This is a genomic window from Clostridium polynesiense (genome assembly GCF_000820705.1).
Lineage (GTDB): Bacteria > Bacillota > Clostridia > Clostridiales > Clostridiaceae > Clostridium_AA > Clostridium_AA polynesiense.
Genome location: NZ_CCXI01000100.1, coordinates 1 through 57671 on the forward strand (window position 1 = coordinate 1; position 57671 = coordinate 57671).

Genomic DNA, 57671 nt, shown 5'->3' on the forward strand with positions numbered 1-57671 from the left:
AGGGACTCCAATTTGCAATTTTAGGATTATACCCATAGGTCATAAGGGTTGCATCCTCAGTAGTTCCTTTTAAAACCGGTATTACTGCTGCCATTCCTTCTGCAGGGGTAAGCTGATATTTACCTCCTAAGGGCATTAATAGCGTTGATGCTCCGATGGTGGAATCAAATCTTTCAATAAGTCCTTTTTCGCTGCATAGGTTTAAATCCGATAAAAGCTTTTTAATGCTAAGTTCAAAGCTGCTTTCCTTATCTTTTTTATAATTACCAAAATAATTTTCTTTTTTATCAGGGGCCTTAACATATACCTCTGCATAGCTTTTTGCTCCATTAGTATCTAAAAATTCTCTTTTAAGGCTTACAATATTCTTTCCTCTCCAGTGCATATTCAAGGTTTTATCCTCAGTAACCACTGCTACCTTTGTAGCTTCCAGATTTTCCTCTTCCGCCAGTTCAATAAACCTCTTTTCATTTTCCTCGGAAATAACCACAGCCATTCTCTCTTGAGACTCAGATATTGCAAGCTCAGTGCCATTTAAACCCTCATATTTTTTAGGAACTGCATCTAAGTTTATATCCAAACCCGGACATAGCTCTCCAATAGCTACAGATACACCTCCAGCACCAAAATCGTTACATTTTTTAATCATTCTTGATGCTTCAGGTTTTCTAAAAAATCTTTGCAGCTTTCTTTCCACAGGAGCATTTCCCTTTTGAACCTCTGCACCGCAGTTATTTATAGATTCTAAGTTATGCTCTTTTGAAGACCCCGCTGCACCTCCGCAGCCATCTCTTCCCGTTCTTCCTCCTAAAAGTATAACTATATCTCCTGGAGAAGGATTTTTTCTAACTACCTGATCTGCAGGAACCGCTCCTATAACAGCACCTATCTCCATTCTTTTAGCCTTAAAGCCTTCATCATAAACCTCTGAAACCTGGCCTGTAGCTAATCCTATTTGATTTCCGTAGGAACTGTATCCCTGTGCTGCTCCTAAAGTGATTTTTCTCTGAGGCAGCTTGCCCTTTAAGGTATCCTCCACCCTTTCATTGGGATCTCCACTTCCTGTTACTCTCATAGCCTGGTAAACATAAGCTCTTCCGGAAAGGGGATCTCTTATAGCTCCTCCCAAGCAGGTAGCCGCACCTCCAAAAGGTTCAATTTCAGTGGGGTGATTGTGAGTTTCATTTTTAAACAAAATTAAATAATCCTCTTTTCCCTTAGAGGTTTCTATTTCAGCTTTTATAGTACATGCGTTTATTTCATCGGATTCATCTAAATCTTCTAATAAACCTCTTTTTCTAAGCTCCTTCATAGCAGCGGTGGCTATATCCATCAGCGTCATATCTCTTTCAGAAGAATAAATGTACTCTCTGGTTTTTTTATATTCTCCATATGCCTTTGAAACTGGGGCATTTAATATTCCATTTTCTATTTCAATTTTAGTGAGTTTAGTTTGAAAGGTAGTATGTCTGCAGTGATCAGACCAATAGGTATCTATTACTCTGATTTCTGTTTCTGTGGGATTTCTATGTTCATTTTTAAAATATCTCTGGCATAATTTCAAATCCTCCAAAGACATAGCCAAGGATAAATCAGAATGAAGGGCTGATAATTCTTCTTCAGTCATATCAATAAAATCATTTATGATTTTCACTTCAGAAGGAAGGGTAACAACCTTATCTAAGATTGGAATGTTTAATTGAGCTTCTCTTTTTTCTACAGGATTTATGTAATACTTCTTAATTTTTTCTATTTCTTCTTTTGTAATATTTCCTTTTAAGGCTAATATAACCCTACACTTTACATAAGGGGCATAGCCATCATTTATTACCGCAAGACACTGCATAGCCGCATCTGCTCTCTGATCATACTGGCCGGGAAGGTACTCTGCCGCAAAGACATTATATCCCTCTTTAATTTCCTCTAAATTTTTATATACTTTATCTACTGTCTTTTCTGAAAAAACTGTATAAACAGCTCTCTGAAGAAGGTCATCAGTAATATCTTCTATTAGATATTGATTGATTAAACGCACTTCTTCTAAGGCTTGTACCCTCAAATTTTCTTTGAAGTCCTCCAATAAAGCACTTGCCTCCACGTCAAAGCCTTTCTTTTTTTCAACATAAATTTCTTTATAATGCTGCAACATATTTACCTCTCCCAACCTATAAATATATTAATTATTTTTATCAAGAAATATATATCCCCTATTTAAAGGTTAAAATTAATTATTATACTTATAGCATATCAACGAGGAAGAAAAATGTCAAACTATAAATCAATTTTATTTATAATTGTTCGTGTATATTGCTATTAAATATATTTTCATTTCTATTTACGTTCGTATTTTACTCATTTATTTAGTTCTACTTTTAAATAGTTTTCAACTAAACCTACTATTATGACTGGTGGTGCTTAATCTTACAGCACCTATATGGTTCAGGAAGGATTTTTTGCATTTTTATGAAATATAGCGATTGTGGAATATTTTAAAAGGGAGTAATGTTATGGAAAACAAAAGAGAAGGGAGTGGTTTTGAAACATTGAAACCATATAGATAGGAGATTGCTTTTTTCACTTTTGTAAAGCTATGAATGTTATTGGATTAATGACGAGGATATATGGGGGTATCAGTTTGTGATAACACTTAAATTATACTTATTTAATTCAAAATACTCTAGGTGGAATTATTGGTTTTATACTATTGTATTATTTAAAGAATATAATATCTAAATTTATTCCTCTTCCAAAATTATCATTGAAACTATTCAAAAAAAATAGAACCTTTAGTAAAGATTCTCTAAAATAAGTATATATAATAAATTTTAACATATTAAAGCACGTAAAAAATGTACCCTATGGCGTAGACGTTTAAAAGGTCTATCCCATTAGGGTACATCCTATTACTCACTGCAGGTTTTTCTGGAATTTTATTTTCTTACTAATACATTCTGTATTTCTCATTTTTTGAGAGTTAATACTCACAGCCAATTTCAATACACTGACTAAAACAGCATCTCCATCAAATTATCCACAGTTATATTTGTCATATAGCTGTCTATATCAAAACCTTCAAGCGCCTCTCTGAGGCAGCTTTCATTGTGCTGCTTTCCCTTTAGGAATTCTTCCAGTCCGTGAATATCCTGCTTTCCAAAGAAGTCTCCGTAGATTTTTATATCCTGTATAATCCCTTTTGTTACTTGAAGGGTTATTTCCACGGTGCCTCCTGTGAATTTCTTTTCATTATAAAGGTTATACTTTGGAGATTTTCCATAATTCCAGTTCCAGGTACTGTACTTTTCCTCTTTAAGCTTATTAATGAAATCTATTTCCTCTTGGCTGTAGCTTTCTACCATCTTCCCCTGTTCTGCTATGATATATTTAAAAATAGCATCCTTAAAATCTAAAACTCCCAAGGGTTCTTTAAGATGATCCAAGATGTTTGTCACCCTGCTGGCTACGGATTTAACACTTTTATCAGAAAACTTAACAGCCTTTGGCTTTAAAGCTCCCGTTAAATCTGACATGTTAGAGGAAAACAAAAGTGTACCGTGATGCATCACTCTGTTTTTATGCTTGCATTGAGCATTTCCTGAAAATTTCTTTCCTTCTATGAGCATGTCATTTCTTCCTGAAAACTCCGCTTCTACTCCAAGTTCCTTCAATGCCTCTATAATTGGCTTTACAAATTTGTAGAAATCATTATAGCTGTTGTTATCATTAACTATAAAGGTGAAATTTAAATTACCAAGATCGTGGAATACCGCCCCTCCTCCGGTAAGTCTTCTTACCACCTTTATATTTTTTTCCTTAACATAATCTACATTGATTTCAGAAAGGGTATTTTGATTTTTTCCTACAATAATACAGGGTTCATTTCTCCATAGGGAAAAATATTCCTCTTCCGTATGCTTTAAAAGATATTCCTCCGCAGCAAGATTAAAATAAGGTTCTGTGGAAGTGTTGTCTATATATCTCATGCTATTATTTCCTCCTGGAGGGTACAAGATGTATGGCTTCGTTGTTTAAGCCTAATACTGCCTCATAAAAAGCTTCTGACAGGGTTGGATGAGCATGAACCATGTGCTTTACATCCTCTACCTTGAGCTTTTCATTTATGATAGGCACTGCTTCATGAATGATATCCGAAGCGTGAGGTCCTAAAATATGCACCCCTATAATCCTATTTTCTTCATCGCTTATAACCTTTATAAAGCCTTCTCCTTCTCCAAGAGCTAAAGCCTTTCCATTAGCTCCAAACAAGAATTTACTGGTTTTATAATTTACTCCCTGCTCTTTAAGCTGTTCTTCTGTTGCTCCTAAAGAGGCTATTTCCGGGAAGATAAATATGCAGTTAGGTATTAAAGTGCTGCCGGCGCTTTCAATTCCCATAATCCTTTCAGCTACCTCCACACCTTGATGAGAGGCTGCATGGGCAAGCATCCATTTTCCGTTTACATCACCTATGGCATAGATACCCTTTATATTGGTTTCAAAGCCTTTATCAGTACCGATACCTTTTCTGTCATAGATAATACCCGCACCCTCCAAGTTTAGGTTTTCCACATTAGGTCTTCTTCCTGCTGCAATAAGCACCTTACTGCCTTCAAGTAAAAGCTCACCTTTTTTGCCTTCCACCTTAACCTGCAGACCATCCTCTGTTTTTTCAATGGACTTAACCATGGCGGAGGTATGAACCTCTATACCCTTCTTTTTAAGCATAGGGTTAAGCCTCTTCACCGTTTCACCATCCACCATATTCAATATGGAAGGAAGAGCTTCAACTATAGTAACCTTAGTACCAAAGGAGTTGAATATGGCACCAAATTCCATACCTATTACTCCTCCCCCTATTACTATGAGGCTCTCGGGAATTTCCTTAAAGTTTATTATATCATCGCTGGTTAAAACCCCTTCAAGATCGGCACCTTTAATAGGAGGCACGAAGGTATGGGAGCCTGAAGCGATTATAATGCTGTCTCCTTCTACAACCTTCTCACTGCCATCCTCTAGAGTGATTTTCACCTTTTTCAGTGCTTCTTCCTTTAAGCTTTCACTATGAGCATCCTCCAAGGAAGCTTTACCATTTATTACTTCTATATTGTTTGCCTTCATAAGCTGCGCTACACCATTTACTAATTGGTTAACAATGCCGTCTTTTCTTTCCTGCATCTTACCAGCATCCAAAGAAAAACCACTCAGACCTATGCCAAAATCCGCTGATGCCTTTAAATTATTTACAAGCTCTGCATTTCTATAAAAAGCTTTTGTTGGGATACAGCCTTTATTTAAACAGGTTCCCCCTAAAGCTTCCTTTTCTATTAAGGTTACCTTTGCACCCAGCTGGGCAGCCCTGATGGCTGCAGTATAGCCACCAGGTCCCCCTCCAATTATAATAATCCTTTTTTCCATATTAGTTCTCCTGTTTGCTCCATTTTAAAACTGGATTTCTTGCTGCTCTCACTTCATCAATCCTTCTTACAGGGGAATTGTGAGGAGCGGTTTTAAATATTTCTGGATTTTCAATAGCTTCCTTTGCAATAGAATGCATAGCTTCAATAAAGGCATCCATGGTTTCTTTGCTTTCAGTCTCAGTAGGCTCAATCATAAGAGCATTGTCTACTATAAGAGGGAAATACACTGTTGGTGGATGGAAACCATAATCTATGAGTCTCTTAGCAATTTCCAGGGTTGATATTAAGGTAGATTTGTCTTTAATACCTGCAAATACCACCTCATGCTTACATACCTCATCTATTGGAAGCTTATAACTGTCTCTTAATTTTTCCTTCATATAGTTAGCATTTAAAACAGCATTTTCAGAAGCTGCCTTCAGTCCGTCTCCACCTAAGGAAAGCAGATAAGTATAGGCTCTTACCAATACACCGAAGTTTCCGTAGAAATTCTTTATTTTACCTATAGAATCTGGCCTGTCATAATCTAAATAATATTTTTCATCCTTTTCAATGAAAGGTACAGGCAGATAAGGTATCAATTCCTTTTTTACTCCTACTGGACCTGATCCCGGTCCTCCTCCTCCGTGAGGAGTAGAGAAGGTTTTGTGAAGATTTAAATGGCATACGTCAAAGCCCATATCTCCTGGTCTTGTTATTCCCATAATGGCATTCATGTTAGCTCCGTCATAATATAAAAGTCCTCCAGCCTCGTGGACAAGATTCGCTATCTCTTTAATATTCTTTTCAAATAATCCCAAGGTGCTTGGATTAGTAAGCATTAAACCTGCAATCTCATCGCTGAGTACAGATTTTAAGGATTCTACATCTACAGATCCGTCCTTTTTAGATTTTACCTCCACCACGTCAAAGCCTGCTACGGTAGCGCTGGCTGGATTTGTTCCATGGGCAGAATCAGGAACTATTATCTTAGTCCTCTTTAAATCTCCTCTATTGTTGTGATAGGCTTTTATAAGCATAAGTCCTGTAAGCTCTCCATGAGCTCCTGCTGCAGGCTGAAGAGTGAATTTGTCCATTCCCACCACTTCACATAATGCCTCAGATAAGTTGTACATAAGCTCTAAAGCTCCCTGTACAGTTTCTTCCGGCTGATATGGATGAAGCTTAGCAAAATTAGGATTGGAAGCTATATCTTCATTAATCTTAGGATTATACTTCATGGTACAGGAGCCTAAGGGATAGAATCCTGAATCTATGCTGTAGTTCTTCTTAGATAGCAATGTATAGTGTCTCACCAAATCCAACTCACTCACCTCAGGAAGTTCAATTTCTTCCTCTCTTAAATATTCCTTTGGCAGAAGCTCTGCTATTTCCTGCTCAGGTACATCTAAAGCAGGAAGTGAATAAGCCTTTCTTCCTTCGGAGGATAATTCAAAAATAACCTTATCGTAACTCATTATATCACCTCCATAATTTCAACAAACTTATCTATTTCTTCTCTGCTTCTCTGCTCTGTTACGCTTATAAGCACAGCGTTTCCATAGTCATAATCGGTTTTTTCCAGGTTAAAACCGCCTAGTATTCCTTTTTCTAAAAGCTTTGCATTGATTTCCTCTACGGATTTTTCAGTTTTTAATGCAAATTCTTTAAAGAAGGGTTTGTTGAATAAAGGCTTGAACTTTCCTGTTTTAATAAGTTGATTATATGCATAATGGGACTTTTGCAGGCACTGATTAGCAACTTCTTTTATACCCTTTTTTCCTAAGGAAGCCATATAAATAGCAGCAGCAATGGAATTTAGGGTTTGGTCTGAACATATATTTGAGGTTGCTTTTTCTCTTCTTATATGCTGCTCTCTTGCCTGAAGGGTTAAAACGAAGGCTCTCTTGCCATCTACGTCTACGGTTTCTCCCACTATTCTACCGGGCATTTTTCTCATAAGCTTGGTTGTAACAGTCATGAATCCTAAGGTTGGGCCTCCAAAATTCATGCTTCCTCCTAAAGCCTGACCTTCACCAACTACTATATCTGCTCCAAGCTCTCCAGGACTTTTTAAGGTTCCTAAAGCTATAGGGTCAACGCTCATAAGCAGCAGTGATTTATTATTATGAATTAATTTTTCTATTTCCTTTATTTCTTCAACTATTCCAAAGAAGTTTGGGTACTGAATAAGAACCCCTGCAGTATCTCCATCTATGGAATTTTGCAGTGTTTCTAAATCTGTAACTCCATCCTTTTCAGGAATTTCAGTATATTCTACATTTCTAAAGCTTAAATAGGTCTTTAAAACCTTTCTCGTTTCAGGATTTACAGTCTTTGATACAAGGACTTTTTTTCTTCTTGTGGATACTGAAGCAAGTATAGCGCCTTCCGCAGCTGCAGTTGGTCCATCATACATGGAAACATTGGAAACATCCATGCCGGTTAAATTACAGATCATACTTTGATATTCGAAAACTCCCTGAAGAGTACCCTGACTGATTTCAGGCTGATATGGAGTGTATGCTGTGTAAAACTCAGACCTGGAAACAAGGTGCTTAATTGCAGAAGGTATATAGTGGTCATAGGAGCCTGCTCCTAAAAAGCAGGTTAAATCCTCTGTACTCTTATTCTTTTTAGCCATTTCTCCCATAGCTCTTCTTACTTCAATCTCTGAGTAGCTGTCTGGAAGATTAAGTTCTCTGTTTAGCTTTACATCTTTAGGTATATCCCTAAACAATTCCTCTACGGAATCTACACCAATTGCTTTAAGCATTTCCTTTTTATCATTTTCGGTATTTGGCATGTAAGGATGCATAATTATTCCTCCTTGCTGATAAATTCTTCATATTCCTCTGCACTCATGAGTCCATCTAATTCCCCTTCATCTTGAAGTTCAACGCATATAAGCCAGTTATCATAAGGAGCATTATTAATTAATGATGGATCATCCACTGTGTCTTCATTGGACTCCACAACTTTTCCACTTACTGGAATATATATATCTGAAGCCGCTTTGACGGATTCAACCACTCCAAAAACTTCTCCTTTAGAAAACTCCTCCTCTACTTCAGGCAATTCCACATAAACTATTGACCCTAAAGATTTTTGTGCATAATCTGTAATTCCTATATAAGCCTTATTATCTTCAACCTTCAACCATTCGTGATCCTTTGTGTATTGTAAATTCTTTAATACTGACATTTTTATCTCTCCTTTAATTATAAAATTTATATATTTAAATTAACTTATTTATTTCTTACATAAAATTTTCTGCTTATAATTTTAGCTTTTGAAGTTTTATTTCTGATTTGAATTTCAAACTCCTCATCCAAACTGCTGTGTTCTATTTCTACAAGGGCAAATCCTATATTCTTTCCTAAGGTAGGTGACAGATATCCTGTGGTGACATGCCCAATTTCTTTTCCGTCCTTAACCACTTTATAACCATGCCTTGGAATACCTCTTCCTAACATTTCAAAGCCAACGATTTTTCTCTTTAACCCTTTCTCTTTTTGTTCCTTTAAAGCTTCTTTTCCTATAAACTCCTCTTTATCAAGCTTCACGAAAAATCCAAAGCCTGCTTCTAAAGGTGTTATTTCATCGGAAAGCTCATTTCCGTATAAAGGCAGGTTTGATTCAAATCTTAGGGTATCTCTTGCTCCCAGTCCTATAGGCCTAACCTCATAATTTTTTAGTATTGTCTCCCATAAATAAGATAAGTCTTCAGGCTTAGTATAAATTTCAAATCCATCTTCACCAGTGTATCCAGTCCTTGAAATCATGCAGTTTTTTCCGCTTATAATCACATCTTTTCTGGCATAAAAGAACTTAATTTCATTTAAATCTGTATCTGTCAAGCTTTGAAGTATCTCCTGTGCCTTAGGTCCTTGAAGAGCCAGCTGGGAAACTTCCTCAGAAATGTTTAAAACCTCGGCATCATATCCCTCCATATGAGACTTTATCCACTGATAATCCTTATCAGTATTAGAGGCATTAACTACCAGCAGGATATCCTCTTCTCCAAATCTATATGCAAGCAAGTCATCCACTACTCCTCCGGATTCATTGCACATAAAGGTGTAAAGAACCTGATTATCCTTCAATTTTGACAGATCATTGGTAAGTAAATGCTGACAAAGCTTCATTGCATCCTTTCCTTTAACTGATATCTCTCCCATGTGAGAAACATCAAATAAACCCGCTGCATTCCTCACTGTATTATGCTCAGCCATGATGCCTTCAAATTCTACCGGAAGTTCCCATCCTGCAAAGTCGATTACTTTACCGCCATACTTTTCATATTCATTGCAAAGCGGCGTTTTCTTTAAATTCTCCACAATAGCCCTCCTTAATTAATTATCTTTTAATAATTATTATTTGTTTTTTGGTATAATAAAAGAGAATATGATAGACATAAAAAATAGGATGCCATCATATTCTCTGTAATTTACCTGAGAGATTCTACATTATTGTATTGCTCCTACGGCGATCCGATGAACCCGGATACTTTCCAGAGTTCCATCAAGTAACGCTCCTTTTGCCTGAAAGTTTCTATAAAAAGCTAGGCATCTTTTCTATATTTCTTCTTCGGCTATCACAAAGATATCTCCCGTTACTCTCATTTGGAAATATTTATATTATAATTTAATTATATGCGTCGGTGAAATTGTTTGCAACAAATAAATTGTCAAAATTATTAAATTATTGTTAATAATAAATAATTTATTATTTAACAATGTTTATTTAAAGGTTTTATTGATAATTTATTAACAAAACACCGTGTTTTCACAAAATGTGCTAATCTGTTTTTTTTGATTATATAAGTGTTTGAAAAGTATTTTATAAAATGTTTAATTTAATTAAAAAGTAATTATATTTTTTAAAAGTTTTATTATTATAGCTGCTACATATTTAACCGCGGAATAAACCTCCGGTTTCATAACCACAACTTCACAGCTGTCGGTATACCCTCCATCTACAGTGGTTACCGTTACTGTTGCTTTTCCAGGCTTCAAAGCATGAATTTCAGCTTGATTTTTATTTTTGGAATCTATGGTTATAATGGAACTGTCTGTGCTCCATAAAACCTCTTTAATATCAGCATTTTGTGGCATTACCGAAGCCTTGAGCTTCTCTGTGCCCTTTGGCTGCATCACTATATAATGCTTATCCAACACTACAGATTTCACCGGTTTTTTTGCTATAACCACGGAACATTCAGCCTTAAAATCCTCCATCTTCAGAAATGGCAGTTATTATAGCACTTCCGGTTTTATTTGCTGTCACCATCCCCTTTTCATCTACAGAAACTATTGTCGTATCGCTGGAACTCCACAGTATATTTTTATTAGTTGCATTTTCAGGCTGGAAGCTTACCAAAAGCTCTTCACTGCCTCCGGGAAGCAAAGTTAATTTCTCTTTGTTTAAGGTTATTCCCTGCAGCGGTATGGTAATCTTAAGGATTTCTGATGTATTTCTAACCCTTATTCTATGACCTTCTGCATCCTGAGAAGCTAAACCTACAGCGCTTACTGTATCCCCTACCTTTATATTCTTGTCCCATTTTCCAAGCATTTCTTCGTTATCAGTGTCATCTCCTATATACCCATTTATATACACTCTTGCCTCTCCGCTGCCATCGTCAATATAAAGGGAATTATCTGTTGCTCGTTTAACCTCTCCTTTGATTTTCAACAGAAGTCCTTCGCTGATTTCCAGCATAGAATCACCAGTGGCGATTTCTTTAGGTTCTATTAATGAAATGCTGTCATCAATCAATTCTATATCTCTATCTTCGTTAGAAATTTGGATTTCTGTGTCTCCGTCATATTCATCTATTATTCCCGTTACTCTTACATATGATCCTAATGGCAAAGCTTTTGAAGATACACCGAATACTGTTATTCCTCCTGTATCATCCTGGATATATGCCACATCAAAGAAGGCGGTATTCTTAACGGCCGCTTTAGATGCCGCCGTAACCCTTCCTTCTACCATTACCCTTCCTTTTCCTAAGAGGTCCGGTTTTCCGTCCTTATCTTCATCGGCTCTCACTTCTCCAATGGTCTTTTTAGCCGGCATAACTGCCCAATTCAATATATTGTCCGCTATCTGTTTATTTGCATAAAGATTATCCCCTGCGGTTTCAAAATCACTGAAGAATGTAGTTCCTGATACTACCACCTTTCCCCCACCAGGTAGAATTTCCGCCGCCAGTGATGCTACATTTCCTTTTTCCACCGGAACAGCATCCTTTTGAAGGTCAGAATCAAGGGTTTCAGTGGTTTCGTGACCTTTTACCAACCACTCTACTTTACCTTCATCCCCATTATCCTTTAAAATCACTGAGCATCCGCTGTATGCACTGTAGGTTAATCCTTCAGGAATGTTTCTTGTTAAATTGTATTTTGAGGAAGTAAACCTGTTAAAGTATAGTCTGAACTCCTGTCCTCCATTGGTAGTCTTATCTATGATTTCATCATCATTAAACCTCAAATTTGAACCTATAGCTTCCAGCACCTTATTTCCCTGCATAGAGCTTTCATATATTTTTTCTGTTACTCCTTTGTCATCATAATCTGCTCTAGAGGTTATTATTAGGGAATTACCGGAGCTTACAAAATCCTTTATAACCTGAACTTCATTATCTGTATATAAGGATTTTAATAATTTGTATTTTGAATTGTCTTTGCTTTGAGGATCTGTCAATATTAGAATTTTTGCATCCTTTAAATCCTCTGCAGTAATCTCATCATTATTTTCTATAAGCATGAATTTCATTTCTCCAAGCATGGACTTAAGCATAGTCATTTTCCCTGCATAGTCTCCGGAAACATATTGATTGTAGTGTCCTGCGTCCATTACCACCTTAACTACATCCTGAGAATGAAAAACTTCTACTTTTGTGCTTTCAATGGATGACTTTTCCTCTCCATTTACATTTATTAAAACTCTTGCGTAAAGGGTATAGCTTCCTGTCTTCTCAGGGGACCATACAAAATTTGTGTCTGCTGTACCGCTGGCTGGTATACTTTGTATAATCTGTTCTCCTATTTTGTTTTCCGGAACTATATTATTGTAAAAATACTCTACCTTTAGATTTTCTATTGAATTACTGCCGTTATTATACAAAACAGTATTCATTTTAATTGGAGAGTTAAGAGTATATATATTCTGGTCAGTGGAAACTTTTGAGATTCCAGCCATCATCTGAGGCTGTCCGGTCCATACCGGTGCTGTTACAGCTATATCTTTGTCAGCCTGATCAACTCTGAGATAATAATAGGAATAATCAGGGTTAAGCTTTAAATTCCATTCTGCTGTGTTACTTGTAAATTCCTTTGAGGCAACCACTACTCCACCGTTGGATATGATTGAAACCTTTCCTATATTATCCTTTAAGTCCGGATCTGTAATTTGAATATTTACATCCAGAGCAGAAGGATTGGATAAAAATGATCCCATAACTTGATTGTTTACCTTATACATAATTCTTAAATTATTGTCCTCAGAAGCATAGGTTCTCATATTCCTTAATGCATCATATACTGATTCTCTAGTTAAATCTCCTGCCAGAACTACAGTTCTTGCTGTATTTGCCGTTACCCAATTTCCTTTATGGTTATCCTGATTATTGGTAGGAGCCAAATGCCAGCCTTTATCCAATGCCCGTGTATATTCCCCGTAGCTTGGGAAATAGCCTGAACCTCTTACAGCTCCTTCTCCATTTCCTACCTCAATTAAAGTAACCACCTTATCCACCTGAGGATCGTAGTATCCAAAGTCTGCAAAATCTCCAAAGGTTGGTCCCGGATGGTTAAATTGGGAAATAGACTGAGGAACTTTTTTAAGTTCATTGTAATACATAGGCAGATCTATAGCTTTTCCACCTATTTTGCTGTTTCTGGATAAAAATCCTTCAGTATTAAAAGTATTCAGATGCCCCCATCCTCCGGTGCTTCCACTCCAAGTCATTTCGTATCCTGCAATGGCAGCAAACTTTCCAGTTTCATTATACTTGTCTGCGGTTATATGGAGATTTTTCCACTCTGTACTGGAGCTTCCATCTAAAATTGTAGCGCTTACATCATTATCAAGAGAGTTGGAATGATCTGTTACTGCAAAAAAATCAGCTTTTGCAGTTTCCTTTGCCCATTTAAAAGCCTCCTCCGGAGTCCCCTGTCCATCGGAATAGTTGGTATGGCTATGGAGCTGTCCAAAATAAAAATTGTAGCTTTGAACTCCTACAAAGAAGTTCCAGCTATATACAGTCTTGTTTGCAGCAGCACTTTTATCTGAAACCTCCAGCTTTACAATATGCTGTCCCTGAGAAAGAGCTTCTGCAGGAGTATAAGATATATTACTTTCTGTTACCGTTGCTTTAGAGGTAACCTCTGTGTTATCCATAAAAAGCTTTATCGATTCAGCATCAATTCCTGATTTGTCGCTGTATTCTGCACTTATCAATGGTTTTGCATTGTCTCCTGTATATTCTCCGCTTTGAGGAGATACATTTTTAATATCCGGTCCTATAGTATCGGCGTAAGGATTTACCTTGACTGAACAGCTTGCAGTAAAACATCCATCCTCAGTGGAAACCTTAACAACAGTATTTCCCTCTGAAACTCCTGTAATAATACCGTTGTTTACTGCAGCTATATCAGGATTATCAGAACTCCAGCTCACTTTCTTATTTGAAGCATTTTCCGGAAGCACTGAGGCATTAATTTGAACATTGGCGCCTGAATTTACTCCCACAGCTGTTTTATCAAGGATAATTCCTGTTACCGGTACAGTTGTATTTTCACTGACAACCTCCATTTTACTTGTACTTTTAAGTCCTGCATGAGGTGTGAAGTATGGCTGCAAAGCTCCGGTGGCTTTCACTAAAACACCTAATTTACTGGGATTGTTTTTCAGTCCAAAGTTATCCCTTACACTCCCTGAGGGAAGCTGTATAAATAGCATTTTATTAATATCTTTTTCACTTTGACTTTCCGCTACGGCTAAGGCAGTATTTTCAGTAAAACCACTAAATATTACAGTAGTAGGCGAAGTTGGCTGCCCAACTATATACCCCTGCACAGTTTTTATGCTTCCATCCTGCACTCCTATTGCCTGGGTAACGCTGAAGGGACTTTCCCAGGTACCAGCACCATCCTGAGCGAATACTTTTTTAATATTTTTTGGAAATGAGGCATTAGCAAATAAAAAAGTTAATACAACAACAAAATACATGAATTTAAATTTTTTCAATCTGCTCATAAAACTCCCCTTACAATTTATTACTTAAAGGCTGAAAATTTAATTAATAACCGGTTTTCTTATGCGGTGATTATTTAGATCCTCCCCCCCTTTTATAATTAGAATTCACCGCTTAAGCACAGTAAAACAGCGTTTTATTTAACCTATGCACTTTAAAAGCATTTTATGTTTCAAAGGAAATATAATGTTATTCAACCTTTTTCCACTTATATACCTCTCCATTTTTATCAAAAATTTATATATAAATTATCCCTCTTAATTAATTGTATTTATTTATATATGGTATTAAAATTATTAGGAGGGTACGTCCTTATGCCTTACTGAGCATACTAAGTTTATGGTTATAAATAAATTAATTTCTATAGAACAGGTAAAAATGAAATGGAGGATTACATATGTTAAAGCGAATTAAAGTCAATCTAGAAGCCATAGAAGCTATGCTTTATTTCTGGCAGGCAGCTTCAGAAAAAGAAAATGTTGCAGAGAGCTTTTTTTATGATGTTGCAGACATGAAGGGTATGAAATTAGTTTACGATGAAGATTTCAACGCTGAGTCTGTAAGAAAGGTCTTAAGTGCAATAAAAAACAGAGAGCTTTTATCCGACGCCACAAAAGCTGAAAAAAGATTTTGGAATAATAATATGTGGATGATGGAGGACATCGAATATACTCAAATGATGGCTGCTCCAATAAAGGTTTTAAACCTGGATCCAATGGTGGATATTATTAACGAAAAGCTTCCTAATGCTGAAAAAGAAGAGCTGGAGGTGATTTTTGCACCTCTTCATCTTGAGGAATATTATATAAAAGGCAGCAGTTTAATAATCAACTTCTTCAGGATAAAGCCTAGTGATTTCGATGATAACACCTTTATAGGTGAAGCCAAATTGGAAGACTACATTCTGGACAAGCTTATGGAAATGTGCAGATAAAACATTTCCAGTAAAAGTAAGCACCCCTGGGGTAGTTCCATATAATGGAACTACCCCAGGGGTGCTTACTTTTATTTACATTTGCTTATAATGTTTATAAGCTGTGATTTGAGCTTATTCTTTTCTCCTTGAAATATGAGTATTTTTATCCCCATTTCTTCTGCTCTTAAAAGGGTTGTACTTTTTGAAGGCATAACTGTGGATATAAGTATTTTAACCGCATCCTCTCCTCCGATTTTTTCTGCATATACCTCCAGCTCATTTAAAGCATTTTCGTCATAGTTTGGGGTGTCCTTACAGGATATGTATAGTAACTGTGAGCCTGCTGTTGCCAGTACATCAGCTTCATTTTTCAGCCTCACCTGATCGGTATCCCATAGAAAAACCGCTCCTGCTTTCACATCATCTACTTCTTTTATCTCTTTAACAATATTGTATACAAGCACTTCAAGCCATGTCCCCGCCTTAAATACAAAAGATTTATAGTTCATATTATAAAATTGAAGAATTATGTAATCATGTTTTCCCTTTAGAAGCTTATATAAACCTATATCTGAACCCTTCTTCAAAAAAGGCATAAATTGGGGCATATCTACTATCATCCCGGCATTCATAGTCACCGTTAAAGGATATAACTCACTGTACTGTATATACAAATTACTCCTGAGTATTCCTTTAAGCTTCTTCCACAAGCTGTAATGCTCTATTATATATTCAACAAACTCAATAATTCTTTCATCTTCGTAAAATCTGCTGCTGTCTTGAAGTATTTCACCCCCTGATCCTGCTATAAGATCTGTAATTTTCATCTCCTGAACAGCTCTTTTGACAGGCTTAAGTTCTTTAGAATTTAAGTCTATGATAACCTCATCGTCCATATCCGAATATATAGGTTTATATCCCTCCTCCTGGCAAATTTTAAAAGCCATAAGATTTAAAAGTCTGTTTCCTCTGGAGAGATTTATTGCTGTATTCTCAATATTAAAAGATTTTATAATATCAGCCAGAGCATCATAGCTTATTTTATCGATAACTGCGCTTTCAACTTTCAAGCCCGGCAATTTCCTTATAAGGTGATTTTTTATATTTTCATAATCCTCCTTTAATATTTCAGAATCATCAGATATAAAGAGCATTCTATCCGGCTTCAAATTAATAGCGGCATATATATTTGCTCCATTATAATCATCAAAAAAGCATATTATATTTTTAAAATTTATATCTTTCATATAGTTTCTCCCTTCTTTTAAAACTCTTCCCTACAAATATATAATGCCTCCCTTTTAAAATCTTATTTTAAGCACCGTGTATATTTTAATTCAGAATTACAATTTAATTTATAATTACTATATTAATTTATAATTATTAAATTACAATTATTAAATTATAAATTTTATCAGACTACATAACAAAATATCCATGAATAGAAAACTGCAGGATAAAATCCTGCAGTTTTCTATTACTTTCTGTTCCTTCTCAATACCCTCCATATACCGCAGCTTCTGCCATATCCTTCTCTCTCTCCGATATATTCAAAATACATGTCATTATAGGGAAAATCCTGCCTATTCTCCCTATCTCTAAGAGGACTCCAACTCACCATCTTATATGATGGATGAAAGTTTGCTCCATCGGTTATTATTATGGCTCCATCAGTAAGTCTTGAAGTTAAAACCTTAAATACCTGTGGAGAAAACCACCACTGCCCGCTTCCTCCCTCTCCTTGGGAGTCTCCTCTGTAAAAGAATACTGAAATATCCGTAAGGTTAAGAAGTGATAAAAATCCATCATTATTAAAGGTATTTATTTTAATTTTATCCTTGTTATATAAGTACCAATCCTCAACCCTGATATTGTTAACAGTTCTTACACTTCCTATGTCCATATCAAAGTACTTGAACATAGCATTTCCTATATCTATATTTGTTGACTGAGTTTTAATGTGTACTTCTTCAACTATCCCCTTTTCTATTTCTCCCTTAGTTCTTCCACTATAATATCTGTTTCTAACGCTGTTATAAAACACCTTTTCGCAGTTAGTATCCGGCAGCGTTATTTCTCTAATATCCGCAAATACAAGCTTATCGACTAATCCTCCAAAAAGCTCTATAGGCTCTAGAGTATCCTCTCCTGCTCCAGGGTAAAAGAGAATACCTTCAGGAACTTTAATATTGTACTCCCTGTAAAACTTATCAAACATTATAATCCCCCCTTTTAATAAAAATGCAGATAAAACCTGAATTAATTGATTTGTTTTCATTATTATAAATAATTATTTAATACTTTATAATATGATTTTAAAGCAGCATTGTTAGCTTCACAATTGAGTTTATGAAATATTCTAAATTAATAAACACTATCGGTAACCTCTTTTAAAACTCTATTATATTCAAGCTTTTCTCTATTAATAAGACCATCAGAATAATTAATATTAAACTCCAAAATAAATGACAGCTTGGTTGAAAAGCTTTCTGAACTGGGTTTGCCCTTTGCTCTTATAGGTAAAGTTTTAAATGAAGACCTTCTTAAATTTTATATTATAAACAAGAACCCCCCCCAAAGCGAACACTTTTAAGCACAGAGCTAATAATACGAGAATCCTGCAGAAATCTGTAAAATTTATTTTTTGTTAATATAATAATAAATTTAAGTTACAATTTTATTAATATTTATAAACACCCCCTCACTGATACCTTAATTGGGTTAAAATATTACACATAGGATTTTAATGTAGTTAAGGGGTGAATTAATGAAAATATTGAAAGAACAGTTCGCAAATCCTCAGGGGAATCTAGGTAAACTTTCAGGGTTATTGATGCAGATTAAAGATAAAAATCAGAGCAGCTGGGTAGTTGCCAACTCCAAAGTAAAGCCAAAATCCAGTGTTCTGGAGGTTGGTTTTGGTCCAGGACTGGGTATAGAAAGCGCATCTGGTTTTGCCTTTGAAGGTTTTGTTGCAGGCATTGATATTTCAGATATCATGCTCCAGACAGCGACAAAAAGAAACTCAGAAAAAATCCGTCAGGGAAAAGTTGAGCTTTTAAAAGGCGATGTAATGGAAATCCCTTTTGAAGATTATTATTTTGATTTAGTGTTTTCGGTGAATTCCATACAATATTGGGAGGATGTACAAGAATCTTTAAGAGAAATAAAAAGAGTGCTTAAGGATAACGGAGAAATAGCCATTGCTATGCATCCTTATTGGCTGGAAACAGAAGCAGACTGTATACAGCTTAGAGAAAAAATCACAAAAGAAGTTCAGGCTGCAGGTTTTAAAAATGTAAAAGCAAACTTATTATATTTAAAACCCGTTACCGCTTTTTGCATTTATGGGTTAAAATAATTCACCATAAAATAAGGCTGTTATTATACACGCCTTATTTTTTTATGCTTTTTTTCTTTTATCCTCCTTAAATAATAATGCAAAATACTAATATTTTTTAAAATACTGGCAAAAATAACATAGACAACACAGGAGGTGAATTTATGGCTGTAAAGAAAAGTTTACAGATTTCTAAAGAAGAATATAAAAATTACGCCAAGGAAAGAGAGGCTAAGAGACCTGTTTTCAAAAACTGCATCAGAGCTTTTATAAGCGGAGGCATAATCTGTACCTTAGGCCAATTCCTTCAATGGATTTTTATTAATTATTTTGGTTTTACAGAGCAGACTGCAGGAAGCCCAGCTACCGCCGTACTAATAATCCTATCAGTACTTTTAACAGGTTTTGGAGTTTATGATCATATTGCTCAATGGGCAGGAGCCGGTACCGCAGTCCCAGTTACAGGCTTTGCCAATACCATTGCCTCTGCTGCTATAGAGCACAGAACAGAAGGATATGTTTTGGGGGTTGGAGGAAATATGTTTAAGCTGGCAGGCTCTGTTATAGCTTTTGGAGTGTTTTCAGCTTTTGTTGTTTCCATAATTAAAATAGCTTTTAAATGGTTAGGAGGAATGTAAATGCTGCAGGGAAGTCAAACCTGGATGTTCAACTCTAAACCAGTCATAATCGCCTCCGCTGCGGTAGGAGGTCCCTTTGAAGCTCAGGGAGCCTTGGCAGATGATTTTGATGTACTTCACACTGACATTTGGATTGGTGAAAAAAGCTTTGAAAAAGCCGAAAAAGCACTGCTTCAGGAAGCCTGCGAAACCGCAATAACTAAGGCAGGACTAACTAAGCAGCAAGTACAGTTCTTCATAAGCGGCGACTTAATGAACCAAATAATTTCAAGCAGCTTTGCAGCCAGGGAGTTGGGTATGCCTTATTTAGGAATATTCGGAGCATGCTCAAGCTCCATGGAAAGCTTGGCTTTAGGTTCTCTGTTAGTGGATAGTAAAGCCGCTGACTATGTAATAACCGGAGCCTCCAGCCACAATGTCTCTGCAGAGAAGCAGTTTAGATATCCTACAGAATACGGAGCTCAAAAACCACCTACAGCACAATGGACAGTTACCGGAGCCGGTGCAGCATTGGTGTCCAGTAAAGGAAATGGTCCTAAAGTTGTCTGTGCCACCATTGGAAGGATAGTAGATAAAGGAATATCAGACCCCTTCAACATGGGAGCTGCTATGGCACCTGCCGCTGCAGATACAATACTAAGTCATTTTAACGACCTAGGGATAGACCCTGCCTATTATGACCTTATTGCTACAGGTGATTTAGGACAAATCGGTCATGTTATAGCAGCAGACTTATTGGAAAAAAGCGGCCTTAGAATACCACCGGAAATCTTTACAGACTGCGGAACCCTCATCTATAACCAGGATCAGCCTGTAATGGCAGGAGCCAGCGGCTGCGCCTGTTCCGCTACAGTAACCTACGGTCACTTCTTAAACAGAATGAAAAAAGGAGAATTAAAAAGAATTCTGGTTATTGCTACAGGAGCTCTGCATTCCCCTATTTCCTATCAACAAAAGGAAACTATCCCATGCATAGCTCACGCAGTATCTATAGAAATATAAAAAGGAGAAGTAAAATGGAAAAGTTTGTTCTAGCTTTTATAATCGGAGGTCTTATTTGCGTTATCGGGCAGCTGCTCATGGATATATTAGCATTGACACCTGCCCATACCATGTGTACTCTGGTGGTAGCAGGAGCGGTATTAGGAGGTTTGGGGCTTTATGAACCTCTTGTTAAGTTTGCAGGTGCAGGAGCATCGGTTCCTATAAGCAGCTTCGGACATTCTCTGGTGAAAGGCGCCATGATGGAGGCTGAATCCGATGGTATTATAGGAGTTCTTACAGGAATTTTTGAAATAACCAGCTCCGGAATATCCTCCGCTATAATATTCGGATTCATGGCTTCATTGATATTCAAACCTAAGGGTTAATACAAAAAAAACCCTACAAACAGTACAGTACAAGGATTTTTATAAACTAATAAAAAAGTAAAAATATTTTAATAATTATTATTGATAAATAAAGATTATTGTTATATAATATAAATACAATCCCATTTTAATTCCAGTGGGAACAATACACTTTATTTTTAGTATATTGATAATCCCCTAAACATTGTACCCCTAAGATTAAAAGTCCCTTTCTATTTAAGCGGTTAAGATTAACCTTGTTTAAATAGTATAGTTTTTAATCCCTCGAAATACTCCCAAAAGTATTATAACCTTAAACGGGCCCTAGAATTATTCTAGGGCTCTTTTTTTATTCCATATTTTTTATTTATCGGAATTTTTATAGCTTTCCGCAACCCTAGAGAAACCGAAGCTTATAAGCATATCCTCTATTATCTTTCTAAGAGTTAATGAAGAAACCTCCTCATCATATTCCTTCATTACTTTTTCTTCTATTTCGTCGCTTATAGATTTTAAATCTCCTTCTGTCATACCTTCGTTAATATCGTCAGAAGCATTTGCTATAGTCCTTTTAATTTTATCCAGATTAAAATCCTGAAGCCTGGAATCTCTTTTTCTTACTTTCATAAACACCCTCCTGTCTACCACATTATTAATTCTATTTTAACACCATATTAAGATTATTAAAACTCTTTAATAAAGCTAAGTTTCCATCTGCTCCCTCAGCTTAAGGAGTTCCTCTTTATATTTACTTTTACAGTTAGGATATTTCTCAAGAGTTTTATCTATTAAGTCAAGTTTTATCTGCCTTAATAACACCCCTTCTCCGCTGATTAGGTCAAAGCACCCTTTCATAGGATCTCCATACAAGGTTTCATTCCGATATTTTTCGTAGCTCTCTAAAACTTTTCTTATAGCTTCTGAATTATCTATATCAAGAGCTTTATTCAATAATATTATTGGCTTTTCCCAATCCTCAAGAAGCATAACTTCCGCCAGCCTTTTATATATAGAAATGTCCCCTGGAGATATTCTCAATAGATAATCAAAAACCTCTGTACATTTATGGTAGTCTTTATTTAACAATAAAGACAGCCCCAAGGCATTCCATGCTGAGAAATCCTTCGGATTTATTTTTACAACCTCCTCACAGCACTGTACAGCCATGTCATACTCCTGACTTTTAACATACATAGCAGCAAGAGCAGTATATGCCTCATAACAGTAGGGATTATACTCCAGGTATTCCTTCATTCCCTTTATTTTAGCTTTTAGAATCATATCCTCCTCTAACTTATCAGTATTCTGTATTTCATGATCATCCCTTTGATATAAGCAGCATTTTTCAAGAAGAGCTTCATAGTCACATATATTCATTTCGGTATATCTCTCAAAAGAAGCTTCAAACCCCTCAGAAGCAGTCCCTGCCAATATATTTTTTATTACCTTCAAACCCTTTAGTTTTATAAGATTATAAACTGCATAGTAACTTTCAGAATAAGGATCCTTACCACCTTCTATATAATCCTGCCACAATTCAGGAATAATGAGTTTTTTAAGCGGTATTACCCCTTCAGGCATTTTACCTTTGAAAGAAGTGCTGCAGGATGCTATATATTCAGCCATTCCTTCTTCAAACCATAAGGGTATATCACCTTCCTGTAAATTATATGTCAGTTTCAGCCTATTCAAATAATAATGGCAATACTCATGTCTTAATGTATTTTTAAAATCACTTCTTCCGGATTTTACTGCAAGCACATCTAGAAGCACATCTTTTACCAGTATTCTTATTGTATTTTCTCCTGTACTTTTATTAATTATAAATATCCCTCTTAAATCCACTATATCTTGATTAGAGGATTTGAAGGCCTCTTCTTCGTCCTCAAGATATATATTCAAAGGGATTAACTCCGCTTCTTCAAAGATATTCACACAATCTTTTTCCACATCATCTAAATATAATTTAACCAAAGTAAAGGCAGGCGCATTTTTCTCCGAAAAAAGTATATTTATCCCTTTATAAATTTTCCTTCTAAATAATCCTACATCCGCTTCTTTTTCTTTATTTTCACAGTTATCTGCAGTTTTTACCCCTCTATCTTTCATCCCATTTAAAAAAATAATACTATTTTTTAACTGCAGCAAAAACAATAAAATCACCACAGTAATAAAGATATTTTTACCCATCCTACTAACTTTGTCTATAAAATAATACCTTTTTAAAATGACAACCCAAGTCAATATAACTATAAGGATAAAGGAACTGATAAAATAAGCATAAAAATCTATATTCACCTTGCTCTCCCCTTATGTTATTTTTTTAACAAATATAGCTACAGGAATATGTTTATCAGAGTATTTTTATCATGACAATAACTGCATCTATTAATATAAGTATACCTCATCCCCTTTGTATTATCTATGAATTTAAAAAATCCCCCTTCAATTTACAATAAAAAAGTCCAGGTTTACACCTGAACTTATGATAACAAAACCCCTCAGCTCGTATTAAATCAGATCTGATTTTTCTTTAGACCGTTGGAATTTCTATAAGCTTTTACAATATTAAAGAAGGCTCTATTTTTTAAATTTTCTATTATAAGGTCTCTAATTTGTATATATGTAATTTCATTTTTATATCTGCTTTTTATTTTATCGGCAACCTCATTGGTTATGGAATTTAAATCTCCCTGAGTCAATGGTTCATTTATACTGTCTGAAGTATTTGCTAAAGAAGTTTTTATTTTAGATGAGTCAAATTCTTCTGCTCTGCCATTCCTTTTAATAACTCTCATAAATAACCCTCCAAATCTAGTTCCTTTTATAATTATTATATCATTAAAGACCTATTAAGATATTTATAGATTGTAATCTAATTATTAAATATCGTTCACGTATAGTAGTAAATTAAAATCTGCGGTGCTATAATCAAGCTGCATATATTATTATATATTTATGAGGTGTCGTATATGAATTTTAAAAAAATACATCATATAGCTGTTATCTGCAGCAATTATTATACTTCTAAAGATTTCTATGTAAATAAGCTGGGACTTAAAGTAATCAAAGAAACTTACAGAGAAGAAAGACAATCCTTTAAGCTGGATTTAGCCTTAAACGGAGAATATGTATTAGAGCTTTTTTCCTTTCCAAATCCTCCAAAAAGACCAAGTTACCCCGAAGCCTGCGGACTAAGGCATTTATCCTTTCAAGTTGATAATATTGCAGAAGCAGTAAATACCCTTAAAGAGAAAAAGATAAAAACAGAGCCTATAAGATTAGATGAAGTTACAAATAAAAAATTCACCTTCTTTTTCGACCCCGACGGCCTTCCCTTAGAAATTTATGAAGCATAATAACAAAAGGAAAAATTAAAAAGCAGAGTAAAACTACTCTGCTTTTTAGAAACCCAATTTCATATTAAAACCCGTGCAATAATAAACACCTAGCTTTGGTGTTATAACTTCTATGGTTACAATAATATTATATACTGTTTTGGATAAATATAAAATAGCTTTTATAAAAAATTTAAATATTTTTTCCATGATTTTTAATAAAACTTTATTCCGCGAGCCAATTTAAGGTAATTAAAGCATATTCATAAAATTTTAATAAAAAAAACCTTTTATTATTCTCAAAAACCATGTATAATAAAGTCATATTTAATCTTAGTTTTAGTGAAATTAAATTTTTTACTCAAAACAGATTAAATGGATGATCCCCATTAAACAAAACATCATCCTATAAGGAAGTTATTACAGCTTCCTAAAATTAAAATCGCCTTCCCCCAAAAGGCATTTTAAATATACTCTCCTCTTACACCTTATAGCCCGCATTTAGTGGGCTATATTTTATTTCAAATCTTTTTTACTTCTTCATGAATATTTTTTGAGACCTTAAATATATGAATATAATATGAATATTATTACTTTTATGTTAATCTTTTCATGTAAGCCTTATTTTTATAGATACACTACTTTTTCTCCCATCTATTAGTGTATCAACTTCTAATCTTTTTTCGAAAAAAAACCTATAAAATAACAAGTATTTCTAAATATCATTAATTTTCCTTTAATATTTCATATCTTCTGTATCACAACTGTGTATCATTTATTAATTAAATAAGCTTCTTTCTATGTAAATCAGCTATATGTATATGTTTAGAACCTCTGGCACAGTATTTGCTTTTTAATATATTCATAATAATTTAAGGAGGTTTTTTAATGAAAGGCAAGTTATTTTTTAAAGCTTTGGCTATAGCATCACTTACAGCCTTTGTAACACCTTTGGTTTCTGCAAACACCAAAGTTAAAGCAGAGGATTCACTCACTCCTCTTTATAAGTATCAAACTAATACACCCATCTTTCTTCACGGAGAGCATGTAAAGGTTCCCAAGGTGCCTCCTCACAATAAAAGAGAGTTTAGAAGCATGTGGGTTTCTACAGTTAGTAATATTGACTTTCCTTCAAAGCCCGGACTTACAGTAAGTGAGTTTAAAAAGGAATATCTAGATATATTAAATACTTTTGAATCCCTTAACATGAATGCGGTAACCTTCCAAGTAAGACCTATGAATGATGCTTTTTACTCATCAGAGCTTAATCCCTGGTCTGAATTTCTCAGCGGAAAGCAAGGCGAGCCAATCATGGAAAAGGGCAAGATTTTTGATCCATTAGCATGGGCTATTGAAGAAACCCATAAACGCAACATGGAATTCCACGCGTGGTTTAATCCATATAGAGTAGCTCACGCCTTTGATTATAGAAAATCTACCGAACAGGTTCTAGCTGAAGAATTGCCAAAGCTTCATGACAGCAATTTTGCCAAAAAGCATCCGGAATATCTGTTAAGATTTGATAACAAATTAATTATGGATCCAGGCATTCCAGAGGTTCAAAAGTTTGTTAGAGACAGCATCATGGAGGTTGTAACCAAATATGATGTTGACGCAATTCATTTTGATGATTATTTTTATCCTTATAAGACCACAAGAGATGGTAAACCTGTAGTTTTCGGAGATAAAGGAGAAGATGCTGCTACCTTTGAAAAATACGGTGGAGAATTTAAGGGAGACATAAAAGCCTGGAGAAGAAACAATATAGATTCTCTCATACACGACTTATCGAAAGAAATAAAAGCTAAAAAGCCTTATGTTAAATTTGGTATCAGCCCCTTTGGTATATGGGGTCATGAAGCTATTCATCCCGGTATAGGATCACATACTCCTATCACTTCCTCAGCAAGCTATGATGATATATATGCTGACACCAGAAAATGGGTTAAAAGCAATTGGATAGACTATATAACTCCTCAAATTTACTGGGCATTCGGTACCACTGCTGCTCCTTATGCAGAACTTGCTGATTGGTGGTCAGAAGTAGTGGAAGGAACTAACACTCATCTGTATATAGGACATGCGAACTATAAGCATAACGATGCCTACTGGGATAATGATTGGCACAACGCCGAAGAGATACCAAATCAGCTGAAGTTTAACTCTATGTATAAAAATATTAAAGGCAGCTCTTTCTTCAGTTTAAGACAGCTGAGACCAGAAATCCTCGATATATCCGGAAGCTCCCCTGAGCAAAAAAAGGAAAAGAAAGAGCTTATAACTAAGATAAGAGATACTATAAAAAATGACTATTTTAACACTAAAGCATTGGTGCCTTCAATGCCTTGGCTGGATAATAAGGCCCCTAACGCTGTAGTAGGCATAAATACTAAAAAGGGAAATAATGAAATCCAGTTAACCTGGAAAGATTCAGCGAAAAATGATTCTTCCTATTATGTAATATATAGATACTAAAAAGGCAAAGAACCTCTTAAATCTAAAGGTACAGATGATCCTTTCGGAATTCTTGACACAGTGAGAAGAACAGATAATCAAACTGATTTTAAATATGTTGATAAAACTGTAGAAAACGGAAAAACTTATGTTTATATAATAACCGCTGTGGACAGGCTTCATAATGAAAGCGAACCAAAGTACGCCAATGTTCCGCTGAAATAATTTAAAATTAAGAAACAGAAATTAAAAATGAAGGAGTTTATCCTTCATTTTTAATTTTTAATTATTAATTATTTCTGTAATTTGTTAATATTGTATGATATTATTGAAAACCCTGAGATTTCCGTAATAATATTGAAGTAATATATTTATATCGGTTCAGGAGGTGAATTATGTGCAAAATAAAAGACCAACCTTTACCTTAGTTAATATACTGTTGATTCTGCTTATAGTTTTTGTTTTTACCCAGCTTGATTATATATTCAAACCTGTAGGAAAAGTAGCAAAAATGCTGCTTACTCCTTTTATATTTACTTTATTTTTTTATTATGCTCTTCGTCCTATTGTAAACTATATAAATACAAACAAGAAATTTAAAGCTTTTGCGGTGGCTTTAACCATATTACTTTTTGTAATCTCCATAGTGCTTTTATTTAAATACGGCGCCTCTGTGGTTACAAAAGAATTTCAGATAAAAATGTCTAACGGTGAACTTATTAATTTAACGGATTATAAGAAATTATTCGGAGAATCCCTAGGTGAATACATAGAAAAATTTAATATAAACGAAAAGATATTTGCATACTTTTCAAAAGTTATTTCTAATATCACCACATACTTTTTCCAATTCTTTTCTAGTGTAAGCAGTGCATTGACACAGATAATCATAGTTCCTTTCCTGCTTTTTTATCTTCTTAAAGATGATATTAAATTCGTTAAAGGTATAATAAGCATAACTCCGGACAAATACAAACATCTGGTTAAAACCACTTTAAAAGAAATGGATGATAGCCTTTCAAATTATATAACCAGTCAGCTTACAGTAGCATTAGTCATAGGAATCATGATGTTTATAGCTTACAAGATCATAGATATGCCTAACGCTCTTTTTTTATCAACCTTCGCGTCTGTAACGGCGGTTATTCCATTTTTAGGTCCTCCCTTAGGAGTGCTTCCGGCTATACTATTAGCCTTTACCATTGATTTATCCATGGTTTTAAAAATAGTACTAGCAGCGGTTATAGTACAGCAGCTTGAGGAAAACCTAGTAACTCCCAATATAATGAGCAACAGGCTAAAGCTTCATCCCCTTACGGTTATCATAATCATAATAATAAGTCTCGCTGTTTTTGGTTTAATGGGAGCCTTTATAGCAGTTCCTTTGTATACTTCCCTTATTATAATTTTTAAAAACACATCAAAAGCATATAATATGAGGAAAATAAAGCATGATATTGAAGCGAAATAAAGTATAAAATACTTTATTAGTTTAAGAAGAGCTGTGAAATTATTAGAGATAATTTTCACAGCTCTTTTTTTATGCAGGCATTAATTTTAAATTTATAGATTAACTGATTTTTCTCCTGCTATAGCAAAAAGCTGGAGGGCAAAAAATGCTTTTGCGTCGATTTTAATATCCTGCTTTAAAAGCTCGGAGGCCTCTTCTTTAGAAACAAGTTTAATTTCAATATCCTCATCCTCTTCCAGATATTCAGTGCTGGGTTCTCCCTGGCAAAGGCAGAAAGCTATGGCCATGGATTCGTCCGTCATCCCGCCTGAAGCATAAATAGGAAATAGCTTTTTGTTTCTGTCTAAATCAACCAAGGCTAATCCCGTTTCTTCTTTAAGCTCACGTTTTAACGCATCCTCTATACTTTCATCCCCATCTATAAGACCTGCAGGCAGCTCATACATATAGTCATTTACAGGCACTCTGAACTGTCTTATGAGTACCAGTTTCCCTGATTCCTTATGAACAGCAAAGATTACCACAGCATCAGTTTTTTCTTTCCCGCCGTTGAAATGCTGATTAATAAGTTCCTCCCGACTTTTTCTGGAAGCAACTGTCCAGTTCTTTAATTTACCTGATTTATTAACATATTTTACATCATATAAACTTAAAAATTTTTCTGCTGCTAAGGTGGTGATATCCTTTATTCTATTATTTATACCCATATAAACATCTCCTAACTGATGAATGCTCCAATAAATACCTAATTATTATAACATAGTTTAAAACCAAAAATAAAAATGGTGGAGGGAATTTCTTAAAAAGGACAAATTACCACTTTAATATTGAATATGAATAAAGTATCCTGCAGATAATATTTATAACCTCTTTATCATTTAAAGTCTTAAAAATAACTTCAAAGGAGTAATATTTCATGAAAGGGATGATATGTTTGATGAGTTACTTATACAGAATGAATGAAAGAAGAAAAAATTTCAGAGCCTTGATGATGGGAGCAATTCTTGGAGCCGCTGCCACAGCAGTAATCATAAATATTTTAAACAGCATGTCACAGAGTACTATTCTCTTAGAAGAAGAGGATAGCGAAAAGACTGAGACAAATACACATTGCTGTACACCTTCTCAAGATGATTCTTCTAATGAAGAAGGTTATATAGTCATTCAGTCCACAGAAAATGGAAGCATAGATCCAACGGAAAAATAGATCCAACTCTTCATTTACTTAAAATGTAAAAAGCCTATGTCTGAATTATTAAGACAGAGGCTTTTTGACACTGCTTTGTAAACTTTACATAACTTTAGAAACCGCATAAAATCACGGTTCTATGAACAAACAATCACATAGATTAACGGGCTGTAAATGTATTATTAATTATAATGATATGATATTGTAATGACTATTTCACACCCCTATAATTAAATAAACACAAAGAGTTTATTAAAAAATTTTAGGAGGTATTAACTATGCTGTATAACGAATTAGTTCATAAGATAAAGAAAGAGAAAAGAAGAGTAGAAAGAAAGAAGAGTATGAAAAATCTTGCTTTAATTGGTGTAGGTGCAGCTATAGGTTCAATTGCAGCTGCCCTGACAACTCCTAAAAAAGGAGAAGATTTAAGAAAAGATTTAAAACATACTTATAAAGACACTGTAGATAATCTAAAAGTAAAAGCTGATGAAGTAAAAGATCAGGTAAAGACCACTCTAGATGATGGTAAGTCCAAAATTAACAATATAAAAGGACATGCTGTTGATACAAAAGAGGAACTGAAAGATGTTATGAAAGAAAAAGCAAAAGATATAAAAGATGATATTAAATCCAATTCATCTGATATGGAAAACAAATTTGAAGATGCAAAAAAAAGCATAAAAAAAGATGGAAAAGTAGTTATTGAAGATGCTAAAGATACAAAGGAAGATTTATACAAAACCATAAAGGATGTTAAATCAGACCTTAAATAACAGATAGGATAGGTGATTTATTTGGATACGATGATATCTCTCAGAGAAGTGTTGTTTCTTCTGATATTTCTATTATTAGCAGCGGTAGCAGTTTATTTAATAATTACATTAAAAAACGTTACCTCTACTGTTAAGAATATAAATAATCTTATAGAAACAAACTCAGACAATATTGAAACCATCGTATCTACACTTCCCAAAATCATGAAAAATGTAAATGAGATTACTGAAGGCGTTCCTGAAGTAGTGGACAATGTTAACCTCATAGTTAAAGATGTAAGAGGAAGTGTGGATACAGTTACTGATACCGTGGATTTAGTAGGTGCAGCTGTAACAAAGACTACTTTGGATGTAACGGAAAAAACGGAGCTGGCTGCACAGTATATCTCCATAGGTACTGAGTTAATAAAGAACATAATAGAAATATTAAAAAAATAAAATCGGATCAAAAAAGGAGAGAATAATATGGGATTTTTAAGATGGATAGGCGGAATCATACTACTAATTTGGCTTCTTGGTCTTCTGTTTAAAATGGGAGGTTCCTTGATACACCTACTGTTAGTAATCGCTGTAATAGTATTTATAATAGACTTTTTAACCGGAAGACGAGCTTAACAATCAGGCTATAATCCCTTTTATAAAAATAAACCCCTTTTTAAGTTTTATCAACCCATACCCTGAAATATAAAGAGGCTGAAAACACAGCCTCTTTATTTTGCTGATTTATTCATTTTTGGAGAAAGAGATTAGAAACTGTATCTATGAAGAGATGATATTTAGATTCCTACAAACTTATAACCAACTTTGTGAATTGTAACTATATACTTAGGATTTCTGGAATTATCTTCTATTTTACTTCTGAGATTTTTAATGTGCGAATCTATTACCCTGTCAAAACCGTCAAAATCCTGCCTCATTACATAATCTAAGAGCTCTGATCTTGTAAATACCTTATTAGGATTAGAAGCCATTAAAGTTAGTATTCTATATTCTGTGGAAGTGAGAGAAATTTCTGCTCCTTTTTTCTTAACCACTCTGACATCAAAATCAATGGATAAATCGTCATCATTATAGCTGTAAACCCGTAGAGAAGTGGATTTTTTTCTGTCAATATTCTTTATCACAGTATTTACCTTAGCCATAAATAATCTGGCATTAAAGGGCTTAACATTAAAGTATTCCCTTTTAGAATTAAGCTCTGCTTTTTTCATTTTTAAAGAGGATGAATCTTTCAACACCATAATTGTAGTTAACTGCTTTTCATCACTCAATTGCTGCAGGCTTTTTTCAAATTTCACAAGCAGCTTATCAGATATTATAATTAAAGCTATATCAATTATATTTAAAATTTCTAAAGCTTCATTAACTGCATAAGATTTATATATTATATATCCCTCTCGCTGGAGATAGTTTTCGATTATATTAACATTTCTCTTTTCTTCGTCTACTACTAATATTCTTTTGATAGTATCCATAACCTCCTCCTCTTTTGTACAAAATTAACCTAGTCTATATTACCATATATTTATGAATAAATTATGGAGAAAGTAAAAAAGGCATTATTAATTTATTTAAATAAAATAATAATGCCTTTTATAAATCTCATAATATTTTCACACATATTTATCTATTCGACATTAAATGATTAATGAAGAACCTTACTTAAGAAATCTTTAGTTCTTGGATTTTTAGGATTAGAGAAAATATCTTCCGGACTTCCTTCCTCAATTATCTTACCTTCATCCATGAAAATTACCCTATCAGCTACTTCTTTCGCAAATCCCATTTCATGAGTAACTACTACCATAGTCATGCCTTCTGCTGCAAGCTCCTTCATAACATTCAATACCTCTCCTACCATTTCAGGATCAAGAGCTGAGGTAGGTTCATCGAAAAGCATAACTTCAGGCTCCATAGCAAGTGCTCTGGCAATAGCTATCCTCTGCTTTTGCCCTCCTGACAGCTTTGCAGGATAGCTTAACGCCTTATCTTCAAGCCCTATCTTCTTCAAAAGCTTATATGCAGTTTTTTCTGCTTCTTTCCTGCTTTTATTCTTAACCTTCATAGGTGCCAGTGTTATGTTATCAAGCACTGTCATATGAGGAAAAAGATTAAATTGCTGAAAAACCATCCCCATATTTTCACGGACTTTATTTATATCTGCATCCTTATTTGTTATATCCTTTTCTTTAAAGGTTATACTTCCTTCCGAAGGGGCTTCAAGTAAGTTTAAACATCTTAAAAAAGTACTCTTACCGGATCCGCTTGGACCAATAATAACCAGAACTTCACCTTTATTTACATATTCATTTACTCCTTTAAGAACATGGAGTTTACCAAAATACTTATGAAGATTGTTAGTTTTTATCACTTACCTTCATCCTCCTTTCTGCAATTCCCAAGAGTTTTGACAGTGTAAATGTCATTATAAAGTATATTACAGCTGCAACAATAAGAGGTTCGAAGGGTTTAAAGGTGTTTCCCCTTACAGTTTCAGCATTATACATGAGTTCATGAATACCTATAACGGATACTATAGATGACTCCTTTATAATAACTATAAACTCATTACCTAATGCAGGGAGTATATTTTTAAAGGCCTGAGGTATTATAATGTGCCTCATTGCTTGGAAATTGTTCATTCCAAGGCTTCTTGCAGCTTCCATCTGTCCCTTATCCACGGCATTAATTCCTGCTCTGATTATTTCAGCTACATACGCAGCACTATTTAAAGAAAGAGTGATTATACCCGCAATTACATCGGGAAATTCTATTCCTAAAGAAGGTAACCCATAATATATGATGTATAACTGAACTAATATAGGGGTACCCCTTATAAACTCTATATAAACTGTAGCTATACTCTTTAAAATAATGCTTTTTGACAGCTTCATTAATGAGAGTAAAAGTCCCAGCACAGTGCCTAAAAGCACGGTGAAAAATGCTAAAAATATTGTCAGTTTTGCCCCATTAATAAAGAACATCTGATATTTTGATAAAAAACTGAAGTCCATCTTTTCCCCCTAAATTATTGATTATCCACTTGATTGTTAGCTTCTATAACCATTTTTTCTATTGTTTTCTCACTTATAAGTCTATCTAAAGTTTTATTTACAGCCTCAACAAGATCCTTTGATCCTTTTTTAACGGCAACAGCAGAACCAATTTCATCCTTGCCTGCATCAAATTTAAAATCTGCCACAGCTAAATCCTTATTTGCAGCAGCATAAGATTTTGCAACAACAGTTTCAACTACCACAGCTTCTACCTTTTTATTCTTTAATTCCATAACCAAATCAGTAACCTTACCTAAGGATTTAACCTGTGCATCTCTTATCTGCTCATTAGCTATCTTTTCCTGAACAGAAGTTTTCTGAGCTCCAATTTTTTTGCCTGTAAGTGATTCTACTCCGTTATATTTTTCTTTATCCTCTGCTCTTACAAGTATGGTTTGTTCAGCTTCATAATAAATTTTTGAAAAATCTACACTCTTTGACCTTTCAGCATCCGGATTCATTCCAGCCATTACAAAGTCTACTTTTGAAGCTTCTAAAGCAGTAAGCAGACCGTCAAATTTCATATCTTTTATTTCTAGTTCAACCCCTAAGTCTTTAGCTATTTCTTTAGCTATAGATATGTCAAAGCCTATTATTTCATCCTTACCATTTATTTCTTTATGGAATTCATAAGGAGGGAAGTCAGCGCTTGTACCTAAAACTATCTTACCGGATTTTTTAATTTTTTCTAAAATTCCTTCTGATGAGCTTTGTGAACTTGATGGATTTCCATCCTGTCCTCCGTTATTTTTATTTCCGCAAGCTGTTATTGAAAACATTAAAGCTCCGGCTAATACACTTGCTATTAATTTTTTTACAGTACCTTTTTTCATGTTGTCCACTCCTTCATATTTATAAACAATTAATTTTCTATTTAAATTATATGTATAATTATACATATATATATTATATTTATGCAACTTATTTTTAAATTTTTATATCTTTTTATCCAGTAAACATTTACTTATCTCCAAACTCTTAATTTTTCATCAAGTTTATTAACTATTTACTAATATACGCTCTTCCATATTTAGATTTTTCCCCATGTCCATGTATATTTTTTATTCCTTTATGCATTTTTATGCATAATCTCCCTCATCTAAAATTTCCTTAAACTATAATTAAGAATAAATTTATTCATTATTTAAAAACTTATAATATTATGTACATATATATCAAGTATCATATATTTAAACCACAATAAATGATTTTTTAATCACTTTCTTTTCACAAGAAAGATTTCACACTCCTAAACCATTATTTACAGAAGCCCCGCAGTATATTCTGCAGGGCTTCCTCTTTGAATAATACTATTTATTGCTTTTATTGTTTAACAGATGGCAAAACATTCTTATTAAAAACAAAATAACTAAAATGTATAATATGTAATATATTTAAAGCACCAAATTTTAAAACAAGGAGCTGATTTGTTGTTTTCTATAAAAAATTTAAAGTACAAAGATATATTAAATATTGAAAAACTAAATCTTCCGGAAAAGAAAATAATATGTATAGTTGGAGAAAGCGGAGGAGGAAAAACTACCCTTCTTAAAATGCTTAACAAGTTGGTTTCTCCTGATTCAGGGAATATTTATTACAAAAATAAAGATTTATCAGAAATAGATGCAGTTACCCTCAGGCGTGAAGTGGTAATGCTTTCTCAATCCCCTTCAATATTTAAAGGGACTGTAAAAGAAAACCTCCTTATTGGGATATAATTTGCAGAAAAACCTCAGGCTAGCGATGAAGCTTTAAAGGACGTACTGGATTTTGTAAATCTTAATAAAGATCTTAAAGACAATGCAGATTTATTATCCGGAGGAGAAAAGCAGAGACTGGCTCTGGCCAGAGTGATACTTATGGAACCTCAGGTATATCTTTTAGATGAACCCTCTTCTGCATTAGATGAAGAAACTGAAGAGCTGATAATCCGTAAGATGGTAAACCTCTGTAGAAAAAGAAATAAATCCTTAATTATGGTTACCCATTCTAAGACTATGGCAGAAACCTACTATGATTATCTTATTGAATTAAAATCAGGAAATATACTTAATGTTAAGGAGGCTGAGTAATGGAAGGCGCAGTAGATTTAAGCTTGTTTCAGCTGTTAAGTGCTTATTTGTTTATAGTTATTCTTTTACTGATAGTAAGAATCAAAGGAATAAGCAGAGAAAAAGAAATTATAATAGGGTCTATACGTATGACTCTTCAGCTTATTCTTACAGGTTATATACTTGGATATCTTTTTGAAAATCCTCATCCTATGTATTCCCTAACAGCAATAATAGTTATGGAAGTGTTTTCTATATATAATATAATTAAAAGAATAAAAGCAGAAATACCTATGAAATTAAAAAGAGTTATAGCTTTATCCATGTTTTTCGGCTCCTTTGTAACTATACTGTTCTTTATTCTGGCTGTAATAAGAGTTGCTCCTTGGTACAATCCCAGATATTTTGTTCCAATAGCAGGAATGCTCATAGGGAACGCCATGACAGGAGTATCCTTAGGGGTAAGCAGCCTTGTAGACGGAATGCAGACTAACCGAGAATTAGTGGAAGGAGCACTTATGCTTGGTGCAACCCCCCATGCTGCATCTAAGAGAATAATTGATACAGCCTTTGATTCAGCAATTCTTCCTACCATAAATTCTATGGTAGGCATGGGCATTGTTTTTCTTCCAGGAATGATGACAGGACAAATTTTATCCGGTACATCTCCTCTCACTGCAATAGAATATCAAATTGCCATAATGCTTGGAATTACAGGTTCAGTTTCACTATCCGTTATACTTGTTGTACAATTGGGATATAAAGCGTATTTTAATAAGGAAAAGCAGCTTATTTAGACAAAGATAAAAAGGAGTATTGAGATACCCATTTAAAAGTATCGCAGCACTCCTTTTGCACATCTTTTACCTTTTTTTATTGGTAAATATCATCTTTATCCTTTCTATTCTGTTATGATCCACCTCTTCAATCCTCATTGAAATATTTTTGTTCTTTATAACAATTTCTTCTCCAGATTCCGGAAGCCTTCCAAGTTTTTCTATTATATATCCTCCAAGACTTTCAACATTAGGAGAGTTTATATTTAAATGAAAATATTTATTCAAATCGGAAAGTGGAGTTATACCATCTAACATATAGGTGAAGTTATCAATTTTTTGAATATACTCCTCAGCACTGTCATATTCATCAAATATATTACCCATAACTTCTTCGATAAGATCCTCCATAGTGATTATTCCTGAAAAGCCCCCGTATTCGTCTATGAGTATAGCCATGTGTACCTTGTTATATTTAAGTTCTCCAAAAAGCTTATCAATATTTTTATTTTCAGGTACGAAATAAGGCTTTCTTATAATTTCTCTTATATTTATATCCGCTATTCCACTTTTTGCTCTTCTTAATATATCCTTTAAATAAATAACCCCTATGATATTATCCAAATCTCCTTCGTATACAGGAATTCTGGAATATGGGCTATTGAGAAGATTGTCTATTATTTCCTCTGAATCCTCTTCAATATCCACCATAAACACTTCTGATCTTGGAATCATTATTTCCTTTGCTAATATATCATCAAACTTAAATATGCTTTCTATCATATCTTTTTCTTCCGCATTAATAACTCCTGTTTCTTCACCAACCTGAATAAGGGATCTTATTTCTTCTTCTGATACCTTTTCCTCTAACCCTTCGCTGTCAAGCCTAAATAATCTCACAAGCAGATTGGTAGAACCGGATAGCAGCTTTACAAAAGGAAGAGCTATCTTTGAAATCCATATTACAGGTCTAATAGAAAACATAGCTATTGCCTCAGCTTTCTGCAGAGCAATCCTTTTAGGAAACAGCTCTCCAAATACCAAAGTTATATAAGACAGAGCTATGGTTACAAATACTAATGAAATCTGATAAGCATAAGGAATATTAAATCCCATCAGCACCTTGGACAAGTCTCCTGCTATACCCGTAGCAGCAGAGGCACTGGCAAAGAATCCTGCCAGGGTGATTCCTACCTGAATTGTAGCTAAAAGCTTACTGGGCTCTGATAGAATTTTTTGAAGTAATCTTGCTTTCACATTTCCTTGAGACGCAAGTATTTTAATTCTATTTTTATTTAGAGATACAATCGCCATCTCTGCGGAAGCAAAAAAAGCATTAATTAAGGTTAAAACAATTATAAGAATTATCTGCGGCATTATATTTTTACCCATGCTTAACACCTCTCCACTGATTATAATTAAAAGGAAATTTGATTAATAACTATTTTATCAATTAGTACAAAGTATAGTATACAAATTATAACACTTTGTATCAATAACATACAGTATTCTGAATGCGGATAACAGCCTATACCTAATTATATACTGAAGAGATTTAAAATCTTTGTAGTAACTATTAAGTTTCAAATAATTTTATAATTCTCTTTCTATTTATTCTTCTCTAACCTATGAAAATTTTTGTATTTATTATTAATATTTTAAATATACAAGATTGGTATATATTATGTAAAAACCTCAGTTTTTTAAAGTAAATACTAGATATTCAATTATTTCGGCAGGGATTACCTGTTTAAAAATTATTTAAAGTTTATTATAATATATATAGGCAAATATAATTACAATAATTTAAATAAAGGAGAAAAGAATGCAGTATAAGAAATATTTACCGATTATCATCGGTCTGTTCTTATTCTCTGGCATCTTATATAAAAGACAAGCTTCTGGAGTGATAAGGATTGTTGATAAGTCGGACAGCGCTATTGTGGTTAATGATAACAAAGACTCCATTCAGGTTTCTCCTTCCGATAAAATAGTGAAGGACGCCTTAAATGAGCTTAATAAAATAGAAACCAATAAAGAAGCCTCTGAGTACTCATATGCTTCTCACGAAGATGAACAAGCCTCTTCTTCCATGCCCAAAATGAGCAGAGGAGGATCATCTAATTATTCTCCTTATTCAAGTAAATATGGAGAGAAATTAGATTGGTGGAAGGAAGTTAACTCCTTAATTCCTATAGGAGCAGTACTTCAGATTAGAGATCTTTACACAGACAAGACCTTTAACGTAAAAAGAACCTTTGGAACAAAACATGCAGATGTGGAACCCTTAACCCTGCAGGATACCAATATAATTAAGAGTATCTGGGGAGAATTTTCCTGGGAAAGAAGACCGGTGGTAGTTTATTATTCCGGGAAAAGTATAGCCGCATCCTTAAGTGCCATGCCTCATGCCGGGGTGGATTCTGAACCCTCTGAAGACATAATAGAAAACCGTTCAGGAGAATATGGAAAAGGTGCAAATTTAGATTCCGTTAAAGATAATGGTATGGACGGTGTCATTGATCTGCACTTCTTTAACAGCAGAACTCACGGCAGCGACAAGCTTGATGAAGAGCATCAGAATGCAGTTTTAAAAGCTTCAGGACAATAATTATATAAAAAGATACATAGAGAATATGCACTTATAAGCTGCGCTTTGGTGCATATTCTCTTTTTTGATTATTATCAAAAGTATATTTCTATTTTTAAAAGTAATTATTTAAACTTTCTTCTATAGACCTCACAGCATAAGCTATATTTTCCATGGTAGTAAAATGAGAAAAACTGAATCTTACAGTTCCTCTGGGAAAAGTATTTAGTACTTTATGAGCTGAAGGTGCACAGTGGAGACCGCTTCTGGTGCTGATATTATAATATTTATTTAAGGTATGGCATACAACTCCGTTATCTTTATCATTAAAATCTAAAGATACTACCGCTGTCCTATTTTCTGTATCCCCCAGCCCTATTAATTGAACTTTGTCTATTTTCTTAATTCCTTTTATAAATGCCTCAGTAAGCTCCATTTCTTTCTCCCTGATATTAATTATTCCCTGCTTAAATATATATTTTAAAGAAGCATTTAATCCATATATCCCAAGCAAATTTGGAGTACCTGACTCAAATTTATCCGGCATATAGGAAGGTTGAATCTCCAGTTCCGACAGACTTCCGGTGCCTCCTTCTATCAAAGGTACAACCTTATTATTAAGCTCCTCAGTAATAAGAAAGCCTCCTATCCCCTGAGGTCCCAGCAGGCTTTTATGACCGGTAAAAGCTAAAGCACTTGCGCCTAGCTCTTTAAAATTTATATCCATACATCCAGCAGTTTGAGCAGCATCTATTATATAATATATTCCGTGCTTCCTGCATATAGCTCCTACTTCTTTAAGAGGCATAATTGTACCGCACACATTTGAAGCATGTGTGATTATTACAGCTTTAGTATTAGGCTTAATGAGCTCTTCAAAACTCTCCAAAACAAGCTGTCCATAATTATTACAGGGACATTTAGAAAATTCCACTCCTTCTTTAGCTAATGAGTTTAAGGGCCTCATTACAGCATTATGTTCCATAGAGGATATAATTACATGATCCCCTTTTTTAAGCAGTCCTTTTATCAGTATATTTAAGCTATGGGTTATATTGGCTGTAAAAATTACATTCTCAGGCTTATCAAAGTTAAATAATTCACAAAGTAACTCTCTGGTTTCAAAAGCTATATTCTCCGCTTCAAAAGCCTTTGAATAAGCTCCTCTATTAATGCTACCCCCTACTTTTGTTATATAGTTATTTATTGCTTCCGCTACCCCCGGAGCTTTAGGAAAAGAAGTAGCTGCATTATCCATGTAAATTTCCATTTAATCTCTCTCCCCTTATTTGTCATGGTTATTTCAAATATCTATAGACCTTCTTTCACCTATAGAATATAACGATTTAACGAATTATGAATTTTTTGATAACATTTAACTGATGGAATTATTGTTATTATAATAACAGACTTGGAGGGGGATGTAAATTATGAAAGAAAAAAGAGGGATAATCCTGGGAGGCGCTTTGATAGGAATTCTATCAGTAGCTGCTGTGTATTTTGGTAATCCCAAAAATATGGGTATATGTATTGCCTGCTTTATCAGGGATACCGCCGGAGCTCTAAGTTTACACGGAGCTGATACCCTTCAATATGTAAGACCTGAAATACTTGGAATGGTACTTGGAGCCTTTATAATCGCATATTTCAAAAAGGAATTTAGTTCAAAAGGCGGTTCTTCCCCATTTCTAAGATTTTTAATCGGTTTTGCAGTGATGATTGGTGCTCTGATGTTCTTAGGGTGTCCAACAAGAATGGTACTAAGATTAGCTGGTGGAGACTTTAATGCCTTATTTGGAATTGCAGGCTTTACAGTAGGTATAGTAATTGGTATCTTCTTTCTAAATAAAGGATTCACCTTAAAAAGAAATTACAAACAAACGCAATTTGAAGGATTTTTATTTCCTATAATTAATGTTATCTTACTGGCTCTAGTGGCCAGTGGTTCAGTGCTTCTTCTCTTCTCTGCAAAGGGACCGGGTTCCATGCATGCTCCTGTGCTCATATCTCTTGCTTTAGGAGCTGCTGCTGGTATTGTGTGTCAAAGAACAAGGCTTTGTATGGCCGGTGGAATCAGAGATTTACTTCTTTTTAAAGATTCGTATTTAATGTGGGGCTTTATTTCTATAACTGTTGCTGCATTTTTAGGCAACTTAGTCTTAGGCTTTTTTTCACCGGGATTTGCAAACCAGCCTGTTGCTCACACTGATGGATTGTGGAACTTCCTTGGTATGACTGTAGTTGGATGGGGTTCCATACTTTTAGGAGGATGCCCAATGAGACAGCTTATTTTAAGCGGAGAAGGCAATGTTGATTCAGTTGTAACTATTATGGGTATGCTTCTAGGAGCAGCCTTTGCTCATAACTTTAAGCTGGCATCCAGCCCTGCAGGACCTACCCCTAACGGACAAATTGCTGTTCTGCTTTGCTTGGTCTTTTTAGCTGCGGTTTCATTCCTATCAAGAGATTCAAAATTATCCATGAAGATGAAAGGAGAGGTTAGTGTTGGTTAGAATAGACGCCAGAGGAATGTCATGTCCCCAACCGGTTTTAATGTGTAAAAAAGCCCTGGGGGGAAACCCTGAAGGAATAGAGATTTTAGTAGATAATAACACAGCCTGCAGGAATGTGGAAAGATTTATGAAAAATTCAGGCTACAATGTTTCAATAAAAGAAATGGAAGAAGAGTATTTACTCACTGGAGTAAAATAATCATGGAGTATATAGCTACATTTTTTACACATTCAGGAGCCATTAAATTCAGTAGATTCCTTACAAAAAATAATATAGACAATGAGACCTCTCCTGTTCCAAGAAAACTAAGCTCAAGCTGCGGTATCGGCGTGACATTTTATTATCAGGGAAATACAGAAGATATTCACAGTGACGATATGGAAAAACTATTTTCTAAAGTTAATAATGATTACTTATTGGTAAAAGAATTTTAGTTGTAAAACAAAAAGAAACTTTGATGAATCCGGTCAGCCATCAAAGTTTCTTTTTTATTTGCATTATTTTATAAAAATCCCTTCATTGCTATACATTTTCTTTTAAAAACACCCAAATTTCTGTTATGGTTTACATGAAAATCTAAGGTATTTATACCTTGCACACAGGTAAATACTATGTTATAGTAAGTTGTTCGAAAGACGATGCTAAAATTTGAAGATTATATTAATTGACCTTCAATCCTGGTAAGTGAATGTTTAAAATTTTCTATTTTATAATATAGCGTCAGATAAAAACACCGGCTTTTGAATATTCCATAAAGGAGCTTCAGATAATAAATATAATAATATCTGAAGTAAAGTCAAAGAAAAAAGTGAGGATTTTAAATGAACGATATTAAATTTTACAACTTAGGACTTAACAAGAACATACTTAAATCAATAGATGATATGGGCTTTGAAGAGCCTTCACAAATACAGGCAGAAGTAATCCCTGTACTTTTAGAGGGATATGACGCAATAGGTCAGGCACAGACAGGAACTGGTAAAACTCTAGCCTTCGGTGCTCCTATCTTAAATCAGTTAGACACTTCTTTTAAAGGGGTAAAGGCCATAGTTTTAACTCCAACCAGAGAGCTTGCTATACAGGTAAATGATGAAATCGCACGTATAGCCAAATATTCAAGAGTGAAGCTCCTTCCGGTTTACGGCGGGCAGCCTATAGACAGACAAATCAGGGCTTTAAAAAGCGGTATTGACATAGTAGTAGGTACACCTGGTAGAATTCTTGACCTTATAAGACGAAACGTACTTCATCTTGAAAATATACAGTTTTTAGTACTGGACGAAGCTGATGAAATGCTCAATATGGGCTTTATTGATGACATAGAAGAAATAATAAAAAATTCAAACAGCAGCAGGCAGACACTATTATTCTCAGCTACCATGCCCGCTGAAATCAAAAAGCTTTCAAAAAGATATATGAAAAATGACACAAAGCATATATCCATAATAAAAAATACAATGACAGTATCTACAATAGATCAATATTATTTTGAAATTAAGCATAAAGACAGATTCGAATCCTTATGCAGGATACTGGATGTGGATGAACCCTCCAGTGCAATAATTTTCTGCAATACAAAAAGAGGTGTAGATGAGCTTGTTGAATCCCTTCAAATAAGAGGATACAATGTTGAGGGTATGCATGGAGACATGAGCCAAAACCTAAGATTAAACACTTTAAGAAAGTTTAAAGAAGGATCTCTTGAGTTCCTTGTAGCTACAGATGTTGCAGCAAGAGGAATAGACGTGGAAAATGTCACTCACGTTATTAACTATGATATACCTCAGGATATTGAATCTTATGTTCACAGAATCGGAAGAACAGGAAGAGCAAATAAAACCGGTATAGCCTACTCTCTTGTAACTCCTAGAGAATATATGACTTTAAAGCAGATTGAAAAATCTACAAAAGGAAAAATCAAAAGAAAAGATCTTCCTACAATAGACGATATATTCTACTCAAAATACAATAACATCATAAATAGGATTAAGGAATCCATAGAAAAAGAAGATTATAAGAGATTTGTTCCTCTTACTGCAGAGCTGGATGAAGAATTTAATCTGGTAGAGGTAGCTGCTGCACTGATGCATATGGTATACAGTAAAGAAATAAGCTACGAATATACGGAAAACTCTATAGGTTCAGACAATTCCTATGTAAGACTGTTCTTAACCATAGGAAGAATGGATAGGGTAAATCCTAAATCCATGCTTCAGTTCTTTAATGACACCGCCGGTGTTAACAAAGAAGATATTGGAGATATTGATATAATGGAGAAATTCTCCTTTGTTGATGTTAGCGAAAGAGCGGTTGAAGCCCTTCTTAAGAAGAGCAACGGTAAAAGATTAGGAAACAGAAAAGTAAAAATTGAGGTTTCTAAAGGTAGAAAAAATAAATAAAAATAATTAATTTAAAAGGCTCAGTCATAGAGAACTTATATTGTTCTTTGTGACCGGGCCTTTTATATTCCTCTATTTAACGAAAGAAGGTTTTGTCGAAAATAAAGGATATTTTTATTATATTGTATGATAGTGTAACCATAATAATAGGCATAACATAAAATGTTTATATAAGTGAACTTACGAGTAAACGCAAATGAGGAGTGAGAGCTATGAAGGTAGTAATTTTATGCGGAGGAAGGGGTTCCAGACTTAAATCAGAAAAGGACAATACTCCTAAACCTCTGGCACTGGTGAGAGGTAAACCCCTTATTTGGCATATTATCAATATTTACAGAAAATTTGGATATAAAGATTTTATACTTCCCCTTGGTTATGGAGGAGATTTAATAAAGGAATACTTTTATAATTATCAATGGAAAAACAGCAACTTTTCCATCGACTACTCAAAAAGTGAAACTCAGCTTTTAAGCTCCCATGAAGATTGGAAGGTAACCCTTATAGATACCGGTATAGACACAATGACCGGAGGAAGAATCAAAAGGATAGAAAAATATATTGATGAAGATAATTTTATGCTAACCTATTCAGACGGTCTCTGTAATATAGATATAAATAAACTTTTAAAACACCATCTGGATAAAGGGAAAATAGCTACGGTTACTGGAATTGCAAGAAAGAGTCAGTATGGAATAATGGAGGTAAAAGACGGTCTGGCAGTAGATTTTAAGGAAAAAAAATCCTTGGACGGCATAATAAACGGAGGCTTTTTTGTACTAAATAAAAAAATATTTCAATATTTGTGGGATGACAGCAGCTGCATATTTGAAGAGGAGCCGCTTAGGCAGTTAGCATCTCAGGAAAATCTTGCAGTTTTTATGCATAAGGGTATCTGGCTGGCAGTAGATACTTATAAGGATTTGAAGGAAGCGGATAAAGTTTGGGATATGCACAGGCTATACCCTTAACCTTATAATGAGCTTTATGGGCATAAGGCTCATTATACATACTCCGCTATAAGGAAATAAGGGGAGGCATAGAAACCGATATGGAGGATAATTTTATAATTAAAAATACTTTATTTAATAAAAAAAATTGTTATTTTTGTACTTTGGCAAGTAATGAATATACTTTAAAGGTTTTAGCTTTATATTCTTCATTAAAGGAACATTGTCCAAGTTTTCATTTCTGGATATGCTGTATGGATGATGAAATATTTACTTCAATTAAGGGGCTGGAATTAGAAGATATAACCCTCTTTAAGGTAAAAGAAATAGAAACCTCAGAGATATTAAAGGTAAAGCAATCAAGGATGAAAAATGAATACTGCTGGACCTTAAAGCCATTTATTATAAAATATTTACTAGATAAATTCAATTTGGAAGCTCTTATATATATGGATGGAGATATATTCTTTTTCTCAGATCCCACAGAAACATTCAACTATTTAAAAAATCATTCAGTTTTATTATGTCCACAAAGAGACTTAGAGTGGGCTCATAATATTTACGGATACTACCAGGCAGGCTTTATAGGATTTAAAAATGATGAATATGGATTAGCCGCACTTAACTGGTGGAAGGATAAATGCCTTGAGTGGTGTTTCATTAAAGCTGATCCCGAGCATCAAAGATTTGGCGATCAAAAGTATCTGGATAGGATTCCTGAATTGTTTAAAGGGGTTTTAATATCTAAAAACCTTGGTTTAGATGCAGCTCCATGGAACTGCATTTATAATAATAACTACAATATTTATCAAAGAAACAATGAGCTTTACATTGAAGATTTCAAGCTTCTATGCTTTCATTTTGCATGTATAAGCATATTCAACGAGGAGGAATACGACCTTTGGACCTTTGATTATATCCCCATGAAAGATATAGTGAAAGAAAAGATATACTCACACTATATATCTAGACTTCAGAGGGTGCTTCAATATCTTAGAGATTATTCTAAAATTAACGTTTCCTCACTTTTCAGTACATCTTCTCCTAAAAACGCAAAGACTTATTTTAAATTGGAAGCAAAAAATGTAACATCTGATAATGCTTTTAATGATAATTATAAAGTAAAATCTCCTTTGGTGGAGATATCCATTCCCGCCGAGATTCTTCCAAAGGATGTTTCCAATACTCGTCCAAAGGCTTCGGCATATAGCTTCTGCAGTATTGTAAATGAATATAATCTTCCTAAATTTCTGGCTTTATATAAATCATTACAAGCACATGCTTCAGGCTTTCATATTTGGATATGTGCTTTAGATGAGTACATCTTTAATATTCTAAATGATATGCACCTTAAAAACTGTACCATTATCCCCTCCTCCCATATAGAAAACAATCATGTTATAAGAGCTAAATCAAGCAGAAACCTGCTGGAATACTCCTGGACCTTAAAACCTGTATTCATTGAATACCTTATTGAGAATCATGGTGTGGACAGTCTCATATATTGCGATGCGGATATATTCCTCTACTCTTCTCCTGAAGATTTAATAGAGGAATGGAAGGGTCACTCGGTATTTATGTGCAGACAGAGAAGGGATTATGAGGAGGAAAAAATGTATGGAGGCTTTCAAAGCAGCCTTATAGGTTTTAAAAACACCATAAATTCCTTATCAATTATCAAATGGTGGAAAGAAAAATGCCTTAAATGGTGCTATGCCATGCCAGACATTGAAAACAAACTCTTTAGTGACCAGAGATATCTAGATGAAATCCCCTTGCTTTTCTCAGATATAAAATTAATTGAACATCCCGGAATCAACTCAGCCCCCTGGAATATAAATAAAAAAAATATCTATTATAATAACGGAGAAATCTATATTGATGGTGTTAGGCTTATTTCTTATAATTTTGAAAATCTTAAAATTTTGTCTCCTACGGAATTTGACCTATACAGTTCCCCTTCTGTAAAGCTCTCAGAAAAGGATATAAAAAATCTATATGGTCCTTACATTAAAGAAATACAGAAAGTATTAACTAGTCTGCAGGAGTCACACAGCAGCTTAATTTACCAATTATATAAAGATAGGTCTCAAACAAGCTCAATTAATTATTTCAAATCAAACTAACATTGAAAAGAGGTAGCTAAAGATGATACACAATTACTGCACCATCATAAGCAGAGATTCCCTCTATCAGGGACTGATATTATACAATTCACTGAAGCTACATGACGAGGATTTCTGCTTATTCATAATCTGCATGCAGGAAGAAGTTAAAGAACTCTTAGAGCTTATGAATCTGGAATCTGCAAAGATTATAGACTTAAGGGATATAGAGGAATACGACGAGGAATTATCCTCAATAAAGGATCAAAGAAACAGTAAAGAATATGCCTGGACTTGCAAATCTTCCATTATGCTTTATCTCTTTGAAAAGCAATTTTTTATAGACCACATCATTTATATAGACTCGGATGTTGAATTTTTTTCAAGTACTGAAGCCATTTATAAAGAATTTAAAGATGCCTCTGTTTTATTGACCAGGGAAAGATTTTATATTCAGGATAACGAAAGCTGGTATAACCAATACGGAATCTACAATGGAGGATTTATGGCATTTAAAAGGGACAAAAACGCTTTTGAAGCACTAAAATGGATGAGAGAACAGTGTATTAAATGGTGCTTTAATAAAGTAGAAAACAACCTCTATGGAGATCAAAAATATACAAAAGATTGGACAGAAAGATTTAATGGTGTAAAAATATCAGAAAATCTAGGCATTAATACCACAGCTTGGTATGCACATGCCTGTGTTTTAGAAGAAGAAAACAAAAACAAACTGATAAATAACACTCCTATAATATTTTATCACTACAACGGCTTTACTATGTATAACGAGAACGAGTTTGAGCTGTGCATATTTATTAAACTTCCCAAAAAGCTTATAAATCTGATTTATATTCCCTATATAAAAAAGCTTAAAGATATGATTGAATTTGTTAAAAAATATGATTCCGAATTATATGATAAAGCTGTTAAGGATTCTTCCGGAAGGGTTCAGAAAAATTACTATGTTATAACCCCTTCTGTACCACCTAAAGAATATAATTTTTGTACTTTAATTGCAAAGGATTATTTAATTAAAGGATTAACTTTATACAATTCTTTAATTAAACAGGAAAAGGATTTTCATCTTTGGATATGCTGTATGGATGATTTCTCCTTTAATTCATTAAGATCTATGTCTCTTTCCAACGCCTCCTTAATAAAAGCAGACAGCATTGAAGACAGCGAATTACTGCTTATTAAAGATGAAAGAAGCTTAAGCGAATATTGCTGGACAATTAAATCTACCTGGATAATGTATCTGTTAAAAACCTATAAAAATATTAAATCCCTTATATATTTAGATGGTGATTTATTCTTCTTTTCAGGAGTTAAACCTATATTCAGTGAGTTAGAAAACACCTCAGTTCTATTATTTCCCCAGAGAGACAGAGATTTTGTGGAGGATCAGTTTGGGAAATATCAGGCAGGGTTCATAGGCTTTAAAAACGATGCAAATGCTTTAACCTGCCTTCAGTGGTGGAGGGAAAAATGTCTGGAGTGGTGTTCTTCTGAGCAGGGTCTTCCTGATAAATGGGGAGATCAAAAATATTTGGATAGCTGGCCTGAGCTTTTTGACGGTATAAAAATCAATAGCCATCAAGGAATAAATGCAGCGGTTTGGAACGCGAAAAATAATTTGAAGGAAGACAGCGGCAGATTGTATATTCAGCGAATATGAGCTTATATCTTACCACTTTTGCAACTTAATTATCTTTAATGAAAATGAATTTGATCTGTGGAGATGGCCAAACTGGTTTATAGATAGTAAGATGGTGGAATTTATTTATAAGCCCTATGCAGAAGCTCTTAAGGAAACAATTAATACCCTTAGAGATAATTCCCTTGACTTAACCCTGTTAATCACTCCTGAATATGACACAAGCCGTGCTTCAAATTATTACAGAGTACCTTAAAGTTAAAAGGTGCCGGTCAGGAGGAAATAAATGATATTTAAGCTTACCAGTCCATTAAAGGGTAAAAAGGTTTTAATTACCGGAGGCTGCGGTTTTCTTGGTTCTCATTTAGCCAAACGCCTCCTTTCTATGGGTTCAAAGGTATTTATTATGAAAAGAGAAGAATCTAATCCCTGGAGGCTTAAGGAGTATATAAATAGTATAAATTTCTATACAGCAGATGTTTCCAATCCTCCTCAAGTGGATAAATGTTTAAAAACCATTGAACCTGAATATATATTTCATCTTGCTTCCTATGGGGTGGATTCCTCTCAAAAGGATTATTTAAAAGCAGCTAATATAAATATTTTGGGCATAGTAAATGTTTTTAATTCTTTAAAATATGTAGACTGCAGGAAGGTCATTAATATAGGCAGCAGTGCAGAATACGGAAATGTAAATGAAAAAATCACCGAAACTTTCTGTCCTAAACCAGCAAGCATTTATGGCAGCACTAAAGCCTGTGCAACTCTATTATGCCACCAGCTTGCCATGGAAAATGATATTTCTGCTGTCACCCTCCGTCCCTTTGGTATATTTGGCGAGGGAGAGGAGCCTCACAAACTATTTTCCTATATAATACTTTCAATTTTAAAAGGAGAAGCGGTCCATTTAACCTCCTGCGGTCAATACAGAGACTACTGCTATATTGAAAATATCATAGATGCAATGATATTGTGCGCTGAAGATAAGGATGTAAATAACCAGATTTTCAATGTTGGCACCGGAACCTCAAAGCCCTTGAGTCACTATGTAGATTTAATATTTAATCTTATGGGCACAAGCATGATTCCTAACTACGGAAGCATTGCTTATAGAAAAAATGAAATGTGGGACCCCTGCCCTGATATTAGTAAAATAAAAAATGTTACAGGATGGACACCAAAAATAAACCTGGAAGAAGGACTAAAAAAAACAATAGCCTGGTATAAAGAAAATTTAAATTATTTTCCCATTTAAAGTACATTCATCTTTATAAATCAATAAATTTAAGAAGAACGAAAGTGCAGGATAGCTATGAAGAGTGAAAAAATATATTCTGGTAAACGAGTATTAATAACAGGACACACAGGCTTTAAAGGCTCTTGGCTGACACTGTGGATGAAGGTGCTAGGCGCTCAGGTAATTGGTTATTCTTTAGATCCTGTGAATGATTATGATAATTTTAATTTAGCTGTAGATAAAAACTCCATTACAGATATTAGAGGTGATATAAGAGATAAAGAAAAGCTTGAAGAAGTATTCCAAAAATATTCTCCGGAGATTATTTTTCATTTAGCAGCTCAGCCTCTTGTTGGATATTCCTTTGAGCATCCTAAGTATACCTATGAAGTTAATGTAATGGGAACTTTAAATATATTAGACTGTTTTAGAAAATGTGAAAATACAAAAGCTGCAGTAATAGTAACCAGTGATAAATGCTATAAAAATAATGAATGGTGCTGGGGTTACAGAGAAAATGACCCCTTAGGAGGTTATGATCCCTACAGCTCCAGCAAAGCCTGCATAGAAATTTTAGTTTCCTCATACAGGGATTCCTTTTTTAACATCAAGGAATATAGTCATCATAAAAAAGCTATAACCACCGTTAGAGCCGGTAACGTCATTGGCGGCGGCGATTGGTCAAAGGACAGAATAATTCCTGATTGCATAAGATCCCTTGAAAAAAACATCCCTATTTCAATAAGAAATCCTAATTCAATAAGACCCTGGCAGCACGTCTTAGAACCACTTAATGGATATATTGAGCTTGGAGCACTGCTTTTAGAGGGAAATCCCGAACTTTCCGGCTCTTGGAATTTTGGTCCTGACCCAGAAAGTACAGCATCTGTTGAAGAGGTGGTAAATAAAATAATAAACTTCTACGGAACAGGAAGCTATATATGCTCTTCCCTTAATAACAAAGCTTTTCATGAAACCAAAGTACTGAGGCTGGATATAAGCAAAGCCAGAAATAAATTAAATTGGCGCCCTAAATGGAGTTTAGAGAAAGCCCTTGAGAACACAGTAAAATGGTATAAAAACTATAAAAGCTGTGACGTTAATAAGCTATGCATAGATACAATAAATCAATGGCAGAATCCTTCCTTAAACACTTAATTAAAGAATTTTCGCCCCAGGATTTCATTGTATGCTTCAATTGAAGCTTTTAATAAAAAATCCCTTAGGAGTTTACTATATTTAAGTGTACTCCTCAGGGATTTTTCTTCAAATTAAAAATCATATATATCGGAAAACTCTATTTTAGCTTTTTCACTTATACTTCTGGTTTCTATTACTTTTTCACACTGACATTCCTCTTCAGAGGCTAAAACAGGAAAATCTATTATAAATTCTGTTCCTTCATTTTCTTTACTGTTTACGCGAATAGATCCTTTATGCATTTTCACTAAACTTTTAGCAATATATAGTCCCAGTCCGGAACCCTCCTGCTTTCTTGTCAGAGATCTGTCTGCCCTGCTGAATCTTTCAAATAGCACCTTTTGTTTTTCAATTGGAATGCCTATGCCGTTATCACTTATTCTAAGCTCTATGGAATCTCCTCTATCTTTTAAGTTTACCATGATTAGTGCTTTATTATCCCTTCTGAATTTAACAGCATTGGATAAAAGATTTAAAATTATCCTCTCTATTTTATCCACATCGCAAATCATCGTCTTCTCTTCTACATCTGTGTCAAATATTATTTCTATTCCATGGTCTTTTATATAAGAGGAAACAGAAAGTACTACATCTTCTACCACCTTTACAAAATCAACCTTAACACAGTTGATTGCATAGAAACCTTCATCAAATCTTGTAGCATCTATAAGATTATTGGTTAATCTTATAATCCTATAGCAGTTTTGCTTGATTATCTTATTATAGTTCTTAACCTTCTCAGCATTACCTCTTTCAATATAAAGATCGATAAGCTGACAGGAACTATATATAACATTAATTGGAGTCCTGAATTCATGGGATAGGTTTGCAAAGAACTCAGTACGAAGCTTTTCATTTTCTTTTGCCGCCTTCAACTCTCTACCCATAGCTTCCGATAATTTTAAGGAAGCTAAATCTCTAAACAGCACCATTACTATCTCCTCATTGTTAATATTAACAGGTAGAGTAGTAATCTCTACATCTAAACTGCAGCCTTGAGTATCCAAAATCTTTTCCTGCGAATTTATTACAATTTCGCCTTTATCTACTTCCTCCACTTCCTTTTTAACTATATACAAATAATCCGGATGCACTAAATCATAAATACTTTTTCCAATTATCTGCTCCTTGCTTTCTGCCTTCAAAAGGGTTACTGTCCTGTCATTAACAAATACAATCTTATTTCCTTTTCTTAAAAGTACAGCAATGGGGAGATTTTCCACCAAATTATTATAGGTTTTTTCTTTTGCAGCAAGTTCTTCCTCTGCTTCCTTTAATTCTTTATACTGATTATTCAGCTTTAAAAGTGCTTCCTGCAATTCATAATTCTTTTCTAAAAGTTTTGTATTTAACAGTCTTACAGGCTGCTTAAGAGTCCCCTTTACTATTGCTCTGTATATTAAAAATATAAATGCGAGTTTAAAATAATGAGACATAATAATTGAAGCATCATATGTTTTAATATAAAAGATTATTGACAATTTAGATAAGATACCAAAGATTAATGCCGTTGTTATGTACCAAGCAGCATCCTTTTCAAGCTCTTTCCTTTTAAAATAAAGTATCACCATATTTATAATATAAATTAAAACTATTGTAATTTCATTTATAGGATTAAGGTGTCCTACAGTAACCCAATAAAAATATTGATTTGGAATCATGTTTCCGTGTATCAAAATCAGCATAATAATTGGAACTGCCAAAAAAATATGTATAGCTGAGCTTACTTTTTTATTTTTGTGATAATTTTCAAGAAAAAGCATAACTCCCAGACTCATGATGTATGCTACACAAAGTGAGAATATATAGGAAAGTCTTATTGATTGAACTATTCCTATATTCACTCCTTCATGAAATACAACATGAGATAATTCAAAAATACAGATAAAGGAAAAATATACCCCTAAAAATGAAAACCATTTATTTTTAGAAATATCCTTTGTGTTATATATTATGGTGGCTACATTAAAACATAAAAATATAATGACTAACTCAATAATAAAATGAAATAAATAAATATTTTTCTGACCTAAAAATATCACAATTGGTAAAATGGATATTATGATTAAAATGCTCCATAAATGAAAACTCTTTTTAACCTGGGAAGCTTTAAAAGTATATCTTTGTTCCTCCATTTAATTCCCTCCTACAGGTGTTTGACATTAATAACAACATTAAATTATTCGACAATATTTTCTATTTTCCTTTATTAAATTACATCTTTATATCTACCCATCTTTTAAAATTCATTGATATTTCCAATGTTAAATAAATGCAATTTTTCATCTTATATTGAAGAAAAAACTGTTTTAAAGTAATATATAGAAGAGTAATTGTTAAAGGAGCATTTAAATGAAAGACAATAAGAGAATTCCTTATTTAAAGATTTTACCTATTATACTTATTTCACTTGCCGCATATAAAATAATTGATAATACAGATGCTGTTTTGAAGGTATTAAAGTCGTTTTTTTCCCTCATAACGCCTTTTTTATGGGCTTTTGGATTTGCTTATTTTTTAAACCCTCAAGTAAAATATCTGGAAAGAAAATTTAAACTAAAAAGGATATTGAGCTTGTTTATCGTGTATGTAGTGTTATTAGGAGTGCTTTCCTTTGCCATCGGAATAGTTACTCCAAGGCTTTTAGATAATGTAAAACAAATTGTTGTTGACATTCCCTCTTATATAAATGCTACGGAAAACTTTATAAATTCTGCTTCTGAGAATCTTAATATTTTAGGAAATGATGAGGTTGCAGGCTATATAAGAAGTAATGCCATACAGTTCATAGAGAAATTTGGAAAGCTTTTGGAGGCAGGTCTTAACGTAGCATTATTTAAAATAATAAGCTTTACCTCAGGATTTTTTAAAGTTATAGTGGGATTGCTAATTTCAACATATATGTTAATGGATAAAGAAAAGATAATAGATTCCATAAAAAAATTCATTTATGCATTTTTAGGCTATAAAAAGGGTAATCAGCTCATTGAGTTCGGTGTAGAGGTGGATAGGATATTTTCTAAATATATTATAGGAAAGGTAATTGATTCTGCTATAATCGGAGTTTTATGTCTAATCCTTCTTGCCGCCATAAAATCACCTTTTACAGTACTTATAAGCATAATTGTAGGTATAACAAATATGATTCCATACTTTGGACCATTTATAGGTATGATTGTAGGCGGAATAATAGTACTTTTTGCAAGTCCTATAAAAGCCATATGGGTAGTTATAGTTATATTTATACTTCAACAGTTTGACGGATGGTATCTTGGACCTAAGATTCTAGGGGATAAAGTAGGCTTAAGCCCTCTATGGATTATATTTGCAGTTATAGTAGGAGGAGGATTCTTCGGTGTTATGGGAATGCTCTTTGGAGTCCCATTTATAGCAGCACTCAGAATTCTAGTGGATGAAATCATAGATAAAAAACTTGAAACTAAATCCAAAGAAATAGAATAAAATAAATAATTCTCAGCTTTTGAAGGTAATCTTCATAAGCTGAGAATTATATTTTATTTAGGAGTTAATAATTCTTGAGGCTTCCTTCCATAAAGCTTTACTGCTTCCCACCATACTGAAGATACAATCCCTAGCAAAACTGCCGATATAACCATGGTTAAACTTAAGCTGGCAGTTTTAAATATCTCCTGAAGAAAAGGTATATAGGTAATGGCTGCCGCCATAATTACAGCAAGACTGTTTATTAGGAGTCTGGCTGTATTTTTTCTTTCTCTAAAAATATTAAAGAGCATTTCAGTATTAGACCTATTAACCATTACCAAGACAACATTGGAAACTGCTATGGTAATAAGTGCAAAGCTTCTGGCAGTTTCAACGGATACTCCTTTACTTAATAAATGGTTAAAGGGAACAAAAGCCGCTATAAACATGGAAAACCCCTGAAGAATCACCTTAAACACCATACCTCTGGTTAAAAGAGGCTCTTTAGGAGATCTTGGCTGCTGATTCATAATATATGCTTCCGCTTCTTCTCCTTCAAATACAATGGAACAGGTAGGATCTATAATCATCTCAAGAAAAAGTATATGCACCGGCAGAAGCAACTGCGGCAGGCTGAATAGCGGAGCCAGCAAAGCAATAGCTATTATAGGTATATGAAGAACCATTATATATACCATAGCTTTTCTTATATTATCAAATATTCTTCTTCCATCCTTTATTGAATTTACAATAGTTTGAAAGTTATCATCCATCAAGACCATATGAGCAGCTTCCTTTGCCACCTCTGTGCCTCTTTCCCCCATTGCTATGCCTATATCGGCATTTTTCAGTGCCGGTGCGTCGTTTACTCCATCCCCGGTCATTGCAACTATTTCTCCATTCTCCTGAAGAGCTTTAACTATCCGCATTTTATGTTCAGGAATTACCCTTGAAAAAATATTGCATACATTAACAGCCTTCTTTAGTTCTAAGTCATTCATCTTATCCAGCTGTTCTCCTGTAATCACCGAACCCTTTAAAATAAGCCCCGCCTCCCTGCCTATGGACATTGCAGTCTTGCTGTAATCCCCTGTTATCATAACCACCCTTATCCCCGCTTTTCTACACACTTCAATGCATTCCTTAACTCCTTCTTTAACGGTATCTCTAAAGCCTATGATTCCGCGAAAATTCAACACATAATCTTCAACATTTTCATGGAGAATATCAGAATGCACATCAGCCAATACTATAATCCTCAGGGTTTCTTCAGCCATTGAATCAGCATCCTTCTTTAATTTATCCATTATCTCAGAAGGCAAATTGCATAAATGCAGCACTGATTCAACAGACCCCTTCACCGCAGCATAGTATCCTGATTCCATGTTATATATCTTTACTGTTCTTTTGGTTTCCGGATTAAAAGGAATTTTGACTTTCACATTGTTTAAGAGTTCTTTATCCTTCTCATTAACAAAGTTATCAGCATAAAGCAACATAGCTTTTTCCATGGAGTCATTGGGTTCTTTTTCACAGCTGAGAATCATTAACCTCCTTAGTGCTTTATCTTTGTATTCCTCTGCATTGTATATTTTATCTGTGCATATCTTTACTAGCTCCATATCATTGTTTGTTATAGTCCCTGTCTTGTCAACAGCCAGCACAGTGGCGGAACCAAGGGTTTCCACCGCAGATACCTTTCTCATGAGAGTATGGTTTTTGCTGAGCCTATATGCTCCCAGGGAAAGAAAAACTGTTAAAACCACAGGAAATTCCTCAGGTATTATTGCCATGGCTAAAGTGATGCCGGACATTAGGCTCTTAAGGATGTTTCCTGTGTTTAAATAGTCTAATAATACCGCCAGTACACACAGAATCATCCCCGCAGCAGCAAGACTTTTCACCAGGGAACCCACCTTTTTCTGCAGAGGTGTTGTTACTTCTCTGCTTTCCTTTATGCATCTGCTTATCTTCCCATATTCAGAGTTTATTCCTGTAGACTTTACTTTCATTATGCAGCTTCCGTAAAGGGAAATAGTACCTGAATATAAACATCTTTGAGAACCTTCGTTAACTACTAAATCTTTCTTTTCATAATTACTGACCTTCTTTAAAACAGGCTCCGCTTCACCGGTTAAAAGAGATTCATCCACATAAAAACTGCTGGCTTCTATAACTTCTCCATCTGCAGGTATCCTTTCACCCTCGGATATATAAACTATATCCCCGGGAACTAATTCAACACTTTTAATTTTTTCCTTTTTGGAATCTCTAAGTACTGTTACCTCTGAAGCGGTAAGTTTTTTTAAAGCTTCTAAGGATTTTTCTGTTCTCCATTCCTGCACAAAGGTTATACCGGAAACAAATGCAACAAAAAACAGCATAGTATATGCTTCACTTATTTCCCCCAAAATAAAATAAAGCAGTGAAGTTCCGAAGAGTAATAAAAACATAGGTTCTTTAAAAACACTTATAAACTTATTAACTACACCGAATTTACTGCCACAGGGGATTTCATTATAGCCAAAGATTTCTCTAAGCTCATTAACCTGCCAAGAAGATAAACCTTTAATCTCCTTATAATCCACAATATTCACTCTCACTTTCTCCGGTAGGGTTTTGTTTTAAATAACCTGTATGTTTCATTATATGCACAGATACTTTCATTGCTATCAAATGATAATAGTACAAGTATATTTTCTCATTAAAAACTTTAGTTTATCTTTTCAACGTAGTTAGAATTATTATCAATTGATATAATCTTTTATTCTCCTCTTCTAAAAACAAATTTTTGCTAAGCAGAAGTTGTTTACATTTTATTAATAATTATTATCATTAAAAAGACTTTATTATTTATCTTTTAGGTGGTATTATATAAGTAAGTTAGGGATACCTAAAATATTTTATTAGGATTATTTAGGAGGTATTATGACAAGAAATAAGCAGGATTATTTAAAAATAATTTATGAATTAGGTGGGAATATAAATCCCGTTAATAATAAAGATATAGCTTCTGCTTTAGGAGTGTCTCCTCCTTCTGTAAGCGAAATGATAAAAAAGCTTTTAGAGGAAGGTTATTTAGAGTATACCCCTTATAAAGGTATAAAACTTACAGATTACGGAATAAAGGAAGCTTCTAAAATAGTACGAAAGCATAGACTATGGGAAGTATTTCTCATTAATCATCTTGGTTACAGCTGGGATGAAGTTCATGATGAAGCGGAAAAGCTTGAACATGTTACCAGCTCTCAGCTTGAAAAACGGCTTCAGGAATATTTAAATTTTCCAAAGGCCTGTCCTCATGGAAGCCTTATCCCTTACTCAGAAGAGGATGTGGACTCTACACCCTACAGAAGCTTGGACACCCTTAAAGAAGGAGAAAAGGCTGTAATTAAAAGAGTAACAGATAAAAAACCCCTGCTTAAATACCTTATGCATTTAGGTCTGGCTATAGGAGATGAAATTTCAATAATTAATCTTGCTCCCTATAACGGTCCAATCACATTAATAAAGCAGGATAAAAAAATAATAATAGGTAAAGAAGCATCAGAGCTTATCTATGT

General features: G+C 34.2%; 50 protein-coding genes, 1 pseudogene and 1 riboswitch (1 of these 52 running past the window's edge). Of the genes and pseudogenes, 28 read left to right on the plus strand and 23 right to left on the minus strand.

Going from position 1 to position 57671, the window contains the following annotated elements:
* The 9 genes from TA89_RS09130 to TA89_RS09170 all read right to left on the minus strand — a co-directional run.
* Nucleotides 1–2149 (minus strand): phosphoribosylformylglycinamidine synthase (locus TA89_RS09130; RefSeq protein ID WP_040212746.1); only part of this gene is annotated, 2149 nt, incomplete at its 3' end.
* An 856-nt stretch (nt 2150–3005) separates the two neighbouring features.
* On the minus strand, nt 3006–3980 hold the full coding sequence (lplA, locus tag TA89_RS09135; RefSeq protein WP_040212747.1) for a lipoate--protein ligase: 975 nt from the start codon (nt 3978–3980) through the stop codon (nt 3006–3008).
* Nucleotides 3981–3984: 4 nt separating this feature from the next.
* A complete protein-coding gene (gene lpdA / locus TA89_RS09140; protein ID WP_040212749.1) occupies nt 3985–5412 on the minus strand; it encodes a dihydrolipoyl dehydrogenase in 1428 nt (475 codons plus the stop codon).
* Nucleotide 5413: 1 nt separating this feature from the next.
* The gene (gcvPB, locus tag TA89_RS09145; protein ID WP_147590101.1) at nt 5414–6874 is read right to left on the minus strand and encodes an aminomethyl-transferring glycine dehydrogenase subunit GcvPB; all 1461 of its coding nucleotides are present in this window, start codon (nt 6872–6874) and stop codon (nt 5414–5416) included.
* On the minus strand, nt 6871–8211 hold the full coding sequence (gcvPA, locus tag TA89_RS09150) for an aminomethyl-transferring glycine dehydrogenase subunit GcvPA (RefSeq protein ID WP_040212751.1): 1341 nt from the start codon (nt 8209–8211) through the stop codon (nt 6871–6873). Before gcvPA ends, gcvPB begins: the two co-directional genes overlap by 4 nt.
* 2 nt (nt 8212–8213) lie before the next feature.
* Nucleotides 8214–8597: a glycine cleavage system protein GcvH gene (gene gcvH / locus TA89_RS09155; protein WP_040212753.1), complete on the minus strand. Its 384-nt coding sequence runs from the start codon at nt 8595–8597 to the stop codon at nt 8214–8216.
* A gap of 44 nt (nt 8598–8641) precedes the next feature.
* Nucleotides 8642–9733: a glycine cleavage system aminomethyltransferase GcvT gene (gcvT, locus tag TA89_RS09160; RefSeq protein ID WP_040212755.1), complete on the minus strand. Its 1092-nt coding sequence runs from the start codon at nt 9731–9733 to the stop codon at nt 8642–8644.
* Nucleotides 9734–9826: 93 nt separating this feature from the next.
* Nucleotides 9827–9920, minus strand: a riboswitch (glycine riboswitch).
* 335 nt (nt 9921–10255) lie between these two features.
* Nucleotides 10256–10633 (minus strand): Ig-like domain-containing protein, encoded by a 378-nt coding sequence (locus TA89_RS09165; protein WP_040212758.1) that lies wholly within the window; start codon nt 10631–10633, stop codon nt 10256–10258.
* Nucleotides 10620–14660 (minus strand): CehA/McbA family metallohydrolase, encoded by a 4041-nt coding sequence (locus TA89_RS09170; RefSeq protein ID WP_052447398.1) that lies wholly within the window; start codon nt 14658–14660, stop codon nt 10620–10622. Before TA89_RS09170 ends, TA89_RS09165 begins: the two co-directional genes overlap by 14 nt.
* Nucleotides 14661–15055: 395 nt before the next feature.
* Here TA89_RS09170 and TA89_RS09175 point away from each other — a divergent pair, with 395 nt between their 5' ends.
* Nucleotides 15056–15592, plus strand: a complete 537-nt coding sequence (locus tag TA89_RS09175; protein WP_040212761.1) for a TDE2712 family protein — start codon at nt 15056–15058, stop codon at nt 15590–15592.
* A 71-nt stretch (nt 15593–15663) separates the two neighbouring features.
* On the opposite strand, the gene TA89_RS09180 is transcribed toward TA89_RS09175, so the two are convergent.
* Both TA89_RS09180 and TA89_RS09185 read right to left on the minus strand, forming a co-directional pair.
* On the minus strand, nt 15664–16821 hold the full coding sequence (locus tag TA89_RS09180) for a Card1-like endonuclease domain-containing protein (protein ID WP_040212764.1): 1158 nt from the start codon (nt 16819–16821) through the stop codon (nt 15664–15666).
* Nucleotides 16822–17051: 230 nt separating this feature from the next.
* Nucleotides 17052–17792 carry a hypothetical protein gene (locus TA89_RS09185; protein ID WP_040212766.1) on the minus strand — a complete coding sequence of 247 codons (741 nt, stop codon included), beginning with the start codon at nt 17790–17792 and terminating at the stop codon, nt 17052–17054.
* A 549-nt stretch (nt 17793–18341) separates the two neighbouring features.
* Here TA89_RS09185 and TA89_RS09190 point away from each other — a divergent pair.
* The 4 genes from TA89_RS09190 to spoVAE all read left to right on the plus strand — a co-directional run bounded on the left by TA89_RS09190 (nt 18342) and on the right by spoVAE (nt 20922).
* Nucleotides 18342–18935, plus strand: coding sequence for a class I SAM-dependent methyltransferase (locus tag TA89_RS09190; protein WP_052447399.1), 594 nt, complete (start codon nt 18342–18344; stop codon nt 18933–18935).
* A 143-nt stretch (nt 18936–19078) separates the two neighbouring features.
* The gene (spoVAC, locus tag TA89_RS09195) at nt 19079–19552 is read left to right on the plus strand and encodes a stage V sporulation protein AC (RefSeq protein WP_040212769.1); all 474 of its coding nucleotides are present in this window, start codon (nt 19079–19081) and stop codon (nt 19550–19552) included.
* Nucleotides 19553–20554 (plus strand): stage V sporulation protein AD, encoded by a 1002-nt coding sequence (spoVAD, locus tag TA89_RS09200; RefSeq protein WP_040212772.1) that lies wholly within the window; start codon nt 19553–19555, stop codon nt 20552–20554.
* Nucleotides 20555–20568: 14 nt separating this feature from the next.
* On the plus strand, nt 20569–20922 hold the full coding sequence (gene spoVAE, locus TA89_RS09205) for a stage V sporulation protein AE (RefSeq protein ID WP_040212774.1): 354 nt from the start codon (nt 20569–20571) through the stop codon (nt 20920–20922).
* 342 nt (nt 20923–21264) lie between these two features.
* Here the strand turns inward: spoVAE and TA89_RS09210 are convergent, their stop codons facing one another.
* The 3 genes from TA89_RS09210 to TA89_RS09220 form a co-directional block, all read right to left on the minus strand.
* Nucleotides 21265–21528, minus strand: a complete 264-nt coding sequence (locus TA89_RS09210) for an ATP cone domain-containing protein (RefSeq protein WP_040212776.1) — start codon at nt 21526–21528, stop codon at nt 21265–21267.
* 75 nt (nt 21529–21603) lie between these two features.
* Nucleotides 21604–23199: a tetratricopeptide repeat protein gene (locus TA89_RS09215; protein WP_040212779.1), complete on the minus strand. Its 1596-nt coding sequence runs from the start codon at nt 23197–23199 to the stop codon at nt 21604–21606.
* A 218-nt stretch (nt 23200–23417) separates the two neighbouring features.
* The gene (locus TA89_RS09220) at nt 23418–23699 is read right to left on the minus strand and encodes an ATP cone domain-containing protein (protein ID WP_040212781.1); all 282 of its coding nucleotides are present in this window, start codon (nt 23697–23699) and stop codon (nt 23418–23420) included.
* Between the two features lie 174 nt (nt 23700–23873).
* On the opposite strand from TA89_RS09220, the gene gloA2 reads away from it, so the two are divergent.
* The 4 genes from gloA2 (at nt 23874) to TA89_RS09235 (ending at nt 28164) form a co-directional block, all read left to right on the plus strand.
* Nucleotides 23874–24260 (plus strand): SMU1112c/YaeR family gloxylase I-like metalloprotein, encoded by a 387-nt coding sequence (gloA2, locus tag TA89_RS09225; protein WP_040212782.1) that lies wholly within the window; start codon nt 23874–23876, stop codon nt 24258–24260.
* An 867-nt stretch (nt 24261–25127) separates the two neighbouring features.
* Complete coding sequence (locus TA89_RS09230) at nt 25128–26714, plus strand: glycoside hydrolase family 10-like protein (RefSeq protein ID WP_052447400.1); 1587 nt, start codon at nt 25128–25130, stop codon at nt 26712–26714.
* Between the two features lie 60 nt (nt 26715–26774).
* The gene (locus tag TA89_RS18255) at nt 26775–26918 is read left to right on the plus strand and encodes a hypothetical protein (RefSeq protein WP_156120031.1); all 144 of its coding nucleotides are present in this window, start codon (nt 26775–26777) and stop codon (nt 26916–26918) included.
* Nucleotides 26919–27090: 172 nt separating this feature from the next.
* A complete protein-coding gene (locus TA89_RS09235; RefSeq protein ID WP_040212784.1) occupies nt 27091–28164 on the plus strand; it encodes an AI-2E family transporter in 1074 nt (357 codons plus the stop codon).
* 92 nt (nt 28165–28256) lie between these two features.
* Here TA89_RS09235 and TA89_RS09240 read toward each other — a convergent pair whose 3' ends face one another.
* Nucleotides 28257–28871, minus strand: coding sequence for an NUDIX hydrolase (locus tag TA89_RS09240; protein WP_040212786.1), 615 nt, complete (start codon nt 28869–28871; stop codon nt 28257–28259).
* Nucleotides 28872–29080: 209 nt separating this feature from the next.
* On the opposite strand from TA89_RS09240, the gene TA89_RS09245 reads away from it, so the two are divergent.
* The 4 genes from TA89_RS09245 to TA89_RS18260 all read left to right on the plus strand — a co-directional run bounded on the left by TA89_RS09245 (nt 29081) and on the right by TA89_RS18260 (nt 30744).
* The gene (locus TA89_RS09245) at nt 29081–29371 is read left to right on the plus strand and encodes a hypothetical protein (RefSeq protein ID WP_040212788.1); all 291 of its coding nucleotides are present in this window, start codon (nt 29081–29083) and stop codon (nt 29369–29371) included.
* Between the two features lie 260 nt (nt 29372–29631).
* On the plus strand, nt 29632–30129 hold the full coding sequence (locus tag TA89_RS09250) for a YtxH domain-containing protein (RefSeq protein ID WP_040212791.1): 498 nt from the start codon (nt 29632–29634) through the stop codon (nt 30127–30129).
* 21 nt (nt 30130–30150) lie between these two features.
* Complete coding sequence (locus TA89_RS09255) at nt 30151–30567, plus strand: hypothetical protein (protein WP_147590102.1); 417 nt, start codon at nt 30151–30153, stop codon at nt 30565–30567.
* A gap of 27 nt (nt 30568–30594) precedes the next feature.
* On the plus strand, nt 30595–30744 hold the full coding sequence (locus tag TA89_RS18260; RefSeq protein ID WP_147590103.1) for a lmo0937 family membrane protein: 150 nt from the start codon (nt 30595–30597) through the stop codon (nt 30742–30744).
* A 161-nt stretch (nt 30745–30905) separates the two neighbouring features.
* On the opposite strand, the gene TA89_RS09260 is transcribed toward TA89_RS18260, so the two are convergent.
* From TA89_RS09260 to TA89_RS09275, 4 genes are all read right to left on the minus strand, one after another.
* Nucleotides 30906–31604: a winged helix-turn-helix transcriptional regulator gene (locus TA89_RS09260; protein WP_040212796.1), complete on the minus strand. Its 699-nt coding sequence runs from the start codon at nt 31602–31604 to the stop codon at nt 30906–30908.
* A 170-nt stretch (nt 31605–31774) separates the two neighbouring features.
* Nucleotides 31775–32500, minus strand: a complete 726-nt coding sequence (locus TA89_RS09265; protein ID WP_040212798.1) for an amino acid ABC transporter ATP-binding protein — start codon at nt 32498–32500, stop codon at nt 31775–31777.
* On the minus strand, nt 32487–33143 hold the full coding sequence (locus TA89_RS09270; protein ID WP_040212802.1) for an amino acid ABC transporter permease: 657 nt from the start codon (nt 33141–33143) through the stop codon (nt 32487–32489). The genes TA89_RS09265 and TA89_RS09270 overlap by 14 nt, the downstream gene beginning before the upstream one ends.
* Nucleotides 33144–33157: 14 nt before the next feature.
* On the minus strand, nt 33158–34018 hold the full coding sequence (locus TA89_RS09275) for a transporter substrate-binding domain-containing protein (protein ID WP_040212804.1): 861 nt from the start codon (nt 34016–34018) through the stop codon (nt 33158–33160).
* Between the two features lie 597 nt (nt 34019–34615).
* Here TA89_RS09275 and TA89_RS09280 point away from each other — a divergent pair.
* Together TA89_RS09280 and TA89_RS09285 are read left to right on the plus strand one after the other, a co-directional pair.
* Nucleotides 34616–35257 (plus strand): annotated as a pseudogene (locus TA89_RS09280) (ABC transporter ATP-binding protein).
* Nucleotides 35257–36033, plus strand: coding sequence for an ABC transporter permease (locus TA89_RS09285; protein ID WP_040212808.1), 777 nt, complete (start codon nt 35257–35259; stop codon nt 36031–36033). Before TA89_RS09280 ends, TA89_RS09285 begins: the two are co-directional and overlap by 1 nt.
* Nucleotides 36034–36099: 66 nt before the next feature.
* Here the strand turns inward: TA89_RS09285 and TA89_RS09290 are convergent, their stop codons facing one another.
* Nucleotides 36100–37404, minus strand: coding sequence for a hemolysin family protein (locus TA89_RS09290; RefSeq protein ID WP_040212809.1), 1305 nt, complete (start codon nt 37402–37404; stop codon nt 36100–36102).
* A 433-nt stretch (nt 37405–37837) separates the two neighbouring features.
* On the opposite strand from TA89_RS09290, the gene TA89_RS17710 reads away from it, so the two are divergent.
* On the plus strand, nt 37838–38623 hold the full coding sequence (locus TA89_RS17710; protein WP_052447401.1) for a hypothetical protein: 786 nt from the start codon (nt 37838–37840) through the stop codon (nt 38621–38623).
* Between the two features lie 94 nt (nt 38624–38717).
* Here the strand turns inward: TA89_RS17710 and TA89_RS09300 are convergent, their stop codons facing one another.
* Nucleotides 38718–39872: an aminotransferase class V-fold PLP-dependent enzyme gene (locus TA89_RS09300; protein WP_040212813.1), complete on the minus strand. Its 1155-nt coding sequence runs from the start codon at nt 39870–39872 to the stop codon at nt 38718–38720.
* Nucleotides 39873–40032: 160 nt separating this feature from the next.
* Here TA89_RS09300 and yedE point away from each other — a divergent pair, with 160 nt between their 5' ends.
* The 10 genes from yedE to rfbG all read left to right on the plus strand — a co-directional run bounded on the left by yedE (nt 40033) and on the right by rfbG (nt 50622).
* A complete protein-coding gene (gene yedE / locus TA89_RS09305) occupies nt 40033–41115 on the plus strand; it encodes a YedE family putative selenium transporter (protein ID WP_040212816.1) in 1083 nt (360 codons plus the stop codon).
* Complete coding sequence (locus TA89_RS09310) at nt 41105–41314, plus strand: sulfurtransferase TusA family protein (RefSeq protein ID WP_341349991.1); 210 nt, start codon at nt 41105–41107, stop codon at nt 41312–41314. The genes yedE and TA89_RS09310 overlap by 11 nt, the downstream gene beginning before the upstream one ends.
* Nucleotides 41315–41316: 2 nt before the next feature.
* On the plus strand, nt 41317–41550 hold the full coding sequence (locus tag TA89_RS09315; RefSeq protein ID WP_040212821.1) for a putative Se/S carrier protein: 234 nt from the start codon (nt 41317–41319) through the stop codon (nt 41548–41550).
* Between the two features lie 387 nt (nt 41551–41937).
* The gene (locus TA89_RS09320) at nt 41938–43515 is read left to right on the plus strand and encodes a DEAD/DEAH box helicase (RefSeq protein ID WP_040212822.1); all 1578 of its coding nucleotides are present in this window, start codon (nt 41938–41940) and stop codon (nt 43513–43515) included.
* Nucleotides 43516–43727: 212 nt separating this feature from the next.
* Nucleotides 43728–44483, plus strand: coding sequence for a sugar phosphate nucleotidyltransferase (locus tag TA89_RS09325; RefSeq protein WP_040212823.1), 756 nt, complete (start codon nt 43728–43730; stop codon nt 44481–44483).
* An 80-nt stretch (nt 44484–44563) separates the two neighbouring features.
* Complete coding sequence (locus tag TA89_RS09330; RefSeq protein ID WP_052447402.1) at nt 44564–46588, plus strand: hypothetical protein; 2025 nt, start codon at nt 44564–44566, stop codon at nt 46586–46588.
* 22 nt (nt 46589–46610) lie between these two features.
* Nucleotides 46611–48248 carry a glycosyltransferase gene (locus TA89_RS17715; RefSeq protein WP_052447403.1) on the plus strand — a complete coding sequence of 546 codons (1638 nt, stop codon included), beginning with the start codon at nt 46611–46613 and terminating at the stop codon, nt 48246–48248.
* 91 nt (nt 48249–48339) lie between these two features.
* Nucleotides 48340–48483, plus strand: coding sequence for a hypothetical protein (locus tag TA89_RS18265; RefSeq protein ID WP_156120032.1), 144 nt, complete (start codon nt 48340–48342; stop codon nt 48481–48483).
* Between the two features lie 30 nt (nt 48484–48513).
* Nucleotides 48514–49482 (plus strand): NAD-dependent epimerase/dehydratase family protein, encoded by a 969-nt coding sequence (locus tag TA89_RS09340; RefSeq protein ID WP_040212824.1) that lies wholly within the window; start codon nt 48514–48516, stop codon nt 49480–49482.
* A 57-nt stretch (nt 49483–49539) separates the two neighbouring features.
* Nucleotides 49540–50622, plus strand: coding sequence for a CDP-glucose 4,6-dehydratase (rfbG, locus tag TA89_RS09345; protein WP_040212826.1), 1083 nt, complete (start codon nt 49540–49542; stop codon nt 50620–50622).
* Nucleotides 50623–50735: 113 nt separating this feature from the next.
* Here the strand turns inward: rfbG and TA89_RS09350 are convergent, their stop codons facing one another.
* Nucleotides 50736–52799, minus strand: a complete 2064-nt coding sequence (locus TA89_RS09350) for an MASE3 domain-containing sensor histidine kinase (protein WP_040212827.1) — start codon at nt 52797–52799, stop codon at nt 50736–50738.
* 217 nt (nt 52800–53016) lie between these two features.
* Here TA89_RS09350 and TA89_RS09355 point away from each other — a divergent pair, with 217 nt between their 5' ends.
* Nucleotides 53017–54126: an AI-2E family transporter gene (locus tag TA89_RS09355; RefSeq protein ID WP_040212828.1), complete on the plus strand. Its 1110-nt coding sequence runs from the start codon at nt 53017–53019 to the stop codon at nt 54124–54126.
* 53 nt (nt 54127–54179) lie between these two features.
* Here the strand turns inward: TA89_RS09355 and TA89_RS09360 are convergent, their stop codons facing one another.
* Nucleotides 54180–56705 carry a cation-translocating P-type ATPase gene (locus TA89_RS09360; protein WP_242850109.1) on the minus strand — a complete coding sequence of 842 codons (2526 nt, stop codon included), beginning with the start codon at nt 56703–56705 and terminating at the stop codon, nt 54180–54182.
* Nucleotides 56706–57036: 331 nt separating this feature from the next.
* On the opposite strand from TA89_RS09360, the gene TA89_RS09365 reads away from it, so the two are divergent.
* Nucleotides 57037–57671, plus strand: partial view of a metal-dependent transcriptional regulator gene (locus TA89_RS09365; RefSeq protein ID WP_040212829.1) — the 5' portion only. It continues 7 nt past the right edge of the window; only the first 635 of its 642 coding nucleotides appear in the window; the start codon lies at nt 57037–57039; its stop codon lies beyond the right edge, outside the window.

What these genes read in the sequence shown, in the direction of transcription:
- TA89_RS18265 (WP_156120032.1), top strand. Translation starts at nt 48,340, where the DNA reads ATGGTGGAATTTATTTATAAGCCCTATGCAGAAGCTCTTAAGGAAACA.
- TA89_RS09190 (WP_052447399.1), top strand. Translation starts at nt 18,342, where the DNA reads ATGAAAATATTGAAAGAACAGTTCGCAAATCCTCAGGGGAATCTAGGT.
- TA89_RS09285 (WP_040212808.1), top strand. Translation starts at nt 35,257, where the DNA reads ATGGAAGGCGCAGTAGATTTAAGCTTGTTTCAGCTGTTAAGTGCTTAT.
- TA89_RS09210 (WP_040212776.1), bottom strand. Translation starts at nt 21,528, where the DNA reads ATGAAAGTAAGAAAAAGAGATTCCAGGCTTCAGGATTTTAATCTGGAT.
- TA89_RS09325 (WP_040212823.1), top strand. Translation starts at nt 43,728, where the DNA reads ATGAAGGTAGTAATTTTATGCGGAGGAAGGGGTTCCAGACTTAAATCA.
- spoVAD (WP_040212772.1), top strand. Translation starts at nt 19,553, where the DNA reads ATGCTGCAGGGAAGTCAAACCTGGATGTTCAACTCTAAACCAGTCATA.
- gcvH (WP_040212753.1), bottom strand. Translation starts at nt 8,597, where the DNA reads ATGTCAGTATTAAAGAATTTACAATACACAAAGGATCACGAATGGTTG.
- TA89_RS09290 (WP_040212809.1), bottom strand. Translation starts at nt 37,404, where the DNA reads ATGGGTAAAAATATAATGCCGCAGATAATTCTTATAATTGTTTTAACC.
- TA89_RS09170 (WP_052447398.1), bottom strand. Translation starts at nt 14,660, where the DNA reads ATGAGCAGATTGAAAAAATTTAAATTCATGTATTTTGTTGTTGTATTA.
- yedE (WP_040212816.1), top strand. Translation starts at nt 40,033, where the DNA reads ATGAAAGAAAAAAGAGGGATAATCCTGGGAGGCGCTTTGATAGGAATT.
- lpdA (WP_040212749.1), bottom strand. Translation starts at nt 5,412, where the DNA reads ATGGAAAAAAGGATTATTATAATTGGAGGGGGACCTGGTGGCTATACT.
- TA89_RS09330 (WP_052447402.1), top strand. Translation starts at nt 44,564, where the DNA reads ATGGAGGATAATTTTATAATTAAAAATACTTTATTTAATAAAAAAAAT.
- gloA2 (WP_040212782.1), top strand. Translation starts at nt 23,874, where the DNA reads ATGAATTTTAAAAAAATACATCATATAGCTGTTATCTGCAGCAATTAT.
- TA89_RS09230 (WP_052447400.1), top strand. Translation starts at nt 25,128, where the DNA reads ATGAAAGGCAAGTTATTTTTTAAAGCTTTGGCTATAGCATCACTTACA.
- rfbG (WP_040212826.1), top strand. Translation starts at nt 49,540, where the DNA reads ATGAAGAGTGAAAAAATATATTCTGGTAAACGAGTATTAATAACAGGA.
- spoVAC (WP_040212769.1), top strand. Translation starts at nt 19,079, where the DNA reads ATGGCTGTAAAGAAAAGTTTACAGATTTCTAAAGAAGAATATAAAAAT.
- lplA (WP_040212747.1), bottom strand. Translation starts at nt 3,980, where the DNA reads ATGAGATATATAGACAACACTTCCACAGAACCTTATTTTAATCTTGCT.
- TA89_RS09165 (WP_040212758.1), bottom strand. Translation starts at nt 10,633, where the DNA reads ATGGAGGATTTTAAGGCTGAATGTTCCGTGGTTATAGCAAAAAAACCG.
- spoVAE (WP_040212774.1), top strand. Translation starts at nt 20,569, where the DNA reads ATGGAAAAGTTTGTTCTAGCTTTTATAATCGGAGGTCTTATTTGCGTT.
- TA89_RS09260 (WP_040212796.1), bottom strand. Translation starts at nt 31,604, where the DNA reads ATGGATACTATCAAAAGAATATTAGTAGTAGACGAAGAAAAGAGAAAT.
- TA89_RS09355 (WP_040212828.1), top strand. Translation starts at nt 53,017, where the DNA reads ATGAAAGACAATAAGAGAATTCCTTATTTAAAGATTTTACCTATTATA.
- TA89_RS09340 (WP_040212824.1), top strand. Translation starts at nt 48,514, where the DNA reads ATGATATTTAAGCTTACCAGTCCATTAAAGGGTAAAAAGGTTTTAATT.
- TA89_RS09250 (WP_040212791.1), top strand. Translation starts at nt 29,632, where the DNA reads ATGCTGTATAACGAATTAGTTCATAAGATAAAGAAAGAGAAAAGAAGA.
- TA89_RS09350 (WP_040212827.1), bottom strand. Translation starts at nt 52,799, where the DNA reads ATGGAGGAACAAAGATATACTTTTAAAGCTTCCCAGGTTAAAAAGAGT.
- TA89_RS09220 (WP_040212781.1), bottom strand. Translation starts at nt 23,699, where the DNA reads ATGAGAGTTATTAAAAGGAATGGCAGAGCAGAAGAATTTGACTCATCT.
- TA89_RS09240 (WP_040212786.1), bottom strand. Translation starts at nt 28,871, where the DNA reads ATGGGTATAAATAATAGAATAAAGGATATCACCACCTTAGCAGCAGAA.
- TA89_RS09185 (WP_040212766.1), bottom strand. Translation starts at nt 17,792, where the DNA reads ATGTTTGATAAGTTTTACAGGGAGTACAATATTAAAGTTCCTGAAGGT.
- TA89_RS09245 (WP_040212788.1), top strand. Translation starts at nt 29,081, where the DNA reads ATGAAAGGGATGATATGTTTGATGAGTTACTTATACAGAATGAATGAA.
- TA89_RS09300 (WP_040212813.1), bottom strand. Translation starts at nt 39,872, where the DNA reads ATGGAAATTTACATGGATAATGCAGCTACTTCTTTTCCTAAAGCTCCG.
- TA89_RS09175 (WP_040212761.1), top strand. Translation starts at nt 15,056, where the DNA reads ATGTTAAAGCGAATTAAAGTCAATCTAGAAGCCATAGAAGCTATGCTT.
- TA89_RS09315 (WP_040212821.1), top strand. Translation starts at nt 41,317, where the DNA reads ATGGAGTATATAGCTACATTTTTTACACATTCAGGAGCCATTAAATTC.
- TA89_RS09180 (WP_040212764.1), bottom strand. Translation starts at nt 16,821, where the DNA reads ATGAAAGATATAAATTTTAAAAATATAATATGCTTTTTTGATGATTAT.
- TA89_RS18260 (WP_147590103.1), top strand. Translation starts at nt 30,595, where the DNA reads ATGGGATTTTTAAGATGGATAGGCGGAATCATACTACTAATTTGGCTT.
- TA89_RS09275 (WP_040212804.1), bottom strand. Translation starts at nt 34,018, where the DNA reads ATGAAAAAAGGTACTGTAAAAAAATTAATAGCAAGTGTATTAGCCGGA.
- TA89_RS17715 (WP_052447403.1), top strand. Translation starts at nt 46,611, where the DNA reads ATGATACACAATTACTGCACCATCATAAGCAGAGATTCCCTCTATCAG.
- TA89_RS17710 (WP_052447401.1), top strand. Translation starts at nt 37,838, where the DNA reads ATGCAGTATAAGAAATATTTACCGATTATCATCGGTCTGTTCTTATTC.
- gcvPA (WP_040212751.1), bottom strand. Translation starts at nt 8,211, where the DNA reads ATGCATCCTTACATGCCAAATACCGAAAATGATAAAAAGGAAATGCTT.
- TA89_RS09270 (WP_040212802.1), bottom strand. Translation starts at nt 33,143, where the DNA reads ATGGACTTCAGTTTTTTATCAAAATATCAGATGTTCTTTATTAATGGG.
- TA89_RS09320 (WP_040212822.1), top strand. Translation starts at nt 41,938, where the DNA reads ATGAACGATATTAAATTTTACAACTTAGGACTTAACAAGAACATACTT.